The sequence below is a fragment of the Flavicella sp. IMCC45537 genome (genome assembly GCF_057197705.1).
On record NZ_CM170067.1, the window covers coordinates 461,371 to 519,041 of the forward strand.

56 protein-coding genes (1 of these 56 running past the window's edge) are annotated in these 57,671 nt (G+C 32.6%); 11 read left to right on the forward strand and 45 right to left on the reverse strand.

Annotated elements, in window-relative coordinates; genetic code table 11:
- Nucleotides 1–153: 153 nt before the first annotated feature.
- Nucleotides 154–504: a hypothetical protein gene (locus tag AC2DGP_RS02115; RefSeq protein WP_484491381.1), complete on the forward strand. Its 351-nt coding sequence runs from the start codon at nucleotides 154–156 to the stop codon at nucleotides 502–504.
- Between the two features lie 68 nt (nucleotides 505–572).
- Here the strand turns inward: AC2DGP_RS02115 and AC2DGP_RS02120 are convergent, their stop codons facing one another.
- The 7 genes from AC2DGP_RS02120 to AC2DGP_RS02150 form a co-directional block, all read right to left on the reverse strand.
- A complete protein-coding gene (locus tag AC2DGP_RS02120) occupies nucleotides 573–1,844 on the reverse strand; it encodes an adenylosuccinate synthase (protein WP_484491382.1) in 1,272 nt (423 codons plus the stop codon).
- A gap of 20 nt (nucleotides 1,845–1,864) precedes the next feature.
- Nucleotides 1,865–2,311: a Fur family transcriptional regulator gene (locus tag AC2DGP_RS02125; RefSeq protein WP_300323110.1), complete on the reverse strand. Its 447-nt coding sequence runs from the start codon at nucleotides 2,309–2,311 to the stop codon at nucleotides 1,865–1,867.
- A 193-nt stretch (nucleotides 2,312–2,504) separates the two neighbouring features.
- On the reverse strand, nucleotides 2,505–4,724 hold the full coding sequence (locus tag AC2DGP_RS02130; RefSeq protein ID WP_484491383.1) for a RelA/SpoT family protein: 2,220 nt from the start codon (nucleotides 4,722–4,724) through the stop codon (nucleotides 2,505–2,507).
- A 28-nt stretch (nucleotides 4,725–4,752) separates the two neighbouring features.
- Nucleotides 4,753–5,985 (reverse strand): M48 family metallopeptidase, encoded by a 1,233-nt coding sequence (locus tag AC2DGP_RS02135; protein ID WP_484491384.1) that lies wholly within the window; start codon nucleotides 5,983–5,985, stop codon nucleotides 4,753–4,755.
- A gap of 91 nt (nucleotides 5,986–6,076) precedes the next feature.
- A complete protein-coding gene (locus tag AC2DGP_RS02140; protein WP_484491385.1) occupies nucleotides 6,077–6,886 on the reverse strand; it encodes a TrmH family RNA methyltransferase in 810 nt (269 codons plus the stop codon).
- Nucleotides 6,887–6,951: 65 nt separating this feature from the next.
- The gene (locus AC2DGP_RS02145) at nucleotides 6,952–7,506 is read right to left on the reverse strand and encodes a hypothetical protein (protein WP_484491386.1); all 555 of its coding nucleotides are present in this window, start codon (nucleotides 7,504–7,506) and stop codon (nucleotides 6,952–6,954) included.
- A 179-nt stretch (nucleotides 7,507–7,685) separates the two neighbouring features.
- Complete coding sequence (locus tag AC2DGP_RS02150) at nucleotides 7,686–8,753, reverse strand: DUF3810 domain-containing protein (protein ID WP_484491387.1); 1,068 nt, start codon at nucleotides 8,751–8,753, stop codon at nucleotides 7,686–7,688.
- A 239-nt stretch (nucleotides 8,754–8,992) separates the two neighbouring features.
- On the opposite strand from AC2DGP_RS02150, the gene dnaB reads away from it, so the two are divergent.
- Nucleotides 8,993–10,510: a replicative DNA helicase gene (dnaB, locus tag AC2DGP_RS02155; RefSeq protein ID WP_484491388.1), complete on the forward strand. Its 1,518-nt coding sequence runs from the start codon at nucleotides 8,993–8,995 to the stop codon at nucleotides 10,508–10,510.
- Nucleotides 10,511–10,558: 48 nt separating this feature from the next.
- Here the strand turns inward: dnaB and AC2DGP_RS02160 are convergent, their stop codons facing one another.
- Nucleotides 10,559–11,917 carry an exonuclease domain-containing protein gene (locus AC2DGP_RS02160; protein WP_484491389.1) on the reverse strand — a complete coding sequence of 453 codons (1,359 nt, stop codon included), beginning with the start codon at nucleotides 11,915–11,917 and terminating at the stop codon, nucleotides 10,559–10,561.
- Nucleotides 11,914–12,687, reverse strand: a complete 774-nt coding sequence (locus AC2DGP_RS02165; RefSeq protein WP_484491390.1) for an XRE family transcriptional regulator — start codon at nucleotides 12,685–12,687, stop codon at nucleotides 11,914–11,916. The genes AC2DGP_RS02160 and AC2DGP_RS02165 overlap by 4 nt, the downstream gene beginning before the upstream one ends.
- A gap of 52 nt (nucleotides 12,688–12,739) precedes the next feature.
- Here AC2DGP_RS02165 and AC2DGP_RS02170 point away from each other — a divergent pair, with 52 nt between their 5' ends.
- Nucleotides 12,740–15,727 (forward strand): DNA polymerase III subunit alpha, encoded by a 2,988-nt coding sequence (locus AC2DGP_RS02170; protein ID WP_484491391.1) that lies wholly within the window; start codon nucleotides 12,740–12,742, stop codon nucleotides 15,725–15,727.
- On the forward strand, nucleotides 15,727–16,938 hold the full coding sequence (gene dinB / locus AC2DGP_RS02175; protein WP_484491392.1) for a DNA polymerase IV: 1,212 nt from the start codon (nucleotides 15,727–15,729) through the stop codon (nucleotides 16,936–16,938). The genes AC2DGP_RS02170 and dinB overlap by 1 nt, the downstream gene beginning before the upstream one ends.
- A 6-nt stretch (nucleotides 16,939–16,944) precedes the next feature.
- Here the strand turns inward: dinB and AC2DGP_RS02180 are convergent, their stop codons facing one another.
- The 7 genes from AC2DGP_RS02180 to AC2DGP_RS02210 all read right to left on the reverse strand — a co-directional run bounded on the left by AC2DGP_RS02180 (nucleotide 16,945) and on the right by AC2DGP_RS02210 (nucleotide 21,653).
- Nucleotides 16,945–17,790 (reverse strand): metallophosphoesterase, encoded by an 846-nt coding sequence (locus tag AC2DGP_RS02180; RefSeq protein WP_484491393.1) that lies wholly within the window; start codon nucleotides 17,788–17,790, stop codon nucleotides 16,945–16,947.
- 24 nt (nucleotides 17,791–17,814) lie between these two features.
- Complete coding sequence (locus tag AC2DGP_RS02185) at nucleotides 17,815–18,381, reverse strand: PAS domain-containing protein (RefSeq protein ID WP_484491394.1); 567 nt, start codon at nucleotides 18,379–18,381, stop codon at nucleotides 17,815–17,817.
- Between the two features lie 35 nt (nucleotides 18,382–18,416).
- Nucleotides 18,417–19,169: an NYN domain-containing protein gene (locus AC2DGP_RS02190; protein WP_484491395.1), complete on the reverse strand. Its 753-nt coding sequence runs from the start codon at nucleotides 19,167–19,169 to the stop codon at nucleotides 18,417–18,419.
- Nucleotides 19,170–19,174: 5 nt separating this feature from the next.
- Entirely contained in the window at nucleotides 19,175–19,672 is a 498-nt protein-coding gene (locus tag AC2DGP_RS02195) for a DUF1648 domain-containing protein (protein WP_484491396.1), read from the reverse strand.
- 110 nt (nucleotides 19,673–19,782) lie between these two features.
- Nucleotides 19,783–20,184 (reverse strand): group III truncated hemoglobin, encoded by a 402-nt coding sequence (locus tag AC2DGP_RS02200; RefSeq protein WP_484491397.1) that lies wholly within the window; start codon nucleotides 20,182–20,184, stop codon nucleotides 19,783–19,785.
- Nucleotides 20,185–20,256: 72 nt separating this feature from the next.
- Entirely contained in the window at nucleotides 20,257–20,700 is a 444-nt protein-coding gene (locus AC2DGP_RS02205) for a 2-dehydro-3-deoxyphosphooctonate aldolase (protein ID WP_484491398.1), read from the reverse strand.
- A gap of 83 nt (nucleotides 20,701–20,783) precedes the next feature.
- Nucleotides 20,784–21,653, reverse strand: coding sequence for a 3-keto-disaccharide hydrolase (locus AC2DGP_RS02210; protein ID WP_484491399.1), 870 nt, complete (start codon nucleotides 21,651–21,653; stop codon nucleotides 20,784–20,786).
- A 289-nt stretch (nucleotides 21,654–21,942) separates the two neighbouring features.
- Here AC2DGP_RS02210 and AC2DGP_RS02215 point away from each other — a divergent pair, with 289 nt between their 5' ends.
- Complete coding sequence (locus AC2DGP_RS02215; protein WP_484491400.1) at nucleotides 21,943–22,410, forward strand: VOC family protein; 468 nt, start codon at nucleotides 21,943–21,945, stop codon at nucleotides 22,408–22,410.
- A 3-nt stretch (nucleotides 22,411–22,413) separates the two neighbouring features.
- Here AC2DGP_RS02215 and AC2DGP_RS02220 read toward each other — a convergent pair whose 3' ends face one another.
- The 15 genes from AC2DGP_RS02220 to pyrR form a co-directional block, all read right to left on the reverse strand.
- The gene (locus tag AC2DGP_RS02220) at nucleotides 22,414–22,821 is read right to left on the reverse strand and encodes a putative signal transducing protein (RefSeq protein WP_484491401.1); all 408 of its coding nucleotides are present in this window, start codon (nucleotides 22,819–22,821) and stop codon (nucleotides 22,414–22,416) included.
- 101 nt (nucleotides 22,822–22,922) lie between these two features.
- Complete coding sequence (locus AC2DGP_RS02225) at nucleotides 22,923–24,302, reverse strand: DUF1254 domain-containing protein (RefSeq protein WP_484491402.1); 1,380 nt, start codon at nucleotides 24,300–24,302, stop codon at nucleotides 22,923–22,925.
- A gap of 173 nt (nucleotides 24,303–24,475) precedes the next feature.
- On the reverse strand, nucleotides 24,476–25,231 hold the full coding sequence (locus AC2DGP_RS02230) for a hypothetical protein (RefSeq protein WP_484491403.1): 756 nt from the start codon (nucleotides 25,229–25,231) through the stop codon (nucleotides 24,476–24,478).
- A 112-nt stretch (nucleotides 25,232–25,343) separates the two neighbouring features.
- Complete coding sequence (locus AC2DGP_RS02235; RefSeq protein WP_484491404.1) at nucleotides 25,344–25,844, reverse strand: hypothetical protein; 501 nt, start codon at nucleotides 25,842–25,844, stop codon at nucleotides 25,344–25,346.
- A gap of 2 nt (nucleotides 25,845–25,846) precedes the next feature.
- Nucleotides 25,847–26,599 (reverse strand): helix-turn-helix domain-containing protein, encoded by a 753-nt coding sequence (locus AC2DGP_RS02240; RefSeq protein ID WP_484491405.1) that lies wholly within the window; start codon nucleotides 26,597–26,599, stop codon nucleotides 25,847–25,849.
- A 168-nt stretch (nucleotides 26,600–26,767) separates the two neighbouring features.
- The gene (locus AC2DGP_RS02245) at nucleotides 26,768–27,718 is read right to left on the reverse strand and encodes an SDR family NAD(P)-dependent oxidoreductase (RefSeq protein ID WP_484491406.1); all 951 of its coding nucleotides are present in this window, start codon (nucleotides 27,716–27,718) and stop codon (nucleotides 26,768–26,770) included.
- Nucleotides 27,719–28,308: 590 nt separating this feature from the next.
- Nucleotides 28,309–28,800, reverse strand: coding sequence for an SRPBCC family protein (locus AC2DGP_RS02250; RefSeq protein WP_484491407.1), 492 nt, complete (start codon nucleotides 28,798–28,800; stop codon nucleotides 28,309–28,311).
- Between the two features lie 119 nt (nucleotides 28,801–28,919).
- Nucleotides 28,920–29,984: an ArsO family NAD(P)H-dependent flavin-containing monooxygenase gene (locus tag AC2DGP_RS02255; protein WP_484491408.1), complete on the reverse strand. Its 1,065-nt coding sequence runs from the start codon at nucleotides 29,982–29,984 to the stop codon at nucleotides 28,920–28,922.
- A 27-nt stretch (nucleotides 29,985–30,011) separates the two neighbouring features.
- Entirely contained in the window at nucleotides 30,012–30,662 is a 651-nt protein-coding gene (locus AC2DGP_RS02260) for a class I SAM-dependent methyltransferase (RefSeq protein WP_484491409.1), read from the reverse strand.
- Between the two features lie 87 nt (nucleotides 30,663–30,749).
- Nucleotides 30,750–31,382 (reverse strand): hypothetical protein, encoded by a 633-nt coding sequence (locus AC2DGP_RS02265; protein WP_484491410.1) that lies wholly within the window; start codon nucleotides 31,380–31,382, stop codon nucleotides 30,750–30,752.
- 18 nt (nucleotides 31,383–31,400) lie between these two features.
- Entirely contained in the window at nucleotides 31,401–32,831 is a 1,431-nt protein-coding gene (locus tag AC2DGP_RS02270) for a DNA recombination protein RmuC (RefSeq protein ID WP_484491411.1), read from the reverse strand.
- A 111-nt stretch (nucleotides 32,832–32,942) separates the two neighbouring features.
- Nucleotides 32,943–33,863, reverse strand: a complete 921-nt coding sequence (locus tag AC2DGP_RS02275; RefSeq protein WP_484491412.1) for a ribonuclease Z — start codon at nucleotides 33,861–33,863, stop codon at nucleotides 32,943–32,945.
- Nucleotides 33,864–33,876: 13 nt separating this feature from the next.
- Entirely contained in the window at nucleotides 33,877–34,206 is a 330-nt protein-coding gene (locus tag AC2DGP_RS02280; protein WP_484491413.1) for a hypothetical protein, read from the reverse strand.
- A gap of 23 nt (nucleotides 34,207–34,229) precedes the next feature.
- Entirely contained in the window at nucleotides 34,230–35,159 is a 930-nt protein-coding gene (locus tag AC2DGP_RS02285; RefSeq protein WP_300323737.1) for an aspartate carbamoyltransferase catalytic subunit, read from the reverse strand.
- 3 nt (nucleotides 35,160–35,162) lie between these two features.
- On the reverse strand, nucleotides 35,163–35,705 hold the full coding sequence (gene pyrR / locus AC2DGP_RS02290) for a bifunctional pyr operon transcriptional regulator/uracil phosphoribosyltransferase PyrR (protein WP_484492475.1): 543 nt from the start codon (nucleotides 35,703–35,705) through the stop codon (nucleotides 35,163–35,165).
- Between the two features lie 315 nt (nucleotides 35,706–36,020).
- Here pyrR and AC2DGP_RS02295 point away from each other — a divergent pair, with 315 nt between their 5' ends.
- The 4 genes from AC2DGP_RS02295 (at nucleotide 36,021) to AC2DGP_RS02310 (ending at nucleotide 40,738) form a co-directional block, all read left to right on the forward strand.
- Nucleotides 36,021–37,382, forward strand: a complete 1,362-nt coding sequence (locus tag AC2DGP_RS02295; RefSeq protein ID WP_484491414.1) for a tetratricopeptide repeat protein — start codon at nucleotides 36,021–36,023, stop codon at nucleotides 37,380–37,382.
- 108 nt (nucleotides 37,383–37,490) lie between these two features.
- Nucleotides 37,491–38,693: a Gfo/Idh/MocA family protein gene (locus tag AC2DGP_RS02300; protein ID WP_484491415.1), complete on the forward strand. Its 1,203-nt coding sequence runs from the start codon at nucleotides 37,491–37,493 to the stop codon at nucleotides 38,691–38,693.
- Nucleotides 38,694–38,779: 86 nt separating this feature from the next.
- A complete protein-coding gene (locus AC2DGP_RS02305; protein WP_484491416.1) occupies nucleotides 38,780–39,706 on the forward strand; it encodes a polyprenyl-phosphate transporter in 927 nt (308 codons plus the stop codon).
- A gap of 12 nt (nucleotides 39,707–39,718) precedes the next feature.
- On the forward strand, nucleotides 39,719–40,738 hold the full coding sequence (locus AC2DGP_RS02310) for a DUF368 domain-containing protein (RefSeq protein ID WP_484491417.1): 1,020 nt from the start codon (nucleotides 39,719–39,721) through the stop codon (nucleotides 40,736–40,738).
- Between the two features lie 35 nt (nucleotides 40,739–40,773).
- On the opposite strand, the gene folD is transcribed toward AC2DGP_RS02310, so the two are convergent.
- The 4 genes from folD to msrB (AC2DGP_RS02330) form a co-directional block, all read right to left on the reverse strand.
- On the reverse strand, nucleotides 40,774–41,646 hold the full coding sequence (folD, locus tag AC2DGP_RS02315) for a bifunctional methylenetetrahydrofolate dehydrogenase/methenyltetrahydrofolate cyclohydrolase FolD (protein WP_484491418.1): 873 nt from the start codon (nucleotides 41,644–41,646) through the stop codon (nucleotides 40,774–40,776).
- A gap of 31 nt (nucleotides 41,647–41,677) precedes the next feature.
- Nucleotides 41,678–43,006 carry a signal recognition particle protein gene (gene ffh / locus AC2DGP_RS02320; RefSeq protein WP_484491419.1) on the reverse strand — a complete coding sequence of 443 codons (1,329 nt, stop codon included), beginning with the start codon at nucleotides 43,004–43,006 and terminating at the stop codon, nucleotides 41,678–41,680.
- Nucleotides 43,007–43,545: 539 nt separating this feature from the next.
- Nucleotides 43,546–43,941: a peptide-methionine (R)-S-oxide reductase MsrB gene (msrB, locus tag AC2DGP_RS02325; RefSeq protein WP_484491420.1), complete on the reverse strand. Its 396-nt coding sequence runs from the start codon at nucleotides 43,939–43,941 to the stop codon at nucleotides 43,546–43,548.
- Nucleotides 43,942–43,945: 4 nt separating this feature from the next.
- Nucleotides 43,946–44,398: a peptide-methionine (R)-S-oxide reductase MsrB gene (gene msrB / locus AC2DGP_RS02330; protein WP_484491421.1), complete on the reverse strand. Its 453-nt coding sequence runs from the start codon at nucleotides 44,396–44,398 to the stop codon at nucleotides 43,946–43,948.
- 101 nt (nucleotides 44,399–44,499) lie between these two features.
- On the opposite strand from msrB (AC2DGP_RS02330), the gene AC2DGP_RS02335 reads away from it, so the two are divergent.
- Nucleotides 44,500–45,294 carry a M48 family metallopeptidase gene (locus tag AC2DGP_RS02335; RefSeq protein ID WP_484491422.1) on the forward strand — a complete coding sequence of 265 codons (795 nt, stop codon included), beginning with the start codon at nucleotides 44,500–44,502 and terminating at the stop codon, nucleotides 45,292–45,294.
- On the opposite strand, the gene AC2DGP_RS02340 is transcribed toward AC2DGP_RS02335, so the two are convergent.
- From AC2DGP_RS02340 to AC2DGP_RS02355, 4 genes are all read right to left on the reverse strand, one after another.
- Entirely contained in the window at nucleotides 45,295–46,929 is a 1,635-nt protein-coding gene (locus AC2DGP_RS02340) for a M1 family metallopeptidase (protein WP_484491423.1), read from the reverse strand.
- Between the two features lie 180 nt (nucleotides 46,930–47,109).
- The gene (lnt, locus tag AC2DGP_RS02345; RefSeq protein WP_484491424.1) at nucleotides 47,110–48,693 is read right to left on the reverse strand and encodes an apolipoprotein N-acyltransferase; all 1,584 of its coding nucleotides are present in this window, start codon (nucleotides 48,691–48,693) and stop codon (nucleotides 47,110–47,112) included.
- A 1-nt stretch (nucleotide 48,694) separates the two neighbouring features.
- Nucleotides 48,695–49,795, reverse strand: coding sequence for a putative type IX sorting system protein PorV2 (locus tag AC2DGP_RS02350; RefSeq protein WP_484491425.1), 1,101 nt, complete (start codon nucleotides 49,793–49,795; stop codon nucleotides 48,695–48,697).
- An 81-nt stretch (nucleotides 49,796–49,876) separates the two neighbouring features.
- Entirely contained in the window at nucleotides 49,877–50,839 is a 963-nt protein-coding gene (locus AC2DGP_RS02355; protein ID WP_484491426.1) for a YheT family hydrolase, read from the reverse strand.
- A gap of 147 nt (nucleotides 50,840–50,986) precedes the next feature.
- Between AC2DGP_RS02355 and AC2DGP_RS02360 the strand changes: the two genes are divergently transcribed.
- Nucleotides 50,987–51,706, forward strand: a complete 720-nt coding sequence (locus tag AC2DGP_RS02360; RefSeq protein ID WP_484492476.1) for a CDP-alcohol phosphatidyltransferase family protein — start codon at nucleotides 50,987–50,989, stop codon at nucleotides 51,704–51,706.
- Nucleotides 51,707–51,783: 77 nt separating this feature from the next.
- On the opposite strand, the gene AC2DGP_RS02365 is transcribed toward AC2DGP_RS02360, so the two are convergent.
- The 6 genes from AC2DGP_RS02365 to AC2DGP_RS02390 all read right to left on the reverse strand — a co-directional run.
- On the reverse strand, nucleotides 51,784–52,377 hold the full coding sequence (locus tag AC2DGP_RS02365; RefSeq protein ID WP_484491427.1) for a PhnA domain-containing protein: 594 nt from the start codon (nucleotides 52,375–52,377) through the stop codon (nucleotides 51,784–51,786).
- Nucleotides 52,378–52,445: 68 nt separating this feature from the next.
- On the reverse strand, nucleotides 52,446–53,933 hold the full coding sequence (locus tag AC2DGP_RS02370) for a YfcC family protein (RefSeq protein WP_484491428.1): 1,488 nt from the start codon (nucleotides 53,931–53,933) through the stop codon (nucleotides 52,446–52,448).
- 1 nt (nucleotide 53,934) lies between these two features.
- On the reverse strand, nucleotides 53,935–54,984 hold the full coding sequence (locus AC2DGP_RS02375; RefSeq protein WP_484491429.1) for a hypothetical protein: 1,050 nt from the start codon (nucleotides 54,982–54,984) through the stop codon (nucleotides 53,935–53,937).
- A gap of 103 nt (nucleotides 54,985–55,087) precedes the next feature.
- Nucleotides 55,088–55,774 (reverse strand): ABC transporter ATP-binding protein, encoded by a 687-nt coding sequence (locus tag AC2DGP_RS02380; protein WP_484491430.1) that lies wholly within the window; start codon nucleotides 55,772–55,774, stop codon nucleotides 55,088–55,090.
- 10 nt (nucleotides 55,775–55,784) lie between these two features.
- A complete protein-coding gene (locus AC2DGP_RS02385; RefSeq protein ID WP_484491431.1) occupies nucleotides 55,785–57,002 on the reverse strand; it encodes an ABC transporter permease in 1,218 nt (405 codons plus the stop codon).
- Between the two features lie 3 nt (nucleotides 57,003–57,005).
- Nucleotides 57,006–57,671 carry the 3' portion of an ABC transporter permease gene (locus tag AC2DGP_RS02390; protein ID WP_484491432.1) on the reverse strand. It continues 558 nt past the right edge of the window, so 666 of the gene's 1,224 nt are visible here — the last part of the coding sequence; its start codon lies off the right edge, out of view; the stop codon is at nucleotides 57,006–57,008.

The following is a 57,671-nucleotide window of genomic DNA, read 5'->3' on the forward strand; positions in this document are numbered from 1 at the left end:
CTTATTTATATTAAAAAAAGCATCTCTTTAAAGAGGTGCTTTTTTGATTTTGACAGATAAATACATTTTAAGAACTGTTATTGACATTGGTATGTCAGAATTTATATATTTTTAAATTATATTTATAATAATTAATAACCAAAACAATTAAACATGAAAAAATTATTAAGTATCGTAGCAGTTTTATTTTTTGCATTTTCTGTATCAGCACAAAAAACACCAAAATGGATAGATAAAAAAGCAACAGCTGTATCTCAGGATATGAAAACATTTTTGTCTTTGGATGATGCACAAACGAAAGTGGTATATGATGAAGAGGTAAAAAAGCAAAAAGCTATATACGAAGCGAAACAAGCGAATGGAGGTAAGAAGCCGAGTAAAGAAGAGTATAAAGCTATTGTAGCTCCCTTTGCAGCTGCTCAAACTGAAGCTGTTGGAGGTAAAAAACAAATGAATAAGTATTGGGCTCATGCAAAGGAAGAAAGAGAAAAAGCCAAAAAATAATTACTTGAGTTCATAAAAAAGCCCAATCTGTTAGGATTGGGCTTTTTTTATATTTAAACGATTTGTAATTATCTTACAATTGTTTGTTTTCTATCAGGTCCTACAGAAACGATACTGATTTTAATTTCAGTTTCTTTTTCTATAAATGCAATGTATTCTGACAATTCTTTCGGGAATTCTGCTTCAGAAGAAATTTCTGTTATATCTTCTTTCCATCCTTTAAACTCCGTGTAAATAGGTTTTACGTTTTCTGGCTCAATATTGTATGGGAAGTGTTCAATTACTTCTCCTTTGTATTCATAAGCAGTACATACTTTCAAAGTTTCAAAACCAGAAAGAACATCACCTTTCATCATGTTTAGTTGCGTAACTCCGTTTACCTGACAAGCGTATTTTAAAGCTACTAAGTCTAACCAACCACATCTTCTAGCTCTACCTGTAGTAGCTCCAAATTCATGACCTACTTTAGCCATTCTTTCACCATCAGCATCAAATAATTCTGTTGGGAATGGTCCAGATCCTACACGAGTAGTGTAAGCTTTAAAGATACCGTATACTTCACCAATCGAGTTAGGAGCAATTCCTAAACCAGTACAAGCACCAGCTGCTGTAGTGTTTGAAGAAGTAACAAATGGGTATGTTCCAAAATCAACATCTAATAAAGAACCTTGTGCACCTTCTGCCAAAATTGTTTGGTTAGATTTTATTGCTTTATGTAAGTACTCTTCACTATCGATAAAAGTCATTTCTTTTAAGCGAGCAACAGCAGTAAAGAATTCAGCTTTTAATTCACCTAAGTTGTATTCTAGTGCTACATCAAAGAACTCTAACATTTTTAAGTGTTTCTGAGTTAAGATGTCAAAAATTTCTTCCCAGTTACTTAATTCTAAATCACCAACACGCATTCCGTTACGTCCTGTTTTGTCCATGTAAGTTGGTCCAATTCCTTTTAAAGTAGAACCAATTTTAGCCTTACCTTTTGATGCTTCAGAAGCAGCATCTAATAAACGGTGGGTTGGTAGTATTAAATGCGCTTTTCTTGAAATAAGAATTTTAGCATTTAAGTCTAAGTTAAACTTATCTAAGTTTTCTAATTCTTTTTTAAAGATAACAGGGTCAATAACTACTCCGTTTCCAATAATGTTTAAAGCATCATCATGAAATATCCCTGAAGGAATTGTATGTAACACGTGTTTGTGTCCATCAAAAATCAAAGTGTGTCCTGCGTTAGGTCCTCCTTGGAAACGAGAAATTAAGTTGTAATTTTTTGTAAGAACGTCTACAATCTTACCTTTCCCTTCATCTCCCCATTGTAAGCCTAATAATAAATCTACAGCCATTATCTAAAAATTAATTTGTTTTATTGTTTTGATTGTCTTTTTTTTCCATAGAAATATAGCGAGTGATCTTCAATATCTATATTGAAAAACTCTTCTATTGATTTTTTGATATTTTGAATTCTTGGATCGCAAAATTCAATAACCTCACCAGTATCTAGGATTACGTGATCATGTTGTTTGTTGAAGAAACTTTTTTCATAGTGAGCTTGGTTTTGACCAAATTGGTGTTTTCTTACCAAACCACTACTTAATAATAATTCAATCGTATTGTATAAAGTAGCACGACTTACTCGGTAGTTCTTGTTCTTCATACTTATGTATAAAGATTCAATGTCAAAATGATCATCTAAATCATAGATTTCTTGAAGTATAGCAAACCTTTCCGGAGTTTTTCTGTGACTGTGTTTCTCTAGAAACTTCACAAAAACGGCCTTAACTGTTTCTTGATTATTATTGTTTTCTTTCATCCTATAAACTATTTAAAATAGCAAAACGCAAATTTAACTTTATTTTTCATTTAGACGAGTGGATTTGTCAATTTATTTACCTGATTTTAAAGAAAAAATACTTCAAAGCAAATAATTGAATTTTAGGAAGTCAGATACATAAAAACTACCGATCTCTTTTAAATGAAAAACGGTAGTTTTTATGGGCTTTATATTAGTCTACTCTTGAGACTTTATTGATTCCATCAATTTTAAGAATGTTTTCAGTTAGCTTTTTTAACTGGGTTTTATTCTTTACATCAATAGTAATTTTTCCTTGGAAAATAGAACCTCTAGTAACAGAGTTGATGTTGTAGATGTTCATATTGGAATTTCCAGATATAATTCGAGTCAAGTTATTTAGAATTCCAAGTTTATCTTCACCACTAATTTTTAGGGTCACTTTGAAATTTTGCTTTGAGGAATCAATCCACTTAGCAAACATAACCCGGTAGGCATAGTTTGATTGCATGCTAATTGCATTGGGACAATCATGCTTATGAACTTTTATTCCATCGTTTATAGTTAGGAAACCAAATACTTTATCACCTGGAATAGGATTACAACACTTAGATAATTTGTATTCTAGTTTTTCCTCGTCTTTTCCAAAAACTAATAAATCATAATTATTGGTAAGCTCATCTGGTTCCTGGTCTTTTCCTTTTTTGTTGCTCCCGCTTCGTTGAATTTTATTTTTAAAGAAGTTGTAAATAGAATTACTTCTTTGATTTGCAAATGCTTTTAATTCAGAGTTTTCAATTGCCCCAGTTCCAACCCTGTAAAATAGATCGAAGCTAGTTTTTAATTTGTTAAAACGAACAAGGTCGTTTACTGTTTTATCATTAAAAGGAATTTTTAGTTGTCGTAATTTACGAGTTAATAAAACTTTTCCTTCTTCTGCGATTCCTTTTTCTTCTTCTTTTAAAGCGGCTCTAATTCTAGCACGTGCTCTTGCAGTCACTACAAATTCTAGCCACCTATTATTAGGTTTTTTAACGTTAGAGGTTAGGACCTCTACTTGATCTCCACTTCCTAAAACAGTATCTAACGGTGTCAGTTTACCATTTACTTTTGCTCCCCTACATTTTAGGCCGATATCCGTATGAATAGAAAAGGCAAAATCAAGAGCCGACGCACCTTTTGGAAGTGTTTTTAATTCCCCTTTTGGAGTAAAAACAAAAATCTCTTCTGAATATAAATTTAATTTAAAATCTTCTACAAAATCAACAGCATTAATGTTACCATTTTCTAGAGAGTCTTTTAAACGATCTAACCAAGTTTCTAGACCTTTTTCATTCTGGTTTCCTTGTTTGTATTTAAAATGTGCAGCATATCCCTTTTCAGCAATTTCGTCCATTCGATTTGAACGAATTTGAACCTCTACCCAGTTACCACCTGGACCCATAACAGTTATATGCAGGGATTCATATCCAGTAGTTTTTGGATTTGTTATCCAGTCTCTTAATCGTAAAGGGTTCGGGTTGTATTGTTCTGTGATGATGGAGTAGATTTTCCATGCATCAAATTTTTCATTGTTTACATCAGAATCATAGATAATTCTAATGGCGAACTTATCATAAACTTCATCAAAGGAAACATTCTGCGCTCGCATTTTTCTACGAATAGAATAGATAGATTTTGTACGCCCTTTAATTTTATATGAGAAACCTTCTTTATCTAGATTCTCACGAATGTTATCAGAAAATCGTTCAATATATGCGTTCTGTTCTTCTTTGTTTGCATTAAGTTTTTCTTTAATATCATTAAAAACTTCTGGTTCTGTATATTTCAAACCTAAGTCTTCTAGTTCCGTTTTGATATTATAAAGTCCTAAACGATGTGCTAAAGGAGCGTAGATATATAGTGTTTCTGAGGAAATTTTAACCTGTTTGTAACCAGGCATTGATTCCATGGTTTGCATATTATGCAAACGGTCAGCAATTTTGATTAGAATTACACGAACATCATCATGTAATGTAAGTAGCATTTTTCTAAAATTCTCTGCTTGAATTGAGGCGTCTTGTTCCTTATTAAGTCTGGAAATCTTGGTAAGTCCACTTACAATTTTGGCTATGGTTTCACCAAAAAGACGTTCCATATCATTAACAGTATAAGGAGTGTCTTCAACAACATCATGCAATAAAGCAGCAGCAATGGATTCTGCACCTAAACCAATTTCATAGGCCACAATTTTCGCAACAGCAATAGGATGAAAAATATAAGGCTCTCCTGTTTTTCTCCTTTGATCACTGTGCGCTTCAAGTGCAAGATCAAAGGCTTTTCTAATTAAAACTTTATCACTTTCGGATAATGTTTGATAAGTACCTTTTAAAAGATCTTTATACCTATTGGCTATTTCTTTATTTTCTTCTTCTATAGTTACATTATACGTCATAAAATAAAAGACATTTTAATTCTAAATATTATTTTCTCAGACTACGAATACGTTGCAATAAAGTAGGATGAGAGTAGTGCGCAAAAACAGTTGCTTTGTGGGGTGTTAAGTTACTCAAACTATTTTTGGATAGTTTTTTTAAGGAACTTATCAGGTTTTCTGCATTTGTATATTTTTTAGCATAACTGTCTGCTTGATATTCAAAAGTACGAGAAATTGCATTCATAGCAAGGCCTGTAATTTCTGAGATTGGACTATACAGTATACTAAATGTTATCAGTCCAATATGAAAACTTGGTTCCTCAATACGTAGAGCATCTGATAGTAAGGGGTTTCCAATCAAAAGGGATAATATGTATAAAGTGAAACCTGTTAATAATATGGAAGCAAATAAATTAAAAATAATATGCTTTTTTTTATAATGGCCTACTTCATGAGCAAAGACTGCAACAATTTCTTGTGTTGTGAGTTCCTTTATCAGCGTGTCGTAAAGTACAATACGCTTTTTAGGACCAAAACCTGAAAAATATGCATTTGCTTTTGTTGATCTTTTAGAGCCATCAATGACAAATATTTTATCCAATTGAAACCCAATTTTTGCAGCAAAGTTTTCTAGTTCTGTTTTTAATTCTCCAGCTTCTAAGGCTGTTTGTTTGTTAAATAATGGAACAATTAATGAAGAATAAAATAAATTCATGAATAAAGTAAATAGGGTAATCACTGCCCAAGTGTAGATCCAAAATTTATTTTCTGTTTTTAGATAAAACCATGTGATTAAGGCTAAAAGAGGTCCTCCAACAACGATAGCTAAAGCCCATCCTTTTAGTTTGTCTAAAATAAAAAGTCTTTTGGTCGACTTGTTAAATCCGAATCTTTCTTCGATTACAAAGGTTTTATAGAATGCAAAGGGAGTGTTTAAAATATCACTTCCGAAAAACAAAATTGCAAAATATATTAAGGTTTGAGTGATTTCATTGTTCGTGAAACCTCTAACAAAGGAATCAATCCAAGCAAAACCTTCAAAAAAGAATAAAGATAATGTGAGAATGATAGAAAAACTATTGGTATAAAATGAAAAATCATAATTAGTTTTCTTGTAATTCTGAGATTCTTTATAGGCTTTATCATCATAAACATCTTTTAACTCATCTGGTAATTTGTCGTTAAAATGTTTCGCGTTTAAGAAAGAAAGAACTTCTTCCTTGATGAAATTAATAATTATGATTCCAATTAAAATTTTAAATACTAAAGATGCAGTCATGTTTAATTAATTGAAATGGTTTAAGATTACAAAAATAGGAAGATTGTTTCAGGATTGTGCAAAATGTTTCAGGTTATTATATTCTGCAGAATTACTCGAAGTTTCTTTGCCTACTGGCCTCAAAGATAAGAATTGAAGCCGCAACAGAAACATTCATTGAATCTATTTTTCCATTCATTGGAATGATTATTTTTTTGGAGGCGTTATCTAGCCATAAATCTGAAAGTCCTGTAGATTCTGTACCAACAACAATGGCACTTGCTTCTTTAAAATCTTGATTTTGATAAGGTTGAGAATCTTCTTTTAAAGCAGCAGCGTATGAGGTAATATTATGATTCTTGAGGTAGGTTAAAATTTCGTTAGTTGAACCAGTGGCAATTTGCGTAGTAAATAGGCAACCAACACTACTTCTAATAATATTTGGATTGTATAAATCTGTTTTAGGGTTGGCAATCAAAACAGCATCTACGTTTGCCGCGTCGGCAGTCCTCAATAAGGCACCTATATTACCTGGTTTTTCTGGTGCTTCTGCAATTAATAATAGCGGTTTGTTTCTTTTGAAGACAATGTTTTCTAATTCGTGTTTTTTTGCACAGACAACTGCTAGAATTCCTTCTGTAGTTTCTCTGTACGCAATTTTTTGATACACTTCTTTTGTAACCTCTAAATATTCAATTGAAGGATTAAGGCTAGACTCTAAGGAATTTATTTTATCTAGACTTGAAATCTGGGAGCAATAAATTATTTTTTCTAATGTATATGCTCCCAGAGTTGCTAGTTCAATTTCCCGTTGTCCTTCCAATAAAAATTTTCCACTTTTTTTTCTAACTCTTGATTTTTCTTTCAATTGTACCAATTCCTTTATCAGTGGATTTTGTAAGCTGGAAATTTTTTTATGCATCAATTTTGTTTTGTGCAAAAATAAATTAATAATCCATATGTCCTAAAAAGAGGCTTTGGTAATTTTTATAATTGCATGAAAACTAATTTAGAGCTTTTTCGGTCTTTAAGATTATATTGGTCAATGTCAATATCCATGCTATAGAAATATTCACCATATTCAGTAAATTCCATTTCTAATTCTAATATAGCGTTTGTGTTTTCATTAAAGTTAAAGGAATGACAGACAATTTCATATTTCTTTTCAGGAAATCTAATTAGAATACAACCATTGTTTGAGATGTTTTTTACTTTCAGCAAATTTATTTCCCAAAGTTTCAGCCGCTCTTCTGCTCTTGTTTTTTGAGGAACAACAATTTTGGAATGTGATTTGCCGCTTAAGTTTTCTTTAGAAGGTATTACTTGGTTGATTTTCATGGAGTCAACCGCGATAAAGGTGTCTTTAACGGTTGCGCCGATGTAAATAAAGGTACCTTCAGGGAATTCAAGGTCTGAATAGTTGAGAATGTTTACCGCGATTTCATAGTTGTAGTTATCTTCTCTCGGTAATATTTCAGAATTGTCGCAAGCGATGAGCAAGGCGAACATGAGGAGCCCAATAAGTGTGTAAATTCTTTTCATAGCAATTGATTTAGAACATTATACAATAGACTAACTCAACAACACTAGGGGTGTAAATAAACAAAAGTTTATAAACAGTACTTGTTTTATTAATTACTCTAATTTAAAGATTAAATAAATACAAATCAATGATTTATATCAGTTAATTTATCTGTGTCTTCACGCAGGTTTTAAGTTTGTTATTTGTCTATTGAGTAATGAATTAACAAATCAACCATATAGTTATAACTTTTGATTCCAGATTTTTGCTTGTTTGCTTTTAGATAAACGTTATAAGATTTTTTAAAAATAGGTTCTAATGGGTTTTCATAAGAATTCCAAAAATTATAGGATTCCCTAAAGTTGATTAAAATTCCTTGGTGAAGTATTTGAGTCGCTTCTTTATAGAGATCCTCGTCTCTTTTAGCCAATTCATTCAATAAATATTTTAAGGCCGTAACATGACCAGCAAGTTGAAAATAAACATCAGGATGTTTTGTGCAGGCTAGATAGCCGATAAAGTTAGCCTCGTTTTCTGCGGCATAGCCTAGTTGATGCGCAACTTCATGACTAATAGTGAATGGGTATGTATATAATGGAATTTTTGAATTTACTTGCGCTTCTCCGGTAAAAGGGTTCAGGTAGCCTGCAAATCCCATATAGGTTAAAGGTGTACTTAGCAAAGAGTGTTTAATAGAGGGAACTTGATATTTGAAATTTTGATGCGTTTTTGATAATTCATAGAATCCACTCTTAGTCTTTTTATAGAGTTCTTTTTTAGTATATGGAATTCTAAAAGGGATCGTGTCATTTTTAACCACAGAAGAATGAAGCCTGTTAATAGTTTTAATAGTTTTAAGAGTAAAATGATTGAGTGTCTCGGTACTGTAGTTTTCTCTTTCTAATTGAAGTTTTTGAGCCAAAGGAATTCGATAATAATTCATTCCCCAACTAAAATAAAATAAAAAATACAGTACGGATAATGCTGCACCAATAGACAGTCGATAAGAGCGTAATTCTGTCATTTTATCCCTAAAAATGACATATAAAAATCTTATAAAAATAAATGCAAAGATTATGTAAACAAGGTCTCCAATGCTGAATGGAATCCATCCTAAGGCTGTTCTGTAGAAAACAGATATTCCTTTGTAGATTCCATTGGAATAATATTTTTCTATAAAGTTGGGGTATCTAGATGTTATTTGAACAAATAGAATTTGTACGAATAAAAAATTTGATAAATATTTTGCAAGTAAATCGTCTTTCATATGAGAACAAGGCTAGATTCAAAATTAATGAATATAGTTCTATCAGCCTGTGAGACAGGAGTAGATTTTTATTTTATTTGAAGAATTATATAATTACCAGCTAATTTTCTGTAAATAATACAGGCAGAAATGGGGTGAAAAAATGTTGTTAACAATTTGAACCTTTTATAAACAAGGATGTGTACAAATAAAGTGCTCTAAAAAATTTAATAATAGAATTAAAAAATTAATTTTGTCATATGGAGCAAGCAAGAACCGTCAAAGGGCAAAAAGTTGATAAAAGCAGGATTATAAACCTTGAAAAAGGTAAAATTCCACCACAGGCTATTGATTTAGAAGAGGCTGTATTAGGGGCTATGATGATTGATAAAAAGGGGATTGATGATGTGATTGATATATTGCATGCAGAGGCCTTTTATAAAGAAGCACATCAAGAAGTTTATGATGCTATTTATACTTTGTTTCAGAATTCTGAGCCAACAGATTTACTTACGGTATCAAATCAATTGCGTAAAAATGGAAAATTAGATTTTGTTGGAGGTGATTTTTATTTGATAGGATTGACTCAGAAAGTTGCTTCTTCTGCGCATATTGAATTCCATGCCCGTATTATCATTCAAAAATATATTCAAAGAAGGTTGATTAGTATCTCAAGTGAGATTATTGAGCAGTCTTATGATGAAACTGCTGATGTTTTTGATTTGTTAGATGATGCTGAATCTAAACTTTTTGAAGTAACTCAAGGTAATCTTAAGAAAAGTTCTGAAAGTGCAAAGGACTTGGTAAAGCAAGCGGTAACTAAAATTCAAGAAATTGGAAACCAAGAAGGAATGAGTGGTTTGGAAACTGGTTTTACAAAGTTAGATGCTTTGACTTCTGGTTGGCAGCCTTCCGATTTAATTATTATTGCCGCACGTCCGGGTATGGGGAAAACGGCTTTTGTTATTTCTATGGCTAAGAATATGGCGATAGACTTTGGACATCCTGTAGCTTTGTTTTCTTTGGAGATGTCATCAGTACAGTTGATTACACGTATGATTTCTAGTGAGACGGGATTGACTTCTGAAAAATTACGTAAAGGTAATCTGGAACCACATGAATGGGAGCAGTTGAATGTGAAAGTGAAAAACTTAACGGATTCGCCGATATTTATTGATGACACCCCTTCGTTATCCATTTTTGATTTACGTGCCAAGGCACGTCGTTTGGCTTCTCAACACGGAATTAAAATTATAGTTATTGATTACTTGCAATTGATGACGGCCGGTGGAGCGGCTAATGGAAACCGTGAGCAGGAAATTTCCATGATTTCTCGAAACCTAAAGGCTTTGGCAAAGGAATTGAATATTCCTGTGATTGCCTTGTCTCAGTTATCTCGTGCTGTTGAAACTCGTGGAGGATCAAAAAGACCATTACTTTCTGATTTACGTGAATCTGGTGCGATTGAGCAAGATGCCGATATTGTATCGTTTATTTTCCGTCCGGAATACTATGGTATCACAGAATGGGATGATGACGATCATTCACCGTGTGAAGGACAGGGGGAGTTTATTGTAGCAAAACACAGAAATGGTGGTTTAGAGAATATTCGATTGAAGTTTACTGGGCATTTGGCAAAATTCTCTGATTTAGAAGAAGGTTTTGGAAATGAGTTCCAGTCAAAAATGAATGATTTCAATCAAGAGATATCATCAAATAATTTCCCTAGTGCAGAGGATGCCTTTGGAGCACCGGATGATGATGGGATGCCGTTTTAATAAATAAAGATCTTATATAAAAAAAGGAACCGATTTAGGTTCCTTTTTTTATGCCTTTAAAATAATCAAGTTCTGATCGTTTTTTTTAAGATATCCCTTTAGGATCCTATTGATATCTTTGTTGTCTTTTTGTGGCTCAATAGCAGATAAAAAATCCTCTTTAGAGGAAGGGGTTTCATTACTGTTGAGGTAACCATAACCGCGATATACACCATTGAGCACAAGAGCATATGCTGATTCTTCTTTGCTACGTCCCTTTTCTTTGATAACAAAGTTTTCTGTTTTAAAACGAACAGAGTCAATTGCTTTTAGTACGCGTTTATTGTAGTCTTTTATGCTTTCTTCTTCTCTACAGATTCCTTTGCATTGTTTTAGTTGGTAATGAAAACAACTGCTTACGTTGGTTTGTAAGTTGCAGTATTTAGGACAAAGCTCATGAGTTTCGCAAAGTTTTTCCATAAATTGTCTGGCCTCAGATAAGCTATAGAACTTTAGCAATGGATTGGGAACGTTTTTTAATTGATTCCATGCCAAATGGAGGATTCCTTTTCTGTCTTCGTATGAGAATAATGCAAACCCTTCTTTTGTTTTTCGTTGTGCTCTGTTGTATTTAGGAAAATGATATTTTATCTCTGTAGATTCTAATAATAGTGCTAGTAATTCACTGCCTGTTTCAGTATAGGCAATATCTGCCGTTGCCATACACATGGTGATTTCTTTCTTTTTTTTATCATAAAAATGACTTAAGACACGCTGTTTTATATTGTTTGCTTTTCCAACGTAAATAATTTCCTTGTCTTCGTTTTTAAAATAATACACCCCTTCAGTTTCGGGTAGTTTGTCAAAAACATTTTTGGGTAACAAAGGAGGTAGGGTTGCTTCTCTTGATTTAGGGTTTAAGAAAGAGGCAAATACAGAACCATTGTCTAGGTTATAAAGACGTTGAAATAGTATGGTGGTAGCTTCAGCATCTCCTCTTGCTCGGTGCCTGTCTACCAAGGGAATGTTTTCTGAGATACATAGTTTACCAAGACTGTAAGATTTTCTGCCGGGAAGTAATTTTCTTGAAAGTCGTACGGTACAAAGTTTTTTACGCTTGAAAGTAAGTCCGAGCTCTTTGAATTCTTTTGCGATGATATTGTAGTCAAAATTAACATTATGAGCTACAAAAATACAGTCTTCTGTGATTTCAACTATTTTTTTTGCAACCTCAAAAAACTTAGGAGCGTCCTTAACCATATTATTGGTAATGCCCGTTAAGTTGGTTATAAAAGCAGGGATATTACATTCAGGATTGATCAAGGTAGTGTATTCATCTACCACTTGTTCTCCATCAAAAATAAAGATACTTATTTCTGTAATTTTGACTCCTCCGTTGGTTTCTATGTCGATCACGGAATATTTCATGAAACCATTTTTTTTAGTTCTTTTAATTCCACTCCAAGTTGATTCAACATCATAGCAATACTGCTTATTTTTAGGTCACGTTCGTCGTATTCTTGTGTATTGATACTACATGTATATTCCCAAACTTCTAGAACTTCGTTTAAAGGGACCTCGTAAGAATTATAATTTTTATTGTCAGGAGCGAGTAGTAGTGTTCCGCTTTCTTCAATTTTGTTATAAACTCTCTTATAAGTCATTCCATCATTTAAAGTAACAATGATATAAGAGGTTCCGTTTTTTACATCTCTAATGTCTTCTAGATATTGTGCTACTACATATGAGCCGTCTTTCATAGGCAGCATTGAATCTCCCTTGATTGGAAAAGCTCTATGTTTTCCTGTCGGTAAAAATGGAAGTTTTATTTTGTCTAGTTGCTCAATATATTCAGGGTCATTATAGCCTAACAGATACCCAGCAGAAGCTTTTACAGGAACTACTTCTATCAGGTCTTCGTTGTCAGCATCTACGGTAATTGGAAATAGTACGCGTTGATTACCGATTTCTATAAAGGATGTGTCTGCAGCATAGGTAAGGTCATTTTTTATCAATACATCAATAGGTAGTTTGAAGTAATTAGAAAATTTAACTAACATATCAATAGGAGGGTCAGAACGACCTTCTTCATAAGAACCAACTTTAGAACGTGTAATTTCTAGTTCCTCAGAGAGTTGCTCTTGGGTTAGCGCTTTTATTTTTCTTAGATGACGGATGTTTTTAGCAATATTATTCATAATACTACAAATGTAAGCATTAAAAACTATAATTTGTAGTTAGTTTTGTAAAATGTTTTTGAATGCACATACATATTATAGTTTACGCTATGGGACAATAGCGCCAGAACGCTTGTTACACTTGGCGTTGGAGCATAATGTAAAAGAAATGGCTTTTACCGATATAAATAGCACTTCAATAAGTTTAGAACTTATACGTTTGGCGAAAAAGTACGGAATACGTCCTGTTTTAGGTGTGGATTTTAGAAATGGTGCACAGCAAGAATATATAATGTTGGCAAAAAATAATATTGGATTTGAAGAGATCAATATTTTTTTATCAGAGTTTTTACATCAGTCTAATTTTAAGATTTCAGAACAGGCGAAAAATTTACCAGATACTTTTGTGATTTATCCGTTTCATAAAAACATAGACTTTGTACTAAAGGCGCATGAGTTTATAGGAATAAGAAAGGAAGATTTACATACGTTGAAATTTTTAAAATCAACTCATCTACTTTCTAAAATGGTGGTTTTGCAAACGGTTTCTTTTGAAAATAAAAAAGGATTTAACACACATCGTTTGCTACGTGCGATAGACAATAATACTTTGTTGAGTAAGTTGCCTAGTTCAGAGCAAGGAGATGAGTTTGATATGTTTGTTCCTGTAGAAACATTAAAAAATATATTTTCTGAATACCCACAGATAATTGAGAATACTGAGCATTTACTGGCTCAATGCAATATAGAATTTGATTTTTCTGAGGATATAACTAACAACCAACGATCGTACACCGCTAATGAAGCCTTGGATTTTAGATTGTTGAAAAAATTGACATATCAAGGAATTGATTACCGCTTTGGAGAGGCAAATCAAAAAGTTTTGGATAGAATAGAAAAAGAGCTGTATATAATCCAAGAAAAAGGTTTTGTATCTTATTTTTTAATCAATTGGAAAATTTTAAAATATGCACGGTCTAAAGGCTATTTTTATGTAGGTAGAGGTAGTGGAGCCAATAGTATTGTGGCATATTTATTACGAATTACGGATGTGGATCCCGTAGAGTTAGATTTGTATTTTGAGCGATTTATCAACTTGTACCGTAAAAATCCACCGGATTTTGATATTGATTTTTCATGGACAGATAGGGATGATATTACTCGTTTTATTTTTGAGCGTTTTAAAAATACTGCGTTGATTGCAGTTTACAATACTTTTAAATACAAAGCTTCTGTAAGAGAATTAGGAAAAGTATTTGGCTTGCCTAAGTCTGAAATAGATGCCTTGTGTGTGCAGAATTATTCTTTTGAAAAATTAGACAGACTATCTCAGCTAGTACTTATTTACAGTCAGTATATTCAGGGCTTTCCTAATTATTTAGGGATTCATGCTGGAGGTATCTTGATTTCGGAGAAGCCAATTCATCATTATGTAGCTACGTTTTTTCCGCCTAAGGGCTATGCAACTGCTCAGTTTGATATGGTAGTGGCAGAAAATAGTCAGTTGTATAAGTTTGATATTTTAAGTCAACGTGGTTTAGGCAAGATAAAAGATGCTGTTACAATAGTACATCAAAATTATCCCAATCAGCCTTTGTTAGATATTCATGATATTCAGCGTTTTAAAGAGGATGAAAAAATCAAATATTTATTAAAAAACGCTAAGGCTATAGGTTGTTTTTATGTAGAGTCACCGGCCATGCGTATGTTGTTGAAGAAGTTGCAGGTTGATAATTATTTAGGTTTGGTAGCTGCAAGTTCGGTTATTCGCCCAGGAGTTGCAAAGTCAGGTATGATGCGTGAATATATTATGCGTTATCGTTTTCCAGAAAAAAGAGAAAATGCACACCCTATTATGTTGGATATTATGCCAGAAACTTATGGAGTGATGGTGTATCAAGAAGATGTGATAAAAGTAGCACATTATTTTGGGGGCTTGAGTTTAGGAGAGTCAGATGTATTGCGTAGAGGGATGTCGGGAAAGTCTAGGTCTAAAGATGAATTTACAAGAGTAAAAGAACGTTTTTTTAAAAATTGTTTGCGCTCTGGAAAGCCAGCAAAATTAGTTCAAGAGATTTGGATGCAAATAGAAAGTTTTGCGGGGTATGCTTTTGCAAAAGGACACTCAGCGTCTTATGCTGTTGAAAGCTATCAAAGTTTGTTTTTAAAAGCGTATTATCCGTTAGAGTATATGGTTGCAACACTTAATAATTCTGGGGGCTTTTATAGTGCAGAATTATATATACACGAGGCGCGTATGCATGGTGGAGTGATTCATGCTCCTTGTATAAATAAAAGTGATGATAAAACCATTATTGAAGGGCAAGATATTTATATAGGCTTTGCTTTTTTACAAGCTTTAGAAGCTAAAACAAGAGAGCGTATTCTTGTGGCTAGAAGCAGTGGTGTTTTTAAAAGCTTGAATGATTTTATTGATAGAGTTCCAATCTCTATGGAGCAAATACGGATTTTGATTAAAATTAATGCATTTCGGTTTACTGGAGTTTTGAAAAGAGAATTGTTGTGGGAAGCACATATGAAAATTAAAAAGCTTGTGTTTGAAACACCAGCTCAAACTTTGTTTAAATCAGAGCCGGTAAATTATACAACTCCAAGACTACCTTCCTCTCATTTAGAAGATGCTTTTGATCAAATAGAGTTATTGGGCTATCCATTGTGTAGTCCTTTTGATTTATTAGTAGAGGAGTTTGTCAATTTATTTAGAGTTAAGGGATTAGATAAATTTAATGGTAGAATGGTCTGTATTGAAGGGTATCTAGTAACGGTAAAAAAAACGAGAACTAATAATGGTAAAACAATGTATTTCGGTACGTTTTTAGATTTAGATGGTGATTTTTTAGATACAGTTCATTTTCCTCCAGTAGCAGAAAAATTTCCTTTTCGAGGGAAGGGGATTTATAGGTTGATGGGCAAGGTTGTGGTAGAGTTGGATTGTGTATCTATAGAAATAACCAGTATGGAGCGTTTGGCAATTGTAGAAGATCCTCGTTATGCAGATAGTAGAAAAGCACAAAGACCCAAAAATAAAAGAGTAGGCTGATGGAGAGATCAATAGTACATATGGATTTAGATACTTTTTTTGTGTCTTGTGAGCGTTTATTGGATAGTAGACTAAATGGAAAACCTATTTTGATAGGTGGTACTTCTGATAGGGGAGTTGTGGCATCTTGTAGTTATGAAGCAAGGTCTTATGGGGTGCATTCCGCAATGCCTATGCGTATGGCGAAACAGTTATGTCCAGAAGCAATTGTGTTACGAGGAAATTCGGGTATATATACCAAGTATTCACAGTTGGTAACAGAAGTTGTTAAAGAGGCAGTTCCCTTGTATGAAAAGACCTCTGTAGATGAATTTTATATTGATCTTACGGGGATGGATCAGTTTTTTGGGTGTCATCAATTGGCTTCTGAATTGAGGCAGCGTATTATGAGAGAAACAGGGTTGCCTATTTCTTTTGGGTTGTCTGTAAATAAAACAGTTTCAAAAATAGCCACAGGAGAAGCAAAGCCCAATAACGAGATTAAGGTGCATAAAGGAACAGAAAAACCTTTTTTATCTCCTCTATCTGTAAAAAAAATACCCATGGTAGGTGAGGTGACTTATAAGTCTTTATGCGATTTAGGAATTAAAAAAATTCAAACAGTACAAGAAATGCCAATGGATATGTTAGCCAGGGTTTTTGGGAAATCAGGAGTATCTATATGGAAAAAAGCAAACGGAATTGATAACAGTCCTGTAGTGCAGTATAGAGAAAGGAAATCGATTTCTACAGAACGTACTTTTGATAAAGATACTACGGATATAGGAAAACTAGAGAGTATTTTAGTAGCGATGGCAGAAAATTTAGTATATCAATTGAGAAGAGGTAATAAATTAACCTCTTGCATAACCTTTAAAATACGGTATTCAGATTTTCAAACATACACGACACAAAAAAGGATTCCTTATAGTTCTGCGGATCATAAAATTATTCCTGTAGTAAAAGAGTTATATAAAAAATTATATGAACGTAGAATGTTGGTGCGTTTGATTGGTGTTAAGTTTAGTCATTTGGTAGAAGGAGGTTTTCAAATAGATTTATTTGATGATGATGAGAAAATATTAAATCTGTACCATGCAATGGATAAAATGAGAGAGCGTTATGGAGATAGAGCGGTAATACGAGCTAGAGGAATGGATGCAAAAACAATTTCACGCTTTAATCCATTTAATGGAGAGGCCCCTCCGTTATTAGCAAATAGGAGGAGATAGGAAGTTTTAGACTTCTCGTTCTAAGGTGAAAATAGTTATTTCAGGTTTTACATTAAATCGAATTTGCCATAAATGACCTAGTGCTCTATTGATATACAGTGTTTTCCCATTTTCTAAATTGATTTTACCAGCGGAGTATTTTTTGTTTTTTACGGGGAGCATTGGTGCGGGTAAGAAGGGAGGTTTTACTTGACCTCCATGAGTGTGCCCAGCTAAAATCCAACCTTGATAGTTTTCCCAAATATCTTCGTCACAAACATCAGGGTTGTGACATAGTACCAAATTGGCTTTTGAAGAATCTAAGGTAGGTAGTACTTTTTCAGGATGAAAATTTGTTCCCCAGTAGTCATCTATTCCTGCGATGGTCAAACCATTTAATTCTATTTTTTCGTTTCGTAAAACTTTAATGTTTTCTTTGTCAAGAGTATCAACAATATTATCAGCAACATCAACTTCTATCCAGTCTTTTCCGTAATCATGGTTTCCTAATACACCTACTGAACCCATTTTTCCATGCACTGCATGATTCATTACTTTTTTGAATAAGTTTAGTTGCTCTGTGTCTTCATAATGGACAAAATCTCCTGTATAGACAACAAAATCTGGATCGTACTTTTTTGCTTTTTCAAATGATTCAATTAGGTAGTTTGGATCAAAACGATTGCCTACATGAATATCACTAATTTGCATTAGTTTTTTACCTATTAAATGCTTGGGTAAATTTTTAACAGGCATTTTTTCTTCCACAAACTCTAACCAAAAAGGTTCTATTTTGATGCTATAGAGTGCGGTTGAAACAATTGCTCCTAAGGAAGCAATAATACTTTTTTTTATGAATTTTCTGCGTTTCAAATCATTAGATATTCAATAATAAATTTAGATAACTTTTTTTTCTAAAGCAATATAATGAGTTGTTCTGTTTGTATAAAGAGGGAAAATCTTCACTTCACACTCATAGGCTGTTTTATCTTTTTTATGATTGATGATTGTGTGTGTAAATGGTTTGTTTGTCTTTATTTTATCTCTAAAAGTAATTTTTGAATCAAGCAAGGTTTCAGGGCCTTGTAAAAAAGAAGGCTTTTTATTTAAAGCAAAATTTTTAGGAAAACCAGTCATTTGAGTGAATCCCTGATTGACCCATAAAATTTCTTGTTCACTATTAGTAATCACTAGAGCTTCAAAATCATTGGAGTCAAAAATTTTATTAATATCATTTTTCCAACCATGTTTTTCAGCCAATTCTTTTACAATTTTTATGTCAAAATCTGATTTTAGTTTTTTCCTTTTTTCAGAAAAAGAATCATAAAAAATATCCCAACTTGCTAAAGGAGTTCGTGAAGTATCTGTAAATGAAATTTTATCTTTTACTTTATCAAATTTTTTTGTGTCTAATTCAGAAACAAAAAGATCCAAGCATTTCATTTGAGTTAATTTATTTTCCATAGTCGCATTTTTATAATTTTTTAGCAATTACAAAGTTATCTTTTCATTTTTTGTTTTTCTTTATTTTTCACAAAAATTAATTTGTGCTTACTTTTAGCGTTTTCGCGCTGTTCTAATTCAAAGTTACCAATAGATTTTATTAATGGTGTAAGTTTATCAAACCCGTAATTTCTAGAATCAAAATTTGGTTGTTTTTTCTGAAGCAAACTACCTACATCACCTAAAAACGCCCACCCATCATCATCAGATAAAGTGGCGATGGTATTAGAAATTAGTTTTATTTCTTTTCTAGTGATGGTATCTACTACAGGTTTATCAGATTCGATAGCATTATTGCTTTTCTTCTCTGGTTGTTTCTTTAAAATTTCAATATATATAAAACGATCGCATGCAACAATAAATGGGTTTGGAGTTTTCTTTTCTCCAATTCCAATAACTTGCATACCGGCTTCTCTAAGTCTGGTTGCTAACCTTGTAAAGTCGCTATCACTTGACACCAGACAAAAACCATTTACTTTACCACTATAGAGGATATCCATAGCATCAATAATCATTGCAGAGTCAGTGGCGTTTTTACCCGTGGTATATCCATATTGTTGAATAGGCGTAATGGCGTTTTCTAATAATAAATTTTTCCATTTACTAAGGTTGGGCTTGGTCCAGTCACCATAAATTCTTTTGATCGTTGGATTCCCGTAATTGGCAATTTCTTCCATCATTTCTTTTACATAGGCAGAGGGAATATTGTCACCATCAATCAATACAGCTAAATTTATATTCGCTTTCATAGAGGTTATTTCTTTTTGTAAGATTTATAAAGGTACAGTAGAGTTGGGATTAGAAATAGTGAAATTGTTAAAGGAAAAAACCAGGTTCCAAGGCCATCAGTCGTTCCGTAAATATTTTCAATGGTTCTATAAAATAATAAGCCAAATACAATTAATGCGATTAACTTTAGAATTCTAATTAGTCTAATCGCGTATCTGTACTGAATTTCTGCGTTTTCTTTAGTGATTTGTACAATAAAGTTAAGTTTGTGTGGGAATTTGGTTAAAATCGTCATCCCAATATATAGTAAGGTAAGCACACCTTGAATATTGATAATGTTGCTCTTAGACCCAAAACTGTCGGCTTGTCCTTTAGCATCAAAATGTGTAGGGATTGTTTCAGGTAGTTCAGAATAATTGATGAAAATCATGGCCCATATTGCAACTATAGATACCCAACCGAGGCTTTCTAAAAAGAGGTCAAAACCATCTAGTTTTAATTTGATAAAAGGTCTGTTGTTCATTTGTAATCGGTATAAAAAATAATATTGAAAACCTTAATCAAGATACTACTTTTTTAACTTGTATACAGGTGAAATTTTGTTAAACAGGAACTAAACGTTTTTTTATATAATTAGGTTTTTAAGTGATCCGGTCGATTGTTCCAAATGGTTAAAAATTGTCCAGTGGCCATTTTGGTGGCTGACTGTTTTGCTTTATTTGCCAATTCGCCTTCAAATAAATGATCAATAGTTTCAAACCATAATTCAAGCCATCTATCAAAATGACTAGGAGTGATGGTGTGATTCATGTGGGCATCTACATTGGCATGTTTTTGAGAAGGACTACCTTTAAATTTAGGAATTCCGAAAAGATTTGTTTCCCAAAAATCTGTCAATTTTTCTAAATGTATTGGCCATTCATTTGCTTCAATATGATTATTGAAAATAGGACCTAAAGTTGTGTCATTTCTTATTTTGTCATAAAAAGTATGCACCAGTATTGAAATGTCTTTTCTTGATTCAATTAAATTCATGTAAAAATAAGACTGTTTTAAAATACTGTATAAAGGTAGTCAAATTCAATGGTAACTGCTTGTTAAAATAATTTATTGCTCCAAAAATTGTACTTGAGGATGCTTAAATCCAAATCCGAAGGGTGCTTTAAGATCTCCCTTGTCGTATAAATTAATAAATATGGAAATTGTGTCTTTTGAGTTTTCCCAAGTCACCCGATAATTATCTAAAATAGCCATTCCGTTAAACCCATTTTTACTTTTGATAGGACAACAACTTCCAGCTCTGTAATAAGAAATCATTTCACCGTTAGGTCCCGTTAAAAGGTTGAGGTACCTTCTCTCGTTATATGCACCAGATTCAACACCTCCACCAACTTCAACTGGATTTTTAGGTGTTAATCCATACGATTTATTTTTAGAAATTTCTGTAATAGAAAAGCTTTCCATTAATTGATCGTTATGAGAAGCTGCTTTTTTTGATGTAGTGCATGAGAATAATGCAAATACAGAGATGGTGAATAAAGTCTTTTTCATAGGATAGTTTTTTGTTTATTGGTTTCAAAAACTATTCCATAAAAAAAAATATTTACAAGAAAGGTTAAAAAGTTAAACGAAATTCAATCTAGATAATATGCTCGATACTCTTTTGGAAGTGTTTCAATAATTCTAATTTGAATATTTTTAAAATATACTTCAGCTGCTTCTGATTGAATTTGAATTTTCCCTTTATTCATTGGGTACTTTGTGCCTTCTTTAACATATCTGGAGTTTTTTAAAACCATAACAACTTTACCATTTACAATATGGAGACTTTTATTTTCAAAACATATAAGTTCAACACTTGTCCATTCCCCCATAGGATTTTCATGATTAGAACTACGCATACAATAACCAAATAAATCTTCTCCTTCACCAAAAGGTATAAAGGGTTGGGAAACATCAGCACTTGCACTCATTGCTGATTCTGGTGGGTATGCTCTGATATCAATGGCAGAATTAGCTTGTGCCCAGAAGTCACCAAAATGACCTTCCATAATTTGAAATTCCTGAGATAGCATCCAGGATCTCCAAAACTCAGCACCATTTGGGCCGATGGAGTGATAGAGAATACCTGAATCTTTTAATTTGTTTTTTCTAGGAGAATACTTTTGTGTTCCCCATTTTACATCTAATCTTAGATGATAATTTTCAAACTCCTTTTTGGTGGAAATACAACCATATATCTCACCACTTACTTTTAGTATTTGTTCTCCATTTATTTTGGTTACTTTAAATACCTCAAGACTGTCATTATTGATACCAATGGGTTCAATAAGAATTCCGTTTTTGTTTTTAGGTTGCTCTCCGGAGTAGTTTTCTTTGTGTTGATAGCTTAAATAATTATTCCATTGTGATAGATTTTCATCTATTAAGTTGTGCCATTCTTGTTTTTTTGTAGTGCAAGAGAGTAATATAAATGTGGTGACAAAATAAATTAGAAATTTCATTAGAATGGAATTAATAAATGGGTTAGTAGGAGGAAAGTTAGAGAATAAATTTTCAATATTTTGTTTTTGTAGATAACCGAAAAAGGAATGTCTAGTTTTGAGAAGGATAATTTTTATAGATTGCTGTTTTCGGAAGTTTGGTTGTTATTTTGTCTAGTTAATTTTTAGTTTTTATGAGAATATAATTGTCCTTAAAACCCTAATTTTAAAAGGATTTATAAATAATAATAAAATGTATAAAGCTTTGCAAAATCAATTTCAGAAATATTCTTTAAAATTAACTTGTCTAATGTTATTGTTTCTGCTTGGTGGTCAGGTGTTGAAAGCTCAAAAAAATCAATTGAATGAATCATCTAATACTAAAGAAGTGGCCAGAGTTACCGGATTAAGATATGTCAGTATTCATGTTTTAGAATTAGAGAAAACACTTTTTTTGTATAGAGAAATTTTAGGTTTTAAACTTTCTGACGCAGAAATCTTACATGGAGAAGGAATTGAAGGGATGTTAGTATTAAAGTTAAAAGCAAACGAATTGGAAATTGGTTTGTCTGTAACTGCTCCGGAGTTTAAACACACTATTGGTCCAATAGGAAATACAAACCACAACCATATTATGTTAAAGGTAAATGATATTAAGGTAATAGGTGATAAATTAAAAAAAGCAGGGTATGCCTTGGAGAATGAGAATTATGTGAAAGATAAATATACCTTTTTTGTAGGGCCCAATGGTGAGATTATTGGTCTTTCGTCTTGGTAGTTTTCAAGAAAACTCTGCTCCGCAACTGTTGCATTTATTTATGGTTTTGAAATAAATAGGAAAGACCATAAAAAGAAATGACAAAATGATTGCAAATATTCCTTTGGTATTCTTGATAGATTTGAAGTTATAATTGATGTCTTGAGATTTACAAACAGAACAACTAATTATTTGATTTTGTTCATCTGTTAATTTCAGACCATCCATTTCGTCTGAAATCTCTTTAGCTGTATGCCATTGACTTTTATCAATTTTTAATTTGATACCACCGATGGTTACATTATATAAAGGATTTAATGAAATTAAATTTTCATCAAAAATAAAAACTTGAATACCTTGACTCTCTAATTTAGTTTTTAGGAGATGGGCTTCAAATGAAGTGTCAAAAGTTTTTAAGGTAACTAATCCCATAGACAATAATTTATCTACAACTGTTTTATCTAGTGGTGTTTTTATTTAATTTCTAGTGGTTTTGTAGTGATGCTTTAAACAAAACCACTAGAAAATAAGATTTAATTAATAGGTTCAAATGGAGGTTGTTTCCATGTTCCATTCCGAATGGCAGCATTAGGGCCATAGGTTCTTAATACAGCCCAAAAAGGACCATCAGGAGCCGGAAGCCAGTTACTTTCTTTTGATTTTCCGGGTGATTTTTTTGAGAAATATATGGTAATGGAACCATCTTTGTTTTTCTTTAATCCTTCAGTACTTGAGCCAATAGAATATCTTTTTATAGGGTTTGCAACAAGCCATCTTTGAGGAAGCGTATACATAGTGTAAGACCAAAAGTATTTTACCGGAGGCAATTGTCCTGCCTTAAAGGTTACCTTGTAGTCATGTTTGCTCCCATCGGTTTGATTTCCGTGGATGTCATTTACTTCAGTTAAATATACAGATTGATTTGTAACATTACCAAAAATACCAACAAAAACGCCAAGGGCTCTATTGGTGTAATCTGTACCAATTTCTTTTCTATTATTATAGAATTTAGCAGGGATAAATAATTCTTCTGATAATTTTTTAAGTTCAGCTCTAGCCTCTGCAATACCTGATTTTATTGCTTTTGCTGTTTGAAAATCTAAATTACTAGAACTCCAATTGCCTCCTTTTATAATGCCAATAGACTCTAAAAGTTTGTACGCTTCTTTGTCTTTATTGTTTGTAGATACAAACTGTAAAATGAATTGAACATAGTCGAAATATTTTAGAGTTGTTTCATCACCTTCTGTCCATGTTGGCCATGCAATGGATGGCGCTTTAGCTGGTGCAGAATGGTTTAAAAAACTACTTAGCGGTTGAAGGTGATATTCTTTTTGAATATTTTTTACATTTTGCAAATCTTTTGTACCACCAATTAGTTGCGTACGTGTAAGACTTCCTAAGAATTCACTTTCTCCTTTGATAACACGATTAATTCCTTCCGGAATGCTACCATTCCAATCAGGAGCAGTTAATAAAAATGTAGTTCCATTGTTTCCGTCATTTACGGACCCTGCATTGTCAAGTACATAACCCCACAGGTCGTCCCATTGACTTGTGTAAAACCTATTTTTCTCTATTTTAGGCAAAGTCAAAACCCATGGTTCAGCCCTTAAATCTAACCATGCATATGAATAAGGTGTGTCATTGTTTGGGGTAACAATATCTGTATCGGCAGGAGACGAAGTGCCAAAATGTAACCACTGCCCAAAAGATCCACTTGCAATTGCCTGAGCATGCATGGTACGATAATTCATTACCAAGGGATAAGAAAAAATGTAAGCTTCTTTGGTTATTTTTTTTAATTGCTCTGCGGTAAGCTGGGGTTCTGATGTTTTCTTATTTGAGTTTTTCTTACAACTAACAGCAAATAGACTTGTCATTATGATTAGGTAAATAAAGTTACGTTTCATAGTTGGTTTTTATTAATAGAAAGGTAGAATATTTAAATAAATTTGTTCTAGGGTTATATCAGAATTTTATAACTTATTTTGTCGTTTATGGTTGCTGAAATTACAATTCAATAATTTTTTTATGTGAATTTTTGACGATAATCACTGCGTTTTTAATCATGAGTAGCTACTTATTATCGTTCAAAATCTATTTCTAAATCGTTATAATGTGGATTGTTATTCATGTCAAAAGCATTTCCATAAATTTCTACACCTTTGAAATCAGAAGATATCCTAGCGTTTTTATTGTCAACAGATTTTATTTTATATGGAAATTTATAGACAGTCTTAAAACGCAGCATATTTGCCATTGGACTGTCTTTTGTTAAAGTTGTATCACGGTTTTTCTCATTTTCCAAGATAGCTTCTTGACTAATTTTTGTCGAAAAATGTTTTTTATTGAAAACAGTAATATAATCTTGGTTGAAATCTAGTATTTTTTCAGATTGTTTTGACTTACCAGATTTACCACCAAGAAAATCTAAATCTTTGAGGTCTTGGTCTTTTAACTTTTGCCCAAATTGCTGTAAATCTTTGATGTTTTTGAAAGAATAGTCTATTTTGAACTCATAGCGATCAGAAATCGTATCCATTTTAATAGCGAAACTGAAATTTTCTAAATTTTGCAGTTTTTTTCTTTCTTCTTTGCTAAGTTTAGAGATGCTATCTTTTTTTTCTTTTAGCATCTGTGAAAAATCAATCACAGTATCTATTTGTTTTTTCATGGTGTTTTTTTGAGAATTCATTCCCATTTTTACCATTTCAGACATATCAAACCCTAAGCTGTAGGTACCACTACCATTGCAGTTGAATTCGGTTTCTTGTACTATTTCACAAGAGCTAAATAAATTTAGAAAGAAGATTAAAACAATACTGTAATAAATTTTCATAAGTACTTTTTTGATAAAAATACTTATAAATATTTTTATATCATTTGCCTACAAATATTAATACAGAGGTTAAAATCTATTTATGCGTTTTTAGCGAGAATATAGGGGACTTTTATTTTTCAAGTTGAATTAATTTTTCTTGGTAGTTTTTTATTCTTCCGTGTGCGGTACCATCAACTAATAAAATAACAACTAACATGGCAATTGTTGTAATGCAAATAGCTCTCCAAGTAGGACTCGGTAAAAATAGAATACCTAAGGATGCTAAAATTATAATTATTGGAATTCCTTTAAAAACGACATTTTGATATTCCTTTAATGTTGCTTCTGTACGACTCATTTCCGATTCATAAAACGCAATTGCATCCATGTGATAGGCTTTTTCAAATTGGTGTACTCTTGACTTGTTGGTAAAAAATAACCCGAGTCCAATAGTCATAAGTAAAACACCTGCCACTAAGGTTGGAATAATATATGCTTTAGCGATATCTGTTTTTCCAAGTTGCCAAAAACCAATACTAGCAAGTAAAAATAATATGGCGAAAATGATAAAAAATCGTGTTGAAAAGACCTCTGATTTAGCCCATTCGATTGCTAATTTTAAAAGTTCCATAGTTAATTCATTTTATATTTTTGTCTAAATTCTGTAGGGCTGATGCCTTCTTTTTTTCTGAATAACCTTGAAAAATAAGGAGGATATTCAAAGCCTAATTCATAAGCAACTTCTGCAATACTCTTGTTGGGGGTTAATAAAATATTTTTTGCTTCATTGATTAATTGCAATTGCAAATGTTCGGTACTACTTTTACCTGTTTCTTTTTTTAGTGTATCACTTAAATATCTTTGAGAGACCCCAATTTGAGTGGCAATTTTTTCTATACTAGGAATTCCATTTTTTTGTAACTGTCCTGATTCAAAATAATGATTCATATGTTGATTAAAACTTTCTAAAAGTGAATTTGATAGTTCTTTTCTGTTTAGAAATTGCCTTTCATAGAAACGATTTGCATATTTTAAAAGTGTAGATAATTGAGAAATAATAATCTCTTTGCTAAACGCATCTTGATTGTTTTGGTATTCAATTTTTATATTTTCTACAATAGATTCTAGTTGTATTTCTTCCTTAGGTGATAAGTGTAAAGACTCATTAACAGTGTATGAAAAAAAGCCGTATTTTTTTATTTCTTGATCCAGTTCGGTACCTTTTAAAAAATCTTCATGAAAATTAATAGAAAAGCCTTTCTGATCGTAAACAACACTTTCATCCCATTGTAATACTTGCCTTGGGGCAATAAAAATCAATGCACCATTGGAAAAATCATACCGTGTTCTGCCATAATTAAGATCTCCTTGAATTATTTTTTTCAAACTAATCGAATAACAGTCGTTTGTAATAGGAGGAGAGCTTTTTATAGGGCAAGGTAAAAAGCCTTCTCCTTTTTCAGAAAAAACACTTAGCATAGGATGTTCCGGTCTAGGAAGGCCTAAATAATCAATATAGGAAACTAATGTTTTAAAGTGTTGCATCATACAAATTTAAAAATTCCATTGAATACCAGTTTCTTTTTCTGAAAGTTCCCATAATTTTTTTGTAACAAAACTATCTTTAGCATGAGGTTCTAATGTATGAGCACCTACGGGACCTGTCCAATAATTTCTACCGGTTGGGCCATAAAATTCGTTTTGATCTAAATTAGGCTCGGTAGCACACATTAATTGTGGGTATGCGCCTTTTTCAGCAGATTGTGTTAAAGGAGAAAGTTTCATTAAATTGAAAATAAACTTCATCATAAAACTACCACTTGAATTTATCAAGTTTGTTCTTGAGGAACCAGGATGACAAGCATAAGCTTTTACATTTGTGTTATGGACTTCTTTTAGTTTGTTTTGAAGTTCGTAAATTGTCATAATTTGAGCAAGTTTACTTTGGCTGTAAGCATTATTTGGAGTATAATCTTTGTCCCAATTTAGATCATCAAATTTAATGGTCTTAAGGCCCATGTTATATCCTAGACTTCCAACAGTAACAATCCTTCCTTTTGATTTTTCTATCAGTGGAAAAAGTAATGCTTGTAGTGAAAAGTTGCCAAAGAAGTTTGTTCCCATTTGACTTTCCCAACCATCAACTGTTAACTTTTTAGTTGGTACTTGTGCTATTGCTGCATTACAAATTAAAGCGTCAATTTTTGGAATGGTTTTGATGATTTCGGCAGCAGCCTCCTTTACTGAAGTTTGTACTGATAAATCCATTTTAAGAGATACAACATCAATTTGATCACCAAGTTCTTGTTTGATGATTTTTATAGAGTGCTCCGCTTTCTGTGTGTTTCGATTAAGCATAACCACTTTGGCACCTTTTGAAAGCAAGATTTTTGCCGCTTCAAATCCAGTTCCACTTGTTGTACCCGTAATTATATATGTTTTTCCATTTAAATTACTTATTCTGTCGGGCGTCCAACCTTTTTTACCGTATTTATTTGTATTCATAATAGCACATTTTTAAACGATTAATAATGATACAAAGATAATAGCGATTACCTTTTACTGAGTTATACATATTTTCATATGTCGTATACTTTTTGGAATATTTAACTAGTTTTTAGTTTTTTAGCCACTACAAAATGCTCTATGTATCATGTATTGTTCCTAACCTTCAGCCGCTTTTTTTTCTACAAGTTCATCAGTAAATCCGGTTCGTGAGATCAAATGTTCATTAAAATCAGGAGTGACTTTTTTAGTAATCCAAACAGTCAGTTTATGCTCCATGATTTTAATAATACTTGCATTAAGAACAAATGTTTTAGCTAATGGATCAAAAAATTACGCGTTTATCTGCTTTAGCTAGGCTTTCAATTATGCGTTGTTTTGTAACGCCTTGTGATATAACGTCTCTTTTGAAAATAAAATTAGTCGTCTCTAACATTTATGAATTCAAATTTATTAAATTCAATTAACTAGTCTGAATTATTTTAGAAATTAACTCAATGAATAGGTAATTGACGTATTCATTGAGTTAAGGTAACTTTAATTAATGTAAGACATTAATTCAGATAAATGCGTAAATTAAAAAATGTGTTTTATTGGTTATATTTCTTAAAAACAGTGTTGTAATTGTCTTTGTTTACTGTTTTTCCAGTTTCTAGGTAATATTTTAGACCAAAAAGATGTTGTTTCAAACCTTTTCCTAATTGCCTTTTCATTAAGGAAATCATAAACTTAGGAGAAGAGGTGACTACGGAAGTCATAGTGATCAGGGTTTTATTTTCTTCAATGGTTGTTAATTCATAAACTGCCGACATATCTTTTAAGAAAGGAAGGTTGTGTTTATCGGCAACAACTTTGAATCTTTTATTTCGATCGACTTCTGTAATGGTTTCCTCCAAGTATAGCTTCTCGTTAAAAGTTACATGTCTAGGACAATTTAAATCCCCCTTAGAAAAATGTTCTAAATATTTAGAACTTGTCATGTTTGGATTATGGGTATGAATGTCGCCGTATTGCTCAAATAGTACCTCCCAAACTTTATCTGCTGATACATTTACTGTTTCTTGAAATTTTGATGTGCTCATTTTGTTTTAGTTTTAAACAAAAGTAATGGTCAAGTATGACAAGGGTGTGTCAGGGGTATTGTGTTTTTTTGACCAAGTTAGGGAAGTTTAAATTATGCTACCCACTTATTTGACAATCGTTAGTTGTTTTTAAAAAATGAAATGATTTCTAACACTGTTTGTTTGGCTGTTTTACCAACACCATATATGGTTGCAGACGCGAATCCAGTCCAATTTCCATAGCCAACTAACCAAAGTGTAGGTTCATCAATAGAACGACAAGTATTGGTTTTAATCTTGTTGTTTTCTATAATGTTTAAGTTTTCTAAATGCTTTAGATTAGGGCTAAAACCTGTACACCAAATAACCATGTCAAACTTTTCTTTTGTGCCGTTACTCCAAATGACACCTTGATCATAAAAAGATTTGAAAGGTCTATGATCTTTGTAGATACCTTTTTCTAATCCTTCTTTTACACTTTCTACTTGAACTATGTTGTTTAAAGAAATTTTTTCTTTGGTATTGTCTGTTTCTTTTTTTAGATAACTGTTATTTGCTTGTATAAATAGATAGCGACCATCAATATCTTCTGGTAAAAATACAGGGGTGTCAATTGTAACCCAGGTAGTTTGATTGGTTTTTGAAACTTCTGCTAGAATTTGTGATCCTGAGTTTCCGGCTCCAATCAGAAGAATTTTTTTATCATTAATATCATTGGTGTTTTTGTAATTTATAGAATGAATTTGTTTTCCTTGAAATAAGTGAGCATTTGGGTATTGGGGGATAAAAGGGGATAGGTAGGTCCCGGTAGCACTCACCAAAGTTTTGCATAAAAAGTTCCCTTGGTTGGTTTCTAATTGGAAAATAGCACTGTGTTTAGAAACCTTAATTACGTTGCAATTACGTTTTATAGGGAAATTATAGCGCTTTTCGTAGCCCTTTAAATAGTTTAGGAATTCTGTTTTTGTAGGATACTCATTTTCGGTTTCAGGCATTTGCCAGCCGGATAAAGAGCTGTATTGCGATGGAGAAAATAATTTCAAACTATCCCAAGTATGTAACCAAGCACCTCCAGCTTTTGATTGGTTGTCTAAGATTAAAAAATTTAAATTGGTTTTTCGCAGATAATATGCTACCGAAAGTCCCGCTTGTCCACCACCGATAATAATTGTGTCATAAATTTCTAATTCCGAAGTATCAACCATAAGTTCTTGAATTATAAAATCAAGAAGTTATGAATTTTTTTCGAATAGAGATAAATGAATTTCCTCACCAATATGGGTTTCTAGACTTTTGAAATTTTCAATTAGTAGGAACCCATTTTTTTCAAAAGAATCTATGTAGTTATGATTTAAAAGCCAAGGTGGACCATTTTCGTAATTTCTTTTGGAAGTCTGAACTTCTGTAATGATCATTAATCTACCCTTTGGCTTTACAAAATCAGATATGTTATTAATTAAAACAGCCTCATATTTAGGAGGAAGTGCTTGAATAGTGAAAATCTCCAAAACAAAATCATACTTTTCTTTCCATTCTGGTACCCCTGCAAGTAGGTCACTTTTTAGAAATTTCACCTTGGTGGCAGGAAATCGTTTTTTACATATCTCAATGGCACTTTCAGAAACATCGAAAGCAGTTACCTTATAGCCATTTCTCTCAAGTTCAATAGCATCATCACCTAATCCGCAGCCAATAACTAAAGCTGTCTTGTTATTCTGTATTGGAGTCTTGTTCTGTATCCAGTTTTGGAATAGCGGATGTGCTTGCATATTGGCCCAAGGCACACCCTGACCAGAATCATTGGAATCAGCATATAAATTTTCAAACCAATCGTTGGGTTTGTCTTCTTGAATACCTAGTTTTTTTCTGAATTCATGATTCATATGGTGATTGTTTATTGCGTCAAAGGAATTTCTAAATTCGCTAAAAAGGTTTTATACAAAATTGAATTTTAGGTATACTCTTAAAAGCTATAGCATTCCAATGGTGCTTCTTGACGAACTTCTTATCTTTTCTATACCAATGATAATATTGTAATTCCTATACTCTCCAATTCTGGGGTCGTATAATTCTTGTTGCTTGTAAGTAATCGATACGGCTTTACTTTTCATTGTCTTATAATCTGTAAATAAGTCAATTTTACTTTCAACATAGTAAAGCCAAATAAATTTTTTAGTTTTACCAGTCCCATCCTTAAGGAGGAAGGTTACAAATTGATTTTCTTCAATGTCTACAATCTTTCCTTGTATTTTTAGGGATACTTCTTCTAGTATAGGATCTTCATTTCTTTTAGCAATTTCCATCATGGTATTTGGACAAGATCCAATCATTTGCATTCCGATAAGTTCTCCCAACTGTTCCGCTTGTCCGTCAATATGATTGAAATCAATATTGAAATCTTTTTTGAGTTTCTTTTTATAGGGTTTTGCTGAAGCTATCATACAAATACCAAGTTGCATATTGTAATTATCATTGCTTAAAGAATCAGGGATTTTACTGGCACACAGACAAGTTTTATCCGCTATTTTTTTTATGTAGTCTTGACAGATTCCGCCAAAACTAACAGAAATGAGTAGTATGATTAAAAGGTACTTTTTTTTCATCTCGATTTTGTTTTTTATTTAGGAGTCCGATTCTTGAGCACGTTCTAAAAGCGTATTCGGTAGCGCTTTTTTAGCCTTAGCACCTAATTTTTTAATTTTTTCAACGCTAGTGATAAGGTTTCCACGACCGTTAACAAGTTTATTCATAGCACCTTCGTATTCGGTTTTTGTGTCTTTAAGTTTGTTTCCTACTTTTATTAAATCTTGTAGCAATCCTTCAAATTTATCATACAAGGCACCAGCTTGTCTTGCTATTTCAATAGCATTTTTTTGTTGCTTTTCATTTTGCCACATACTATCGATAGTTCTAAGGGTAGCTAATAATGTTGAAGGGGTAACAATCACAATATTTTTTACAAAGGCTTTGTTGTATAGTTCATGATCTGCTTCAAGTGCCACGGCAAACGCAGGTTCTATTGGGATAAATAATAACACAAAGTCTGGAGATTCAATTTGGTGTAAATCTTCGTATTTTTTTGCACTTAACTGGTCCACATGTCTTTTTAAAGAATTTACATGTTCTTTGATAAAAGTAATCCTTTCATTTTCGGTTTCAGCATTCACATACTGTTCGTACGCAGTTAAGGATACCTTAGAATCCACTACCATTTTTCTGTTGTCGGGTAGGTTGATAATTACATCAGGCCTTAATCTTGTTTTTCCTTCTTCCTCTGTAGCAAAACTTTTTTCCAAATCATATTCTCTTCCTTTTTCAAGTCCAGATTTTTCTAAGACTCTTTCAAGAATTAATTCACCCCAATTCCCTTGAGTTTTGCTATCTCCTTTTAAGGCTTTTGTTAGATTAATGGCCTCTTGACTCATTTTTAAGTTTAGTTTCTCTAGGCCTTCTATTTGTTGTTTTAAAGCAGAATTTCTAACAATACTTTCTTTATTGGTGTCTTCTACCTTTTTTTCAAAAGTTTGAATTTTTTCTTTTAACGGGTTCAATATTTCTCCAATACTTTCCTTGTTTTGTTCTTTGAATTTTATAGATTTTTCGTCTAAGATTTTGTTTGCTAGGTTTTCAAATTCTTTTGTGAATTTTTCTTGAAGTTGTTCAACTTCTTGCTTGTTTTCTTTAAGCTTCACTTGTGTGTTTTTTAGTTCCGCTTCTAGTTTGGTATGTTCAATAGACAGGGTATTGTTTTTTTGTCGTAATTCTTCTAGTTCATTATCCTTTGCAGTCCTAAGTTGTTCTATGTTTTTGGCAGCTTCAAATTTAATTGTTTCCGTTGTTTTTTCTGATTTAGAGATGGTTTCAATCAAATTATTTTTTTCTGTTTCAGAAGAAATTTTCTGTTGTTCTAATTGTTGGTTTAATAAATTAATTTTTTCATCAGAGGCAATGGTTTCTTTGTCAGATTTTAGCTTAGAAATTTTTTGTCCGATTAGGTAGCCAACAAAACTTGCAACAAGAATAATTACAAGTAAAATTAAAGGGTTTTGCATTGAATAAATATTTTATAAAGATGGAATCTTCAACAAATTTACACAATAATTAAAATGAAAGAAGAGATAAAACTATGAAAAAAATAAATGTTATAAACAATAAGGTTATTGCTATTTAATTTCAAATACCTTTCCACTTTCGGCTAAAGATACCTTAGGGAATATGCTTGCTGCTTCCTCTTTAAAAAGATTCAAATCATCATAGCGAGAAGAGTAGTGGCCTAAGATTAATTGACCAACATTTGCTTGCTGTGCTATTGAGGCTGCTTCTTTTGCTGTAGAATGTTTGGTTCTGTCAGTTAATTCCTTTTTGTCTTCTAAAAATGTAGCTTCATGGTAGAGTAAGTCTACGTTTTTGATAATTGGAATAATGGGAGGGTGGTACTGAGTATCGCTGCAAAAAGCGTAAGACAGTGCTTTGTTAGGCGGGAAAGTTAATTTAGTATTGGCAATTGTACTTTTTCCATCTTCAGATGTAAAGTCTTTGCCTTTTTTTAAATTATGGTAATCGCAAATTTCTATCTCTGGATTTGCTTGGATGGCGTCCATGTTAAGTTTGCGTTCCCCTGTTTTTTCTTGAAATAAAAAACCATTCGTATACACCCTATGTTTTAGAGGAATGGTAAAAACTTTTACTTTTCTATCTTCAAAAATAAGTTCACTTTCATGACTCTCCAATTCATGAAAAAATAGTTTGTATTTGGTCCATGATTTGGCTAATTTAATTTGAAGTGTAATTACCTCCTTAATTCCTTTTGGTCCGTAAATATGCAAATCATTTTCTCGATTGTGTAATCCAAAAGTAGAAATCAAACCAATCAAACCATAGAAATGATCTCCATGGAGGTGAGAAATAAATATATGTTTTATTTTAGAAAAGGCAACTTTGTGTTTTCTTAATAACGTTTGGGTTCCTTCTCCGCAATCGATTAAAAAATTACGATCTTTAATTTCTAAAAATTGAGCAGTAGGAAAGGCGTTCTGTCTTGGAGAAGCAGAGTGACATCCTAAAATGGTTAGTTTAATGCTCATTTTTTGAAATTAATTAAAGTCCTAAGTCACGTTCAATAGCATCCATTTCCAAAGTATCCTCAGCTTCTATTAACGTAGGTACAACACTAAGTGTTTCGTCTTCTAAATCATCAATTTCAATACCTGAAGCAATGATGATAAAAGAAGTTCCATTTTCTTTTTTATTCATGGATATTTCTGAAAAACTATCTATTTGTGCTGTTGTAACTTCAAAAGCATCTATAAAATTTAGGAATAAGTTTTCTTTAGAAAAATCATCAATTTGAAACGTTTCAGAAAAGGCTTCGAATGAAGATTCTGTAACTTGAATGAGGGTGTAATTATCTTTTTTTTCAATATTCATTTTCAAAAAATTTAAAAGTAAAACTATCTTTTAATTTGCTCAGCCAATAAATAAATACAGGCCATTCTAACCGCAACACCATTCTCAACCTGATCTAAAATAATAGATTGATCTGAATCGGCTACATCACTTGTAATTTCAACCCCTCTATTGATAGGTCCAGGGTGCATAATAACAATTTCTTTGTCAAGTGAATTAAGGATTTCTTTATTAATTCCAAATAACTGCGTGTATTCTCTTGTAGAAGGGAAATATTTGATATCCATTCTTTCGTGTTGTACTCTAAGCACGTTTGCTACATCACACCATTCTAAAGCTTTTCTAAGGTTTGTTTCTACTTTTACTCCTAAACTTTCAATATGCTTCGGAATCAAAGTTGTTGGACCACATACTTTAACCTCTGCACCTTGCAGTTTCAAAGCAAAAATATTTGATAAAGCTACTCTTGAATGTAAAATATCTCCAATGATAACAACTTTTTTACCAGCCACGTCTCCTAATTTTTCTCGAATGGAATAGGAGTCTAATAAGGCTTGGGTTGGATGTTCGTGTGTACCGTCACCGGCATTGATTATTTTGGCATCTACATGTTCTGATAAAAATACTCCGGCTCCTACATTAGGGTGACGCATTACAACAATATCTACTTTCATAGAAAGAATATTGTTTACCGTATCAATTAAAGTTTCTCCTTTTTTAACAGACGATTGAGCCGCAGAGAAATTGATAACATCTGCAGAAAGTCTTTTTTCAGCTAATTCAAAAGAAAGTTTGGTTCTAGTACTGTTTTCAAAAAAGAGATTTGCAATGGTAATATCTCTTAATGATGGAACCTTTTTTATAGGTCTGTTGATCACCTCTTTAAAGTGATCGGCAGTTTCAAAAATCAAATCCAAATCTTGTGGATTCAAATGTTTAATACCTAATAAATTATTAACACTTAATGATTTCATTCTTTAATTGTTCGTTGTTAAATATACTGCATCTTCCGTGTCATTCTCATTCCAATGAACAGATACTTTTTCGTTATTGATTACATCTACTTGTCTCCCTCTATAGTCAGGTTGTATAGGTAAATGTCTACTAAACCTTCTGTCAATCAATACTAAAAGTTCAATTTGTTCGGGTCTCCCGTACGATTGTAAGGCAGCTAATGAGGCATTGATACTTCTACCTGAATATAAAACATCATCAATAATCACTACTTTTTTACCTTCCACTAGAAAATCAATCTGAGTAGAATTTGCCTCAAGAGGTGCTTCTCTTCTTCTAAAATCATCTCTAAAAAAAGTAATATCTAATTTCCCTAAAAGAATTTCTTTAATTTGATATTCTTCTTTTAAAAGTTTCGCAAGTCTGTCTGCTAAAAAAGTACCCCTAGGTTGAAGTCCAAGTAAAACGGTGTTTGAAAAATCATCATGATTTTCGATTAACTGACAGGCTAATCTATGTAAAATGATTTCAATTTCTCTAGAGTTTAGTAATATTTTGTTGCCCATATAACTGAATAGAAAGCTTGTTTTTGTTACAACAAATATACTCAAACAAATATGTTTTATTAAGTTAATGAGAAATATTTTAAAGGCAATTTTTTATGTAAAATCTTCATTTCTTTTCATGTGATAATTAATTAATTACAAGTTGAATAAAAATATTTTGGTGCGTTTTTTGATCATTATACTGATAAGCAGGGAGCTAAAGAGCCTGTTTTGTTGATTAAATTGTTAAAAACAATTTCTTTTTTCCGTATATTAAGAAAAGAGAAATACTAATTTTAAACAAGTAGAGTTATTGTTTCACCTAAAAGCAAGAATATGTCTTTATCAAAATTTGAATCGATGTTGAAAACCAACAAAGTGTATTTTTTTGATTCGTCTGAATTCGAAGAAATTATTCATTACTATTTAGATAATGGGCGGCATTCTTTGGCAAAAAAAGCAGTTAAATTAGGGCTTGAACAACATCCTAGTTCTATTTTGTTGAAATTGTTAGAAGTAGAGCTATTTATCTTTGAAGAGCAATTTGATACGGCCGAAAAGCTTTTGAATGAATTAGAAGCAATAGAACCTACCAATGAGGAGGTGCATATTCAAAGGGCCGCTATTTTTTCTAAAATAGACAAACACATAGAAGCGATTGATTCTCTAAAAATAGCCTTAGAATTTACAAATGATGTGGCAGATGTATCTTCATTGTTGGCCATGGAGTATCTTTATTTAGATGACTTTGATCAAGCTAGATTGAATTTTGCAAAATGTTTAGAAGTTGATTTTGAAGATTATTCTTCATTATATAATATCATCTATTGTTTTGATATGGATGAAAAGCATCAGGAGGCCATTGTTTATTTGAAGCAATATTTAGATATGAACCCTTACTGTGAAGTAGCTTGGCATCAATTAGGGAGGCAATATATGGTGTTAGAGAACCACGAAGAGGCTCTGAAAGCATTTGACTACGCTGTTTTAATTGATGAATCTTTTATTGGGGGCTATTTAGAGAAAGCGAAAACTTTGGAGATACTAGGGCGTTACGAGGAAGCTGTTGAAAATTATTCCATTTCTTTGGAGTTAGATGATCCAACTGCTTTTGTGTTTTTGCGTATGGGAGATTGTTTTAGAAATTTAAATCAATTGAAGAAGTCTGCAGAATTTTATAAAAAAGCAGTTAACGAAGATCCATTATTGGATAAAGCATGGATGTCTTTGACGGATGTATATTATTTATTAGAGGACTATTCAAAATCTTTATATTACATAAAAAAAGTACTTTCTATTGATGAGTTTAACGCTGTTTATTGGAGAAAATATGGGGAGATAAATATTAAACTAAGCTTTTTTGAAGAGGCAATAGTTGCGTTTAAACGTTGTCTGAGTTTGGATGATAAGTCTTTAGAGATTTGGTTAGCTCTTGCTGATGTTCAATATTATTTAGGAGATTATTCAGAATCTTTAAACACCTTGGTAAAGGCAAAAAAATATTTTAACGAAGCGGCTGAAATAGAGTTCAGGTTGTTTGGGTTATTTCTACAGTTAGGAGATAAGGATGCTTCCTATTTACACTTAAAAAACGGGTTAGCTATTGACTTTGAATTTCATGAAGTAATGAAAGAATTGTATCCTGGTTTTTTTAAAATAGAAGAAGTGAAGTCGATCATAGAAAATTTTAAAAAATAAAAGAGATATAAAAATTGTTCCAGATTAGGAACTTTTTTTATGCATTATTTGTAATAAAATACATTTTAGTATTAAAATAATTAGAGAAAAGCTTATTGAAAAAGAACTATGGAAAGAAGAGAGTTTGTTAAAAAAGGAAGTGCATTATCTGCAGGTTTATTTTTAGGGGGATCTGCGATGGCTACAGGTTTGTCAAGTGATTTATTTAAAAGAAATATCAGGCTCGCGATTATTGGTTCCGGAAGCCGTGGAATAGGGTTGTTGCCTGTTGTTAAATCTGTTCAGGGAATTGATGTTGTTGCACTTTGTGATGTGTTAGAGTTCCGATTGGTGAATGGATTAGCTAAAACCGATGGTACTGTAAAAGGATATAAGGATTATCGAGAAATTTTAAAAAATAAAAAAATCGACGCTGTTTTAATCGCTACACCTTTTTATACACATGAAAAAATAGCGATGGATGCTATAGAGGCTGGTAAACATGTGTATTGCGAAAAGACTACTGTTAAAGGAATTAATGGAATCAAGTCTTTGGTCGAAAAAGTAGAAAACTCAAAATTAATATTTCAAACTGGGCATCAATATCATAGTTCTAAATTGTATCAGAAAGTTGTAGAAATAATAAATTCTAAGGAAATCGGAGAAATTAGCTCTTTTGAGTGTCAATGGTACAGAAAAGGTGATTGGAGACAACCTGTGCCGAAACCTTCATTGGAAAGATCCATCAATTGGAGGATGTATAGAGAGTACTCAGGTGGATTAACAGCGGAGTTAAGTTCTCATCAAATAGATTTTGTAAATTGGGTATTAGGAGAAAATCCGAAAAAAATTATGGGTACTGGGGGGATCGATTTTTATCAAGACGGAAGAGAGACTTATGACAACACTCATTTGTTGTTTGAATATCCAAGTGGAGTGAAAGCAAGTTTTAAGTGCTTAACGGGTAATATACCAGGTGGCTATGAAATTAAGGTTATTGGAAGAAAAGGAGTAATTACAATTGGGCCGAATGCAGCTTGGATTAAATATTATTCTAAAGACCAAAAACCTTCAATAGGTTTAGTAGATGGAGTTTCTGGTGCCACAAAAACGAATGGTTATGGTTCTGATAAAGGAAAGAAAATAAACATATCTCATATGGAACCAACTAAACAAGCTTTGTTTGATTTTAAAGAAGCTATTGCAAACAAAACACAGCCGATTTCTAATATATATACAGGTGGACATACTGCTATAGCTGTCCAGATGTCACTAGACGCTATGTATACTGGTGTTACTCAGTATTGGAAAGAGTCCTATGATTTAAAATAAAAATACCTAAAAAATTATATTTGAAAGGATAGAGGTAGGAATTATCTCTTTTATAAATGTTACATTTGTTAAAATAAAATTTACATATGGAAAGATCAATTAAAGGATATATAGTCTTATTTTTAAAAGGAATGGCTATGGGGGCTGCTGATGTAGTACCAGGAGTTTCAGGAGGTACTATTGCATTTATCTCAGGTATCTATGAAGAACTTTTAGGTAGTATTAGTAGCATCAATTTCAAAACAATTTCTATTTTAAAAAAGGATGGAATAAAAGCTGCATGGAATTCAATAAATGGTAACTTTTTAAGTGTGTTACTCTTCGGAATAGCGGCAAGTGTTATATCATTAGCTAAAGGAATCTCTTACCTTTTAGAAACAGAGCCTATATTACTTTGGTCGTTTTTCTTTGGTTTGGTTTTGGCTAGTGTAATTTTTATAGGAAAACAAATTACAAAGTGGGATATTAAAACGGTGTTACTTATGGTAATTGGTGCAGGGATTGCTTATTATATAACTATATTAGAGCCGTTGGTGTCAGATGAAGCCTCTTTGTTGTTTTATTTTATATCAGGAGCTTTGGCTATTTGTGCTATGATTCTTCCTGGAATATCTGGGTCTTTTATATTGGTTCTGCTAGGTTCTTATAAGATGATTTTAGAAGCGATTCATTCCAGAGATATACAATTAATAGCTACAGTTGGAGCCGGAGTTGTAGTCGGGTTATTGAGTTTTTCTAAAATTTTAAAATGGTTGTTTTCAAACTTTAAAAATTTGACTTTAGCTGGATTAACTGGGTTTATTATTGGTTCATTAAATAAAATTTGGCCCTGGAAAGAAACCCTAACATGGAGAACGAATTCTCATGGTGAGGAGGTTCCATTGCTTCAAAAAAGTATAAGTCCTTTTGATTACGAAGATAACCAACTGTTATTAGCAGTTGTTCTGGCCATTGTTGGATATGCAGTTATCTTATTTTTAGAAAAAGTACAAGCAGAGAAAAAATTAGATTAAAATGATGTGCTGATGTCAGAAAAACGAAGTTCAAAAGAGAAAGTATTTCTTTTCCTTAAAGGATTGGCAATGGGTTCTGCAAATAAAGTACCAGGTGTTTCAGGTGGTGCAGTAGCTTTTGTCCTTGGTTTTTACGAAGAAATGATTTACACCTTTAGAAAGGTAAACATAAAAGCCTTTAAATTATTGATTGCAGGGAGATTCAGTTCTTTGTTTCAGTATTTAAATATTTCTTTTCTTTTGTTGGTAATGGGAGGAAGTCTATTTAGTTATTTTTCTGTATCTATAGTGTTAGATTTTCTTTTAACAGGTTATGAAACCTATGTGTGGAGTACTTTTTTTGGAATGATTTTGGGTTCTATTTATTATATAGGTAAAAACTATAAATATTGGAGTACAAAAAATTTAAGCTTTGTTTTATTGGGTATTTTGATTGGTGCAGCATTAAGTTATCTTCCTCCAGCAACGGAAAATAGTAACTTATGGTTTGTTTTCTTTTGTGGCGTTATTGGAGTTAGTGGTATGACAATCCCTGGTTTGTCTGGCTCTTTTATTTTGATGGTAATGGGAAATTATGTGTTGCTTTTGGTAGATAGTGTAAATGTAGTTTTTGAGGTAGCAAGCTCAGTTATTTTGGGACATTTTGAAGTATTGGACGTTGAAAAAAATATAAAATATATAAAGATTGCAATAACATTTTTCTTTGGGTCTTTTTTCGGTTTGATTACCTTATCTCATATTTTAGGATATGTTTTGAAGCGATGGAATCATATAGTAACGGCCTTGATTATTGGCTTTATTGTTGGTTCTTTAGGAATGGTATGGCCATGGAAAGAGAAGATTTTAGCAACAGAAAATGGTGTAGTTTTATTGGATAATGATGGAGTAGGAGTTGTTGAGAATTATAAGAGGTTTGTTCCCGATATGGGGATAGTTGAAAATTGGTATTCTGTACTTTTTATTTTATTTGGGGTAGGAGTTGTTTTAGCAATAGATTTTTATGAAAGAAAAAGAAAAGCCGTTACAAACTAAATTGTAACGGCTTTTTTTAATATTTGTGTTTTTTTTTATTTTCTACTGCAAGCTAATAAGGTATTCTTCAATAACATCGCGATAGTCATAGGACCTACACCACCTGGCACAGGAGTAATAAAATTAGCTTTTTTGCTAACACTTTCAAAGTGTACATCTCCGGCAAGTCTAAAACCACTTTTCTTTGAGGCATCGTCAACTCTAGTAATTCCAACATCAACAATAGTAACTCCTTCTTTTACCATGTCTCCTGTTAAGAATTCAGCTATACCAAGAGCTGCAACAATAATATCAGCTTCTTGAGTAATTTCTTTTAGGTTTTTTGTTCTACTATGAGTTAGAGTAACGGTAGCATTCCCAGCAGTTCTTTTTTGACTTAAAAGTATACTCATAGGTCGTCCTACAATATGACTTCTTCCAATAACCACAACGTTTTTTCCAGAAGTTTCAACCTTGTATCTTTCTAATAATTCCATGATTCCATAAGGAGTAGCTGGTAAGAAAGTAGGTAGTTCTAGTGCCATTTTTCCAACATTGGTTGGGTGAAATCCATCAACATCTTTATCAGGGTCAATAGCCATCAGAACTTTATGTTCGTCTATATGCTTTGGAAGTGGTAATTGAACTATAAATCCGTCTATTTCAGGATTGTTGTTTAAGTCAGCGATAACACTTAATACTTTTTCTTCAGTAGTTTCTTCAGGTAATTCAATCAAAGTAGATTCAAATCCAACTAAATTACATGCCTTTACTTTGGCACCTACATAGGTCATACTAGCACCATCAGTACCAACTAAAACAGCTGCTAAATGTGGTGTTTTTTTACCGTTGTTTTTTATCTCAACTACTGCTTCAGCAATTTCCGCTTTAATATCTGCAGAAGTTTGTTTTCCGTCTAAAATTGTCATGGTACAAATTTTTGTTTCTTTATAAAATGGTTTAGCGCATTCCTTGCATCATCTGCATCATTTTGCGGCCACCACCACCTTGCATCATTTTCATCATTTTACTCATTTGATTGAATTGCTTCATCAACTGATTTACCTCTTGAATGCTTGTTCCCGAACCTTTTGCGATTCTTTTTTTACGACTAGCATTGATTGATTTAGGGTCTGTTCTTTCTCCAGGTGTCATAGAATGAATAATTGCCTCGATACCTTTAAAAGCATCGTCATCAATATCAACATCTTTCATTGCTTTTCCTGCTCCAGGAATCATTCCCATTAAATCTTTAACGTTACCCATTTTTTTAATCTGTTGGATCTGTGCTAAGAAATCGTCAAATCCAAATTGATCTTTGGCAATTTTTTTCTGGATTTTTCGAGCTTCTTCTTCATCATATTGCTCTTGGGCTCTTTCAACCAAAGAAACAACATCTCCCATTCCAAGAATTCTATCGGCCATACGGTCTGGATGGAAAACATCAATAGCTTCCATTTTTTCACCAGTACCAATAAATTTAATTGGTTTGTTTACAACAGATTTAATAGATAAAGCGGCTCCACCGCGTGTATCACCGTCTAATTTTGTTAGAATTACTCCATCAAAATTTAATAAATCATTAAAGGCCTTCGCTGTGTTAACAGCATCTTGACCCGTCATTGAATCAACCACAAATAATGTTTCTTGTGGACTAACCGCCTTATGGATGTTAGAGATTTCGGTCATCATCTCTTGGTCAACGGCTAAACGACCAGCGGTATCAATTATTACTGTGTTTTTACCTGTAGCTTTGGCATGCTTGATAGCGTTAAGAGATATCTCTACGGGATTGTTATTCCCAACTTCTGCATATACTTCAACGCCAATTTGTTCACCAACAACCTGCAATTGATTTATTGCGGCCGGACGATAAACATCACATCCTACAAGTAATACTTGTTTCGATTTTTTTGATTTTAAATAGTTTGCTAATTTACCTGAAAAGGTAGTTTTACCTGACCCTTGCAATCCAGACATTAAAATTACAGTAGGATTTCCAGCTAAATTTACACCAACAGTTTCACCTCCCATCAACTCCGTTAACTCGTCTTTCACAAGTTTTACTAAAAGCTGGCTAGGGTTTAAGGTAGTCAATACATCTTGTCCAATAGCTTTTTCTTTTACTCTAGAAGTAAAATCTTTAGCAATTTTGTAGTTAACATCTGCAGTGATCAAAGCCTTACGAACTTCTTTCAGGGTTTCTGCAACATTTACTTCAGTAATTTTACCATGACCCTTTAAAACATGTAGAGCCTTGTCTAATTTTTCGCTTAAATTTTGAAACATACTATTAAATATAGATTTTTAAAGCGACAAAGATACTAGAAACTCGAAGTCTATCAAAGAGTACAGTAAAAATAATTTATGCTAATTTCTAGTAGCTAAAACGGTTCTCTTATAAACATAAGATCTATCATTTATACGAGAATATACATAATAAGTATTGCAACTCATACATTTATAAAGAGATGTGTAAGGAAGCATTTTCAATTTCAAAGGCCTTTTTGTTTTGTACCTTGTGTTTGATCCGCAAGAAGGACAATCTTTTCCCATTTTTTAATACATTAGGCTTTGGTATTCATTGTGATCTTAAAACTAGGTCTTTTATTCAAAAAAGATTTGTTAAGAGCAACAATATAAATAAAGGTAGCGTAGCAATTTGCACACTTATATCTGTAGGAACCCGGGATTAATTTCATCCATAGGTTTCTATTAATTCTAATTCGGTTACTTGAAGAATTACAGTTTGGACATGATTTACTCATGATTGTTATAGGTTTTCAAGAGGGGTATGTGGTTATACTATATTGAAATGTAAAATTAGTTTAATTTTTTTCATTTTCAAAATCTATTGATAACGAGTTGACACAATATCTTAAACCGGTGTTCGTCGGGCCGTCCTCAAAAACATGTCCCAAGTGTCCATCACAAGTACTACAAACAATTTCTGTTCTAGTTCTGCTTAATGAGGTGTCTTTTAAATAATTTATTTTATTAGGTAAAGACTTGTCAAAAGAAGGCCAACCGCAATGGGCATCAAATTTAGAATTAGATTCAAATAAAGGAGTACCACAGCCTTTACATGTATATCTCCCTTTTTCAAAGTGTAGATTAAATTTTCCAGTATGAGGGCGTTCTGTGCCTTTTTCACGAAGAATGTAATATTCATTTTCATTCAATTGCTCTTTCCATTCTTTTTCAGATTTCGTAATTTTTTTCATCAAATTATTTTTTAGGTTCAAAAGTTAAAGAAACGGAATTTATACAATATCTTAAACCAGTCGTTTTGGGTCCGTCGTTAAAAACATGTCCAAGATGTCCATCACAAAAGGCACAAACCACTTCAGTTCTTTTCATGCCATGACTGTTGTCAGAAATTTCTGAGACATTTTTATTTATAAATCTATCAAAAGAAGGCCAGCCACTGTAGGAATTATATTTGTTTTTGGAGTCAAATAAAGCAGTATTACAACCTTTACAATAGTAAATACCGGGCTCATAAAATTTATTATACTTTCCAGAAGAAGGAGCTTCAGTACCTTTTTCTCGCAAAACATAATATTCCATTTCAGACAATTGCTGTTTCCATTCTTTATCCGTTTTTATTATTTTTTTTTGAGAAACTGCATTTAGAGTTGTTAGTAGGGTTAGGAGTACTATAGATATTTGGTATTTCATATGTTGAACATTTTCAATATAGACGAGATAATTTTAGAAGACTTACAGTCGTGTTTAATTATCTATATTCTATATTTGCATATCAAAGTTAAAAAAATATTATGAAGTTTTACGGTTCTCTTTTGTCTTTTGTTTTAATCGTGGTAAGTTGTTCAACAGTTCCAATTACTGGTAGGAAAAGACTTAATTTTGTTTCTGACGAAGAAGTTTTACCAATGAGTTTTGCTCAGTACAAAACGTTCTTAGAAGAAAATACTTTATCGAAGAATAAAGAACAATCTGAGGAGATTTCTGAAGTAGGGAAAAGAATATCAATCGCAGTTACAAAATTCATGAGAGAAAATCACATGAGTAAGGAGGCAGATAGCTATGAATGGGAGTTTAACTTAGTGCAAGATGAAACAATGAATGCTTGGTGTATGCCAGGGGGAAAAGTTGTTTTTTATACAGGGATTTTACCAATAGCTAAAAATACGGATGGTATTGCAGCGATTATGGGACATGAAGTAGCACATGCCTTTGCTAAGCATGGTCAAGAAAGAATGTCTTCCCAAAAGATTCAGCAAATGGGTGCGGTAGCAGTGGCTGCTGGAAGTTCAGGACAAGAGACTCAGGATCAAATGATGTGGAATATGGCCTATGGTTTAGGTTCGCAACTTGGAATGCTTAAATTTAGTCGTCAGCATGAAACAGAAGCAGACAAATTAGGAATGGTTTTTATGATCATGGCAGGATATAATCCAGAGGAGGCAGTGAATGTTTGGAAACGCATGAAAGAAGTTGGATCTAGTAGTACTCCTGAATTTATGAGTACACACCCATCGAATGACACACGAATTAAAGAATTACAAGCGTTTATTCCAGAAGCTAAAAGTTTGGCTGCCAAATACAAATAATCAATTCATCTTTTTGCTGTTGATATAGTAATTCTGATCTATTGCGAATGTGTTTATTTTGTAGTTGAACTTGGTTTTTTTCCATTCCAATGCAGGTTTGATAACATGTTGTACATTATTTATATAAATACGGATTGGTAATTTTAAATCCGGTACACAATTTGTCCAACGGTATTTTACATATTTTTTTCCGAGTTTGTATTCTAAGGTTGGTATTTGTGTAGTTCTTAAATATTGGTTGAAGATGGAAGAAAAGTCTGTTTTTGTAAAATCAGAGATATAAGCTTCGATTTGCTCTGTTGTTACAGTTTTATGATAAAATTGATGATTCAATCCTCTTAAAAGAAGTCGCCAAGTACCTTCGTTTCCTATCACATATCGTATAGTATGTAACATATTTGCTCCCTTATAATACATGTCTTCAGAACCTCTTTGGTTTACTCCATAAGGACCGATAATAGGTTTGTCATTTTTTATGTTCTTTCGAATACCTTGAACATATTCATTTCCTGCCTTAAGTCCATAAAAATAATCTAGATACATCACTTCAGAATAATTAGTAAAAGATTCGTGGATCCACATATCAGCAATATCTTTGTTGGTGATGTTATTTCCAAACCATTCATGACCCGATTCATGAATGATAATAAAATCAAATTTTTGCCCCCAACCAGAACCACTTAAATCAGTACCTCGGTATCCATTATCATAATTGTTTCCGTAACTCACCGCGCTTTGATGTTCCATCCCTAAATAAGGAACTTCTACAATTTTGTATCCGTCTTCATAAAAAGGATAAGGACCAAACCAGAACTCAAAGGCTTGTAGCATTTTATCTACTTGTTTGAATTGTTTTTTCGCTTTATAGAAATTTTGCTTTAACACATAGTAGTCGCAATATAAGTCACCTGCTTCACCTTGATGTGTGTTAGAAAAGGAGACATAATTCCCTATTGACATTTGAACTCCATAATTGTTTATTGGGTTGATAACTTTCCAATGGTAGCTTTTTGTTTTTTTTATACTATCGAAATTGGTTTCTACAAGCCTACCATTTCCAACTGCAACTAAATGTTGAGGAACAGTATAAGAAAGTTCCATTCCTAAATCCGGTTCATCGGAAAGATGATCTTTACAAGGCCACCATAAACTAGCACCATCACCTTGGCAGGCTGTGGCAATAAAATCAAAACCATTGCTGTCCTTTGCCCAAGTAAAACCTCCTTCCCAAGGTGCTTTTGTCGTTTCTTTAGGAGTTCCTTGGAATTTAATCTTAACAGTCTCTACGGAATCAAGGTTTTGTTTTTTTGTGAATTCGATATAATAAACGGCTCCTTCTTTTTTAAATTTTAGCGATTGACCATCTTGTAATATTTCTGTAATCAACATAGGGTATTGAAGATCAATTTGCATGATTCTCGCCTCTCTGATTACTTTGTATGTGATAGTATTTTGACCAGCGATAGATTTATGAGAGAGATCAACATCTATTTCTAAATTATATTTTTGCAGATCCCACCAACTTCTATATTCGTTTAAACTACCACGCAGACTGTCTTGTTTTGTGTAAAATTCTTTTTGTCCAAATGAGATAAATGTTAGGAATAGCAGGGGAATTACTACAATATATTTCATGCAATTTGATTTGGTTAATACGTAAATATAATAAAAAGCGATTTAGATATGATTTTCTTTTTTGGAGCTATTATTTTTTTTTAAAACTATAAATGAACCATTGATAGTAATAGTAGAGGTTTATGGAAGAAATCGATAACAAAAAAAAGTCCTGATTTAAGATCAGGACTTTTTTTGTTTTTAGTTTTGTTTTCTTTTGGTAAAAGAAGTAAGGAGAACGATTCCCATAACCAACATGGCAATTCTAAATATATAATCGCCTTGTTCCGTATAGTAAGTAGTTTTTGAATTAGTCTTAATAGAGCCTTTTATCGCTCCCTTAGCTCCATACGCTATACTTTGCATAATATCTCCCTTTTGATTGATAAGGGCTGATACTCCTGTATTGGCTGATCTAGCAATACTTCTTCTGTTTTCAATAGCCCTTAGTCTAGCTAAGCTTAAATGTTGCTTGTGTCCTTGACTGGTACTCCACCAACCATCGTTGGTAATGATTGCTAAAAAGTTGGCACCCAATTTAACATAGTCTGTAACGTATTCTCCGTATACGGATTCATAACAAATCACCGGAGCTAAGGTATTTTTATTAAAAGTGAAAACCTGTCTTTCTTTTTGTGTCGTTAAAGTAGAAACAGAACCACCTAAATCAATCATATACCCACCTAATAGCGGTGAAATAATATTTCGATAAGGTATGTGTTCTACACCAACTACTAATTTTGATTTATGGTAAAACTCAAATTCTTTTTTCGCTCTAAGAAAAATAGAGGAGTTGTAACTGTTATACCAGTTTTTGCTATTTCTAAAATAATTTGCCGTGGCATTAGGCTTTTGGTTTGAATCAAAACTATCATAAAAGGTAATTCCTGATAAAAAAGCTACATTACGATTTGAAAGTACAAAACTATTTAATTTAAAATATTCTTTCGTTCTTTTGAATTTATTGAGTTGTACAGGTTTCGATAGGGTTGTTTCTGGCGCTATCACAAAGTAATTATTAGAATCAAGTTTTGTTTGGGTTAAGTCAATTAAATCTTGAGCCATACCATAATTGGTAGTTTTGTATTTCTCTGTATAAGGATCAATATTAGGTTGTAATACTATAACATTTACACTTTCCTCAGATTCCTTAAAAGTATCGTAGAGGTAAAGTGATGAAAAAATTCCGATAATTATAACCGAGAGTGGTAGTAAGCTAGTCTTGATTAACAGTCTGTAGTTTTTGTGTTTTTGAAAATCGATTGCCACATAGAAAAATAAAATATTGACAATCCAAATCCAAAGCGTACCTCCAAAGGTTCCTGTATATTCATACCATTGAATCCATTTATAGTATTCTGAAAATCCATTTCCTAAATTGAGCCAAGGCCATGATAGTTCCCAATTTAAATGGAATTTTTCAAAACCAATCCATAAACACACTAACATCCATAGACTAAGTTTTTGGGAGATTTTTTTTGCAATGATGTGATACAAAAGAAAGATAATACTCATCAAAAAGGCATTTGCAAAAACAGCAAAATACATTCCAAATGGAGTTGCGTAATACAACCACCACGTAGTAATTGCATTGAAAATTAAAAAGCTAACATAGGATAATCCAAGAATTTTTAAATTAGATTTTTTAGTTCCATTATCTCTTAAGCTTTTTTCAGCAATAAGCAGTGGAACAAAAGCAATGAATAAAAATAAAGGGAAACCATACGTTGGCCAGGAGATGGCAAAAAATATACCTGACAATATCGCCAGTACTAATTTTTTCATGCTATTTATTTTGTTTTCTAGGTTTCATAAAGTCGAAATCTACTTTAATAGAAAATGTATTGGAGTACAATGCGTTTCCTGTACTTGCAATGTTTGATAGTGCATAGTCCACTTGGATCCCATGATAACTGAAACCAAGTCCTATATTGGGTTGGAAACTAAGAGAAGTACTGTCATCAAATTCATTGACATTTTGAAAATTTCCAACACCTAGTCTTAAAAATACTAATTTCTGATAATCCAATTGAAAACCTAAGGACGGATCTATACTAAGGGATTCATTAGAAATAATATCATTAGTTTGAGCAAATCTTGTATGGAAATTTACTTCTGTCAGTAATTTAAAGTCTTTGTTTTTAAAATCAAAATTTCTAGCAATTCCTAAATGTACTTTAGGAATTGTTAATTCCGTAGTTGTAGGTAATTCATCATTTTGTCCGGGAATAGCATTTTTAATATCCTCAAAGCCCTCTGAATCTATGGTCCATGTATTCACCGTTGTTGTAATATCACGCACCATTAAACCAAACTGCCATTTTTCTAAACGGTATTGCGCACCTGCATCAATTCCAAAACCCCATGATGATGCAAATTCACCAATCGTTCTACGAATAATTTTTGCGTTTAATCCAATACTTAATCCTTTCACAGATTTAATCTCCTTGGCAACTCCAAATGTAAAGGCATAATCAGCAGCAGAAAAAAGACTTACTCTATTGAAATCGATATTTCCGTTGTTATCAATTAATTGTGTAGTATTCAATATATCATCCACACCAAAACGAATTACTGAAAAAGCTAGAACAAGGCCATCATCTTCTTTTGGAGCTAAGGCCACAGCAGCGTAATCATAATTTGCAATTCCAGCAAAATGAGAGGTATGCATTAAAGCACCTTGACTTACTTTTATTTTTGAAAGACCTGCTGGGTTCCAGTAAATGGAATTCACATCAGAGCTGGTAGCGGTTACAGATTTACTCATCCCTAAAGCAGCCGCATCTACACCAATGTTTAAAAATTCATTAGAATATTTACGAGCTGTTTGCCCAACTATTGAGTTTGTAAAGGCAAAAATGAATAAAATGAAAGTTAATTTTTTCAAATGATTGTAATCTTTTTATCATGGTTACCCCATGTTATTGCAAATATATTGTATTTATGTTCAGTATTTAAATCAATGTAGCTAATCCTTTAAATAATTCAATATTTTTCTCTCAAACCATTGGTCGTTTCTTTTTCTAAAAGATTTCACAAATCCAATATGCCCACCTTTGTCAGCTAGTTCTAAATGCAAATAATCACTGGCTTTTGCTATTTCTATTGGAAAACATGATGCCGATAAAAAAGGATCATTCTTTGCTGTTAATAAATAACTAGAGACTTTAATGTCTTTTAAAAAAGACTTGCAGCTCGCTTTCTCCCAGTAATCTTCTGCGTCTTTAAATCCAAATGAAGGAGCGGTAAATAAGGAATCAAAATCTGCAAAATTTTGCGCCTTTTTTAATGTGTCAATGTCCAATTTTTTATCAGGGTATAATGCCGCCTTTTGCAATGCTTTTGATACTAACGTTTTTAAAAAGCGTTTCATATAAATAAAATTACTTTTTTTTGCCAATGCTATAGAAGCACCTTTTAAATCACAAGGAGCAGAAATAGAGATCACTTTATTAACAAGAGCGTTCAAATTATTTTTTTGTTCTCCTGCGTATTTTAAAACAACATTGCCTCCTAAACTAAAACCGAGTAATGAAATATTTTGATAGTCATAGTGGGTAGCTAAATGGTTTAAAACATAATGCAAATCTCCTGTTTCACCAGTGTGATAGGCTTTGAATTTATTGTTTAATTGACCACTACATCCTCTTAAATTAATAACGATTACATCATAATTATGATTATTCAAGAAAGAAGTTGTGGTCAAGACATATTTTGATTCAGAGCTTCCTTCTAAACCATGAATTACAAGTACAGCCTGCTTTGAGTTACAGGTAGCGAAGTCTAGATCTAAAAAATCACCATCAGGTGTCTCTATTCTTTTTCTATTAAAGCTAGCCGAAGGGTTTGTAAACAACGTTCGGTACATGGTACTGAAATGACTATTGGTAAACGGAAATGAGGCTTTAAAGGAAGTATTAATTAGTGGCATAGACTGAATGTTAATACAAAGATACTAGAGAATATTGAGAGATTAGATGAAAGAGACATGTAATTTTTTAAGTCGAGAAACTTTAAAAATTTAAGATTATGATTTTATGAGGGATTGTCTATTTTTACAAAAAAATAAAAAATGAATATCAAGAAACATATTCCCAATACAATTACGCTTTTAAATCTATTATCAGGGATTATTGCTGTTTTTTATGCAATATTTGGAGCTCTAGAATTAGCAGGTGTATTCGTAATCATAGGTATCGTATTTGATTTTTTTGATGGGTTTGCCGCTAGGGTTCTTAATGTACAAGGGGAGTTAGGAAAGCAATTAGATTCATTAGCGGACATGGTAACCTCTGGTTTGGTACCTGGAATCGTTTTATTTCAATTAATTTTAAGATCCACAACAAATGTCCCTATTGAAACCTTGTTTCAAAGTGAAGGTTTTGAGTTTTTGCCATTTATCGGTTTGTTAGTTCCTCTGGCATCCGCATATAGGTTAGCGAAGTTTAACATTGATACACGACAAAGTTCATCTTTTATTGGGCTACCGACCCCTGCAAATACTTTACTGATTGTTTCCTTGCCTTGGATTTTGGCTTATAGCAATATTGAAATTTTTACGGAATTTTTACAAAACGCATATGTATTGGTAGCGATATCAATTTTATGTTCGTATTTGCTAAATGCAGATATTCCATTGTTTGCTCTGAAATTTCAAAATTTTTCATGGAAGGACAATAGCTATAAATTTGTGTTTTTAGGAGTTTCAATGTTGATGTTAATTGGATTAAAATTTATTGCGATTCCGTTGATTATTTTACTGTACGTAATTGTTTCTGTTTGGAATAATAGAAAATAAATTCAAAACATTAGATCATAAAAAAGGCGATTCCATTGTATTGAAATCGCCTTTTTTATGATGTTTATGAAAAGTAATTATTCTTTAGGGAAAGATTTTTTTACAAATTTTGTTAGGATAACGATATGTACTCCGTTGATTCTACCTTCAATATGTTCTGCATTATCGTGCGTTAATGATATATTACGTACCGCAGTACCTCGCTTTGCCGTAAAATTCCCACCACCTTTTACATCTAAATCCTGCGTAAGGGTAATAGTATCCCCATTGCTAAGCAAAGCACCGTTGCAATCTTTATGAATAATTTTTTCATCTTCGCTTAAGCCTTCTCCTGTAGCGGCAGCATATTTTAAAATATCTTCTTCTAGATACATCATATCTAATAAATCTTGCGGCCATCCTTCGTTTTTTAAACGATTTAACATGCGCCAAGCGATCACCTTAACACTATCAAATTCACTCCACATACTGTCATTTAAACAACGCCAATGATTAGGGTCTGTGCTATCAGGGTTTTCAATTTGTTCTATACAAGTTGTACAGGCTAAAATATTTTCATCAATACCTCCTGTGTTCATTGGTTTAATTTGATAAGCAGCCAAGCTTTGTGTGGAACCACAAAGTTCACAGGTTTTTCCACTTCTTGATTCTAATTCGGATAATATACTCATGAGTTTATTGATGTTTTTTAGAGACACAAACTTACACTAATCTTTCAGATTGAGGTGTGATTTATAAATTAAAATTCTACCGATAGCGTGGTTATAACTAGTACAAAAATTAGTAAAACAAAAACTAATGGCATAATGAATCTTAGCCATTTATCGTAACCAACATTAACGATAGCTAGAGAAGCTAAAATTAAACCTGTTGGATTGATAAAGGCAAATAAGCCCATGCCATATAAATAACAATTGACAATTATTTCTCTTCCAAAACCTAAACTATCAGCTAAAGGTGCCATAATTGGCATTGTTAAAACCGCCATTCCGGATGAGGATGGTATAAAAAAGGACAAGGCTCCATAGATAAAAACTAATAGATTAGCGAATAGACTTTGAGGCATATTTGAAGTAAGCTCACTGGCATAATAAAGTATGGTATTACTGATCATAGCATCATCCATAACAATAGAAATTCCTCTTGCAATACCAATAATGAATGCGACTCCTAAAAGTTCACTTGCACCTTTTACAAAAGTTGAAACGAATATTTTTTCATTTATCTTTCCTAGGAAACCGATCAGTATCGCTCCAGAAAAAAAGACAGTGGTCATTTCTAAAAACCACCATTCTAATTTAGAAACTCCATAGATCATTATTATAAAACAACTAATAAAAACTAATAGTATGGATCTTAAACGCAAATTCAATTCTTTTTTATGAATGCTCATAAATTGATTTTCGATTTCTTGTTTTTGATCGTAAATCAGTGAAGATTCTGGTGATTTTTGAACTTTTTTACCATATCGAATGATATAGATGACACATATTGCGGTTGCTAAAACTAGAAATAATAGGCGTAACTCGATTCCAGTTGTCCAACTGATACCAGCTGTATCTGAGGCAATGATGGTACTAAATGGATTTGTGGTAGAAAACATGGTTCCTATACTAGACCCAATATAAATACAAGCTAAGGCAACCATAGCGTCGTATTGAGCAGCTAAAAATATGGGAATCAAAATTGGATAAAAAGCGATGGTTTCTTCGGCCAAGCCAAAAGTAGTTCCCCCAATGGCAATTGTAGTTGTCGTGAAGATAATTAACAAGTATTCTTTTCCTTGTAAAGTATCTCCAAGCCAAGATATTCCGGCATCAAAAGCACCAGTAAAATTCATAATTCCAATCAATCCTCCTAAAATGAGAACTAAAAATATTATATCAGATGCAGCTATGATTCCTTTGATAGGGGCTTTTAATAGAGCAATTATATTTTGAGGTTTTGATTCCAGTTGTTGGTAAGTATTTGGAATGGTAATGGGTTTCCAAATGGCACCTGATGTGAATTTTTCTAAGGGAATTACAATTTGCAAAGAATCTAAAGATTGTTCATTTGCTTTTATTTTTTTATCCGTTTCTTGAGAATGAATGATAAAGGTAGTGTCTTCAGAATCGAAAGCTAAGGTATCATAGGATCCTGCAGGAATGAACCAAGTAAGCCCAACAACAAAGGCACAAATGAGCAGCAAAAAAGTAGGAGCGGAGGGAATGCTAATTTTTTTCATTTTAAAAACTCCATTTGAATCTCCAATAAATTCCGTTACCAACATTTTGAAATGAACTGGTGGAAAATTCTTGCCAGAAAAACTGACCAATTACATCCAAGTCTAGATTATTCATGATGCTAAAAGTAGTGGTAGGTGCAATTGATAAACTATTTACACCAAAACTATATACTGTCATCAAAGAGCCTGTAAAAATAGGACTAAACATATAGGATGCGGTTCCCATGATGTTGTGTTTTGCAGGCATTAAATATTCTGCATTGGGAACTTCAAACACATCGTTCACAGCGTCAGAAACTAAGTTTGTACCTGAGGAGTTAAATAAATAACTGGTCATTAAATAAGTTCCATTTTTTAAGGAATAATCTAAGCTGGTAGAAAAGGAGGTATTGGTTGCCTCTTCATTATTTTCATAAGGTTTAAATACGGTTAATTCCCCTTTAAATCCAATACTTTTGATGCTTCCTGCCCACCCAGTTCCTACAGAAATTTTTTCTTGAAATTTACCTGCTAAAAATTGAAAGTCATAATTCATGGTATTGAATTTATACATTGCTGAGAAGATATCTGTCTTCCAGTCCCCTGTAAATTTATAGGCAAAATCTATGCTAGACATATAAGTAGGGAAATATGAGAATCTCACAGCGTCTGCACCTTCACGCTCTTCATAATCAAAATCATAGATATTATAACTGTTGAAAACATCATTCGGATTCCAAGTAGTATTTATGCCCCAGTTGATGCGTTGTCTACCAAGTCTTAATTGTGTTTTTTCACTAGAATATTGATAATAGGCTCTGTCAATAATGGTACTCATAACAATATTACTATTTCCAATAATTAAAAATTCAAAAGGAAGAACGCCGTCGTATTCGTTGATTAGTTTTCCGTAATTGGGTATGGATGATACAGAGGCTCCGTAAAAAATACGATTTCTTAATTCCGTTACAATTCTGTGTCCTTGGCCAAGATCATATGCAAAATTCAAACGGTTGTGAATAAGATTGTCAACTGCTAAATCAGATTCTGCTACAAATCCAAGAGTCTGCATATACTTTAGATATCCCCTAAAAGATAAATTCTCTTTGAATGCACTTTTTTCTTGCGCAAAACAGGTGCATGAGCTGTATATTAAAATGAGTAAGCAAAAGCGTTTAACGTTGTTCATCATTTACAATTTTTCCATCATCTAAATAAATAACTCTTTTGGCTCTATCAATCACTCTTTGATCATGTGTAGAGAACACAAAAGTCATATTTTCTTCCTCATTTAATCTAGCCATTAAATCCAAAAGATCTTTTGTAGAGGTACTGTCTAAGTTAGCTGTAGGTTCATCTGCTAAAATATAGGCCGGTTTTGCAGCCAAAGCTCTCACAACGGCCACTCTTTGCTGTTGTCCGCCAGAAAGTTCACCTGGCTTGCTGTCTTCTTTTCCTTCTAAGCCAACTTCTTTTAATAGTTTATAAACTCTTTCTTTTCTCTCTTCTTTAGGGATGTCTTGTAAAAGCATAATAAACTCGGCATTTTCATAGGCAGATAAAACAGGAATTAAATTATAAGCTTGAAAAACAAAACCTATATTTTTTTGACGGAAGTTTGTCATTTCCGATTTGTTCAGTTCTGCGATATCTTGATTGTTTAGAATAATATTTCCAGAATTTGGACTATCCAAACCGCCAATCATATTGAGTAAAGTTGTTTTTCCTGAACCAGAGGGACCAACCAATGCTGTAAATTCACCTTCATTGATTTGAATAGATACATCGTTTAAGGCATGTACAGCGATATCACCTTCACCGAATATTTTATGAACCTTGATTGTTTCAATTACTTTTTTCATAATTCTTGTATTAAATAGACCTGATGGCTTCTATGGGATTTAGTTTCGTTGCAATTCTACTCGGATAAAACCCACCAATAAACGTTGCAAAAAGAATGTAAAGTGTATAGATTATGTAGTACTGTGGGTCAATTTCAAAATAGACCATAGGATCATAGCCAAACGACTCCAAACCTTGTCCAAAACCGGATAAATCAAAGCCTTTATTTCCAAAATATTGCATGGTTAGAAAGCCTAATAAAATTCCAATAGGACCTCCCACAATACCGTATACTAGTGATTCAAAAACAATCATCAAGCGAATGTTCCATTTTTTCATACCCACGGCCATTAAAATTCCCAGTTCTTTTTTTCTTTCTAAAATAGACATGGTGAGTGTATTGATAATTCCAAACAGCAAAGCTGCAATAATTATGGACATCAAGATGTACATGGTAGAATCCATCATTTCTACACCATAGGCAATCTCAGGAAAACGAGTTTTCCAACTTTCAATTAAACTTTCAGAATGTTTTTGTTGAAGGTTCTGTGCAATTTGCGCGGCCTGTGTTTCGTGTTTTGTTTTGATAATAATTTCATGGGTTGGCACGGATCCAATAATTTTTTGAATCGTGTTTTTGGGAACGAATACTGTAGTTGCATCAAAGGCTTCATTTCCTGCATTAAATATGCCACAAACTTTAAAATTTTTTGAAACTTGTATCGTATTAGGATCTGTAAAATTCAATTGAATTTTTGAGTTCATCCTTAGGTGTAATTCTTCTGCTAGTTTTTTACCAACCAATATAGGGTAGGTATTGTTAGATTCTAAAAAAGTACCTTCGAGTAATCTTGTTTCTAAATTTAAAACCTGTTGTTCGGCTTTGGCATCAACCCCAAGTAGTTTCACTCCCATCTGGCCGTGTGGACTTACTGCATAGGCTTCTGTTTTAAATCTGGAGGAATAGGAATGAATGTCAGGATTGCTATCCAAGGTTTGAATTAGGTTTTCAATATTTTCAATAGTGTTTGTAATATCTCCATCTACATCATAGGTGGTAGAGTGTATTTGGATATCACCGATTTCTAAATGAATCATTTTATCAACCCGCTGGTTTACTAAGCCTGTAGAAAAGCCCATCAAGAAAATGGAACTCCATATTCCTAAAGCTATAGAAAGAATGACAATTGAAGTACGCAAAGGGTTTCTCCAACAATTTCTCCAAGCAATTTTTATAATGGTTTTCATAATTTACTGTTTCATGGATTCAATTGCGTTGATTTTTATCAACTTAAAAATAATATAGGTAGAAGCAACTCCTGCAATGGCCAATACAGCAAAGGAATTTGCTAAAAATACCTCTAAAAACATTCCTGTTCCCACATAAGGTTCAAAACCTTGATCAATAATAGCTTTGGCAGCTTCACCGCCTAATTCTATTGGGTTGTTATTTAAATAATATAAGAATGGCATGGCTATCAAGTTACCAAAGAGCACACCAATACTGGCTAGTAAAAATAACTCTGTCATGGTGATAAATATCAAACTACTCCTTCCTGTTCCGATAGCTGAAAGCACACCGAATTCAAATTTTCTTTCGTTATATAACATCACAATGGTTCCAAAAATTCCAAAACCAACAATCATATAAAGTATACCAGAAATGATTAATCCAGAATTAGCATCTAATTCTAATCCTTGTTTTAATCCAGGTAATACCTCCATCCATGTTCTAAGTTTTAGCAAGGGATCTGTTAGTTCATTTTGAATTTTTTCAGCAACGATAGGAAGGTCATTACTGTTCTCTAAATCTATCAGTACATGGGTAAATCTATTTTCTGCTACATGCATATACTGAGCCTCTTTTATGGGCATAAAAACCATATTAGAAAAATCACCCACTGAAAAACTTAACAA

Coding starts and splice junctions, on each gene's coding strand:
- AC2DGP_RS02260 (WP_484491409.1), bottom strand. CDS start 30,662: ATGAATCATGAATTCAGAAAAAAACTAGGTATTCAAGAAGACAAACCC.
- AC2DGP_RS02305 (WP_484491416.1), top strand. CDS start 38,780: ATGGAAAGATCAATTAAAGGATATATAGTCTTATTTTTAAAAGGAATG.
- AC2DGP_RS02230 (WP_484491403.1), bottom strand. CDS start 25,231: ATGAAAATTTATTACAGTATTGTTTTAATCTTCTTTCTAAATTTATTT.
- AC2DGP_RS02295 (WP_484491414.1), top strand. CDS start 36,021: ATGTCTTTATCAAAATTTGAATCGATGTTGAAAACCAACAAAGTGTAT.
- AC2DGP_RS02355 (WP_484491426.1), bottom strand. CDS start 50,839: ATGCCACTAATTAATACTTCCTTTAAAGCCTCATTTCCGTTTACCAAT.
- AC2DGP_RS02225 (WP_484491402.1), bottom strand. CDS start 24,302: ATGAAACGTAACTTTATTTACCTAATCATAATGACAAGTCTATTTGCT.
- msrB (WP_484491421.1), bottom strand. CDS start 44,398: ATGAAATACCAAATATCTATAGTACTCCTAACCCTACTAACAACTCTA.
- AC2DGP_RS02150 (WP_484491387.1), bottom strand. CDS start 8,753: ATGAAAGACGATTTACTTGCAAAATATTTATCAAATTTTTTATTCGTA.
- AC2DGP_RS02200 (WP_484491397.1), bottom strand. CDS start 20,184: ATGAATTTAATTGAATCAAGAAAAGACATTTCAATACTGGTGCATACT.
- AC2DGP_RS02275 (WP_484491412.1), bottom strand. CDS start 33,863: ATGAGCATTAAACTAACCATTTTAGGATGTCACTCTGCTTCTCCAAGA.
- AC2DGP_RS02255 (WP_484491408.1), bottom strand. CDS start 29,984: ATGGTTGATACTTCGGAATTAGAAATTTATGACACAATTATTATCGGT.
- lnt (WP_484491424.1), bottom strand. CDS start 48,693: ATGAAAAAATTAGTACTGGCGATATTGTCAGGTATATTTTTTGCCATC.
- AC2DGP_RS02130 (WP_484491383.1), bottom strand. CDS start 4,724: ATGACGTATAATGTAACTATAGAAGAAGAAAATAAAGAAATAGCCAAT.
- AC2DGP_RS02385 (WP_484491431.1), bottom strand. CDS start 57,002: ATGAAAACCATTATAAAAATTGCTTGGAGAAATTGTTGGAGAAACCCT.
- AC2DGP_RS02120 (WP_484491382.1), bottom strand. CDS start 1,844: ATGGCTGTAGATTTATTATTAGGCTTACAATGGGGAGATGAAGGGAAA.
- AC2DGP_RS02165 (WP_484491390.1), bottom strand. CDS start 12,687: ATGAATAATATTGCTAAAAACATCCGTCATCTAAGAAAAATAAAAGCG.
- pyrR (WP_484492475.1), bottom strand. CDS start 35,705: ATGGGCAACAAAATATTACTAAACTCTAGAGAAATTGAAATCATTTTA.
- AC2DGP_RS02310 (WP_484491417.1), top strand. CDS start 39,719: ATGTCAGAAAAACGAAGTTCAAAAGAGAAAGTATTTCTTTTCCTTAAA.
- AC2DGP_RS02270 (WP_484491411.1), bottom strand. CDS start 32,831: ATGCAAAACCCTTTAATTTTACTTGTAATTATTCTTGTTGCAAGTTTT.
- ffh (WP_484491419.1), bottom strand. CDS start 43,006: ATGTTTCAAAATTTAAGCGAAAAATTAGACAAGGCTCTACATGTTTTA.
- AC2DGP_RS02245 (WP_484491406.1), bottom strand. CDS start 27,718: ATGAATACAAATAAATACGGTAAAAAAGGTTGGACGCCCGACAGAATA.
- AC2DGP_RS02185 (WP_484491394.1), bottom strand. CDS start 18,381: ATGGAAAATAAATTAACTCAAATGAAATGCTTGGATCTTTTTGTTTCT.
- AC2DGP_RS02370 (WP_484491428.1), bottom strand. CDS start 53,933: ATGAAAAAAATTAGCATTCCCTCCGCTCCTACTTTTTTGCTGCTCATT.
- AC2DGP_RS02170 (WP_484491391.1), top strand. CDS start 12,740: ATGTTTTTGAATGCACATACATATTATAGTTTACGCTATGGGACAATA.
- AC2DGP_RS02280 (WP_484491413.1), bottom strand. CDS start 34,206: ATGAATATTGAAAAAAAAGATAATTACACCCTCATTCAAGTTACAGAA.
- AC2DGP_RS02210 (WP_484491399.1), bottom strand. CDS start 21,653: ATGAAATTTCTAATTTATTTTGTCACCACATTTATATTACTCTCTTGC.
- AC2DGP_RS02135 (WP_484491384.1), bottom strand. CDS start 5,985: ATGACTGCATCTTTAGTATTTAAAATTTTAATTGGAATCATAATTATT.
- AC2DGP_RS02145 (WP_484491386.1), bottom strand. CDS start 7,506: ATGAAAAGAATTTACACACTTATTGGGCTCCTCATGTTCGCCTTGCTC.
- folD (WP_484491418.1), bottom strand. CDS start 41,646: ATGACAATTTTAGACGGAAAACAAACTTCTGCAGATATTAAAGCGGAA.
- AC2DGP_RS02380 (WP_484491430.1), bottom strand. CDS start 55,774: ATGAAAAAAGTAATTGAAACAATCAAGGTTCATAAAATATTCGGTGAA.
- AC2DGP_RS02220 (WP_484491401.1), bottom strand. CDS start 22,821: ATGGGATTAGTTACCTTAAAAACTTTTGACACTTCATTTGAAGCCCAT.
- msrB (WP_484491420.1), bottom strand. CDS start 43,941: ATGAAAAAAATTACGAAATCTGAAAAAGAATGGAAAGAGCAATTGAAT.
- AC2DGP_RS02205 (WP_484491398.1), bottom strand. CDS start 20,700: ATGAAAAAGACTTTATTCACCATCTCTGTATTTGCATTATTCTCATGC.
- dnaB (WP_484491388.1), top strand. CDS start 8,993: ATGGAGCAAGCAAGAACCGTCAAAGGGCAAAAAGTTGATAAAAGCAGG.
- AC2DGP_RS02265 (WP_484491410.1), bottom strand. CDS start 31,382: ATGAAAAAAAAGTACCTTTTAATCATACTACTCATTTCTGTTAGTTTT.
- dinB (WP_484491392.1), top strand. CDS start 15,727: ATGGAGAGATCAATAGTACATATGGATTTAGATACTTTTTTTGTGTCT.
- AC2DGP_RS02140 (WP_484491385.1), bottom strand. CDS start 6,886: ATGCATAAAAAAATTTCCAGCTTACAAAATCCACTGATAAAGGAATTG.
- AC2DGP_RS02125 (WP_300323110.1), bottom strand. CDS start 2,311: ATGAAAGAAAACAATAATAATCAAGAAACAGTTAAGGCCGTTTTTGTG.
- AC2DGP_RS02235 (WP_484491404.1), bottom strand. CDS start 25,844: ATGGAACTTTTAAAATTAGCAATCGAATGGGCTAAATCAGAGGTCTTT.
- AC2DGP_RS02335 (WP_484491422.1), top strand. CDS start 44,500: ATGAAGTTTTACGGTTCTCTTTTGTCTTTTGTTTTAATCGTGGTAAGT.
- AC2DGP_RS02195 (WP_484491396.1), bottom strand. CDS start 19,672: ATGAACAACAGACCTTTTATCAAATTAAAACTAGATGGTTTTGACCTC.
- AC2DGP_RS02300 (WP_484491415.1), top strand. CDS start 37,491: ATGGAAAGAAGAGAGTTTGTTAAAAAAGGAAGTGCATTATCTGCAGGT.
- AC2DGP_RS02215 (WP_484491400.1), top strand. CDS start 21,943: ATGTTATTGTTTCTGCTTGGTGGTCAGGTGTTGAAAGCTCAAAAAAAT.
- AC2DGP_RS02285 (WP_300323737.1), bottom strand. CDS start 35,159: ATGAAATCATTAAGTGTTAATAATTTATTAGGTATTAAACATTTGAAT.
- AC2DGP_RS02365 (WP_484491427.1), bottom strand. CDS start 52,377: ATGAGTATATTATCCGAATTAGAATCAAGAAGTGGAAAAACCTGTGAA.
- AC2DGP_RS02190 (WP_484491395.1), bottom strand. CDS start 19,169: ATGAAAGCGAATATAAATTTAGCTGTATTGATTGATGGTGACAATATT.
- AC2DGP_RS02375 (WP_484491429.1), bottom strand. CDS start 54,984: ATGCAGACTCTTGGATTTGTAGCAGAATCTGATTTAGCAGTTGACAAT.
- AC2DGP_RS02250 (WP_484491407.1), bottom strand. CDS start 28,800: ATGAGCACATCAAAATTTCAAGAAACAGTAAATGTATCAGCAGATAAA.
- AC2DGP_RS02340 (WP_484491423.1), bottom strand. CDS start 46,929: ATGAAATATATTGTAGTAATTCCCCTGCTATTCCTAACATTTATCTCA.
- AC2DGP_RS02160 (WP_484491389.1), bottom strand. CDS start 11,917: ATGAAATATTCCGTGATCGACATAGAAACCAACGGAGGAGTCAAAATT.
- AC2DGP_RS02115 (WP_484491381.1), top strand. CDS start 154: ATGAAAAAATTATTAAGTATCGTAGCAGTTTTATTTTTTGCATTTTCT.